50 protein-coding genes are annotated in these 57,671 nt (G+C 41.4%); 34 read left to right on the top strand and 16 right to left on the bottom strand.

The features are described 5' to 3' along the window. Positions 1-69: 69 nt before the first annotated feature. A complete protein-coding gene (locus IJI01_RS14320) occupies positions 70-1,422 on the bottom strand; it encodes an MATE family efflux transporter (protein WP_292191914.1) in 1,353 nt (450 codons plus the stop codon). A gap of 192 nt (positions 1,423-1,614) precedes the next feature. Here IJI01_RS14320 and IJI01_RS14315 point away from each other — a divergent pair, with 192 nt between their 5' ends. Then, on the top strand, positions 1,615-2,553 hold the full coding sequence (locus IJI01_RS14315) for a type I phosphomannose isomerase catalytic subunit (RefSeq protein WP_292191911.1): 939 nt from the start codon (positions 1,615-1,617) through the stop codon (positions 2,551-2,553). A gap of 47 nt (positions 2,554-2,600) precedes the next feature. Next, complete coding sequence (locus IJI01_RS14310; RefSeq protein ID WP_292191908.1) at positions 2,601-4,232, top strand: ABC transporter substrate binding protein; 1,632 nt, start codon at positions 2,601-2,603, stop codon at positions 4,230-4,232. On the opposite strand, the gene IJI01_RS14305 is transcribed toward IJI01_RS14310, so the two are convergent. Continuing rightward, positions 4,203-5,387 carry a substrate-binding domain-containing protein gene (locus tag IJI01_RS14305; protein ID WP_292191906.1) on the bottom strand — a complete coding sequence of 395 codons (1,185 nt, stop codon included), beginning with the start codon at positions 5,385-5,387 and terminating at the stop codon, positions 4,203-4,205. The genes IJI01_RS14310 and IJI01_RS14305 overlap by 30 nt on opposite strands. Positions 5,388-5,608: 221 nt before the next feature. Here IJI01_RS14305 and IJI01_RS14300 point away from each other — a divergent pair, with 221 nt between their 5' ends. From IJI01_RS14300 to IJI01_RS14260, 9 genes are all read left to right on the top strand, one after another. After that, on the top strand, positions 5,609-10,456 hold the full coding sequence (locus IJI01_RS14300; RefSeq protein ID WP_292191905.1) for an InlB B-repeat-containing protein: 4,848 nt from the start codon (positions 5,609-5,611) through the stop codon (positions 10,454-10,456). 46 nt (positions 10,457-10,502) lie between these two features. Continuing rightward, a complete protein-coding gene (locus tag IJI01_RS14295; RefSeq protein WP_292191903.1) occupies positions 10,503-12,125 on the top strand; it encodes a response regulator in 1,623 nt (540 codons plus the stop codon). Beyond that, on the top strand, positions 12,122-13,450 hold the full coding sequence (locus IJI01_RS14290; RefSeq protein WP_292191901.1) for a sensor histidine kinase: 1,329 nt from the start codon (positions 12,122-12,124) through the stop codon (positions 13,448-13,450). The genes IJI01_RS14295 and IJI01_RS14290 overlap by 4 nt, the downstream gene beginning before the upstream one ends. 139 nt (positions 13,451-13,589) lie before the next feature. Next, positions 13,590-14,582 (top strand): ABC transporter substrate-binding protein, encoded by a 993-nt coding sequence (locus IJI01_RS14285; protein WP_292191899.1) that lies wholly within the window; start codon positions 13,590-13,592, stop codon positions 14,580-14,582. Positions 14,583-14,747: 165 nt separating this feature from the next. Beyond that, positions 14,748-16,262, top strand: coding sequence for a sugar ABC transporter ATP-binding protein (locus IJI01_RS14280; protein ID WP_292191898.1), 1,515 nt, complete (start codon positions 14,748-14,750; stop codon positions 16,260-16,262). Beyond that, complete coding sequence (locus IJI01_RS14275) at positions 16,259-17,329, top strand: ABC transporter permease (RefSeq protein ID WP_292191895.1); 1,071 nt, start codon at positions 16,259-16,261, stop codon at positions 17,327-17,329. The genes IJI01_RS14280 and IJI01_RS14275 overlap by 4 nt, the downstream gene beginning before the upstream one ends. Further along, positions 17,329-18,369 carry an ABC transporter permease subunit gene (locus IJI01_RS14270; protein WP_334299780.1) on the top strand — a complete coding sequence of 347 codons (1,041 nt, stop codon included), beginning with the start codon at positions 17,329-17,331 and terminating at the stop codon, positions 18,367-18,369. Before IJI01_RS14275 ends, IJI01_RS14270 begins: the two co-directional genes overlap by 1 nt. 12 nt (positions 18,370-18,381) lie before the next feature. Beyond that, complete coding sequence (locus IJI01_RS14265; protein ID WP_292191889.1) at positions 18,382-19,431, top strand: ABC transporter substrate-binding protein; 1,050 nt, start codon at positions 18,382-18,384, stop codon at positions 19,429-19,431. A 90-nt stretch (positions 19,432-19,521) separates the two neighbouring features. After that, on the top strand, positions 19,522-19,896 hold the full coding sequence (locus IJI01_RS14260; RefSeq protein ID WP_292191885.1) for a response regulator: 375 nt from the start codon (positions 19,522-19,524) through the stop codon (positions 19,894-19,896). An 82-nt stretch (positions 19,897-19,978) separates the two neighbouring features. Here the strand turns inward: IJI01_RS14260 and IJI01_RS14255 are convergent, their stop codons facing one another. Then, positions 19,979-20,503 carry a helix-turn-helix domain-containing protein gene (locus tag IJI01_RS14255; RefSeq protein WP_292191883.1) on the bottom strand — a complete coding sequence of 175 codons (525 nt, stop codon included), beginning with the start codon at positions 20,501-20,503 and terminating at the stop codon, positions 19,979-19,981. Between the two features lie 193 nt (positions 20,504-20,696). On the opposite strand from IJI01_RS14255, the gene IJI01_RS14250 reads away from it, so the two are divergent. The 5 genes from IJI01_RS14250 (at position 20,697) to IJI01_RS14230 (ending at position 28,153) form a co-directional block, all read left to right on the top strand. Beyond that, a complete protein-coding gene (locus tag IJI01_RS14250; protein WP_292191880.1) occupies positions 20,697-23,159 on the top strand; it encodes a beta-mannosidase in 2,463 nt (820 codons plus the stop codon). Positions 23,160-23,253: 94 nt separating this feature from the next. Continuing rightward, positions 23,254-23,541: a hypothetical protein gene (locus IJI01_RS14245; protein ID WP_292191877.1), complete on the top strand. Its 288-nt coding sequence runs from the start codon at positions 23,254-23,256 to the stop codon at positions 23,539-23,541. A gap of 121 nt (positions 23,542-23,662) precedes the next feature. Next, positions 23,663-24,301 (top strand): orotate phosphoribosyltransferase, encoded by a 639-nt coding sequence (locus IJI01_RS14240; RefSeq protein ID WP_292191875.1) that lies wholly within the window; start codon positions 23,663-23,665, stop codon positions 24,299-24,301. Between the two features lie 179 nt (positions 24,302-24,480). Continuing rightward, positions 24,481-26,781, top strand: a complete 2,301-nt coding sequence (locus tag IJI01_RS14235) for a hypothetical protein (protein ID WP_292191873.1) — start codon at positions 24,481-24,483, stop codon at positions 26,779-26,781. A gap of 553 nt (positions 26,782-27,334) precedes the next feature. Then, complete coding sequence (locus IJI01_RS14230) at positions 27,335-28,153, top strand: hypothetical protein (protein ID WP_292191871.1); 819 nt, start codon at positions 27,335-27,337, stop codon at positions 28,151-28,153. Between the two features lie 71 nt (positions 28,154-28,224). Here IJI01_RS14230 and IJI01_RS14225 read toward each other — a convergent pair whose 3' ends face one another. The 5 genes from IJI01_RS14225 to IJI01_RS14205 all read right to left on the bottom strand — a co-directional run bounded on the left by IJI01_RS14225 (position 28,225) and on the right by IJI01_RS14205 (position 32,451). Further along, positions 28,225-28,392, bottom strand: coding sequence for a hypothetical protein (locus IJI01_RS14225; protein WP_292191870.1), 168 nt, complete (start codon positions 28,390-28,392; stop codon positions 28,225-28,227). Between the two features lie 121 nt (positions 28,393-28,513). Then, positions 28,514-30,079 carry a 2-hydroxyacyl-CoA dehydratase family protein gene (locus IJI01_RS14220; RefSeq protein ID WP_292191869.1) on the bottom strand — a complete coding sequence of 522 codons (1,566 nt, stop codon included), beginning with the start codon at positions 30,077-30,079 and terminating at the stop codon, positions 28,514-28,516. Next, complete coding sequence (locus tag IJI01_RS14215; protein WP_292191867.1) at positions 30,072-31,274, bottom strand: 2-hydroxyacyl-CoA dehydratase family protein; 1,203 nt, start codon at positions 31,272-31,274, stop codon at positions 30,072-30,074. Before IJI01_RS14215 ends, IJI01_RS14220 begins: the two co-directional genes overlap by 8 nt. A gap of 171 nt (positions 31,275-31,445) precedes the next feature. Beyond that, positions 31,446-31,766, bottom strand: a complete 321-nt coding sequence (locus IJI01_RS14210; protein WP_292191865.1) for a hypothetical protein — start codon at positions 31,764-31,766, stop codon at positions 31,446-31,448. A 217-nt stretch (positions 31,767-31,983) separates the two neighbouring features. Continuing rightward, positions 31,984-32,451 (bottom strand): NUDIX hydrolase, encoded by a 468-nt coding sequence (locus IJI01_RS14205; RefSeq protein WP_292191863.1) that lies wholly within the window; start codon positions 32,449-32,451, stop codon positions 31,984-31,986. Positions 32,452-32,533: 82 nt separating this feature from the next. Here IJI01_RS14205 and IJI01_RS14200 point away from each other — a divergent pair, with 82 nt between their 5' ends. Beyond that, positions 32,534-33,520 (top strand): DUF3048 domain-containing protein, encoded by a 987-nt coding sequence (locus IJI01_RS14200; protein WP_292191861.1) that lies wholly within the window; start codon positions 32,534-32,536, stop codon positions 33,518-33,520. Between the two features lie 97 nt (positions 33,521-33,617). Here the strand turns inward: IJI01_RS14200 and IJI01_RS14195 are convergent, their stop codons facing one another. Together IJI01_RS14195 and IJI01_RS14190 are read right to left on the bottom strand one after the other, a co-directional pair. Beyond that, a complete protein-coding gene (locus tag IJI01_RS14195; protein WP_292191858.1) occupies positions 33,618-34,691 on the bottom strand; it encodes a radical SAM/SPASM domain-containing protein in 1,074 nt (357 codons plus the stop codon). A gap of 13 nt (positions 34,692-34,704) precedes the next feature. Then, positions 34,705-35,154 (bottom strand): hypothetical protein, encoded by a 450-nt coding sequence (locus IJI01_RS14190; RefSeq protein ID WP_292191855.1) that lies wholly within the window; start codon positions 35,152-35,154, stop codon positions 34,705-34,707. A 165-nt stretch (positions 35,155-35,319) separates the two neighbouring features. On the opposite strand from IJI01_RS14190, the gene pdxR reads away from it, so the two are divergent. Beyond that, on the top strand, positions 35,320-36,399 hold the full coding sequence (gene pdxR, locus IJI01_RS14185; protein ID WP_292191853.1) for a MocR-like pyridoxine biosynthesis transcription factor PdxR: 1,080 nt from the start codon (positions 35,320-35,322) through the stop codon (positions 36,397-36,399). Positions 36,400-36,646: 247 nt separating this feature from the next. Next, positions 36,647-37,921: a sensor domain-containing diguanylate cyclase gene (locus IJI01_RS14180; RefSeq protein ID WP_292191850.1), complete on the top strand. Its 1,275-nt coding sequence runs from the start codon at positions 36,647-36,649 to the stop codon at positions 37,919-37,921. On the opposite strand, the gene IJI01_RS14175 is transcribed toward IJI01_RS14180, so the two are convergent. The 3 genes from IJI01_RS14175 to IJI01_RS14165 all read right to left on the bottom strand — a co-directional run bounded on the left by IJI01_RS14175 (position 37,922) and on the right by IJI01_RS14165 (position 41,452). Further along, positions 37,922-38,095 carry a hypothetical protein gene (locus tag IJI01_RS14175; RefSeq protein WP_292191847.1) on the bottom strand — a complete coding sequence of 58 codons (174 nt, stop codon included), beginning with the start codon at positions 38,093-38,095 and terminating at the stop codon, positions 37,922-37,924. Positions 38,096-38,320: 225 nt separating this feature from the next. Then, on the bottom strand, positions 38,321-40,069 hold the full coding sequence (locus IJI01_RS14170; RefSeq protein ID WP_292191844.1) for a hypothetical protein: 1,749 nt from the start codon (positions 40,067-40,069) through the stop codon (positions 38,321-38,323). Between the two features lie 21 nt (positions 40,070-40,090). Further along, on the bottom strand, positions 40,091-41,452 hold the full coding sequence (locus tag IJI01_RS14165; RefSeq protein WP_292191842.1) for an MATE family efflux transporter: 1,362 nt from the start codon (positions 41,450-41,452) through the stop codon (positions 40,091-40,093). Between the two features lie 99 nt (positions 41,453-41,551). On the opposite strand from IJI01_RS14165, the gene IJI01_RS14160 reads away from it, so the two are divergent. From IJI01_RS14160 to IJI01_RS14135, 6 genes are all read left to right on the top strand, one after another. Beyond that, positions 41,552-42,397 carry an AraC family transcriptional regulator gene (locus IJI01_RS14160; protein ID WP_292191840.1) on the top strand — a complete coding sequence of 282 codons (846 nt, stop codon included), beginning with the start codon at positions 41,552-41,554 and terminating at the stop codon, positions 42,395-42,397. A gap of 486 nt (positions 42,398-42,883) precedes the next feature. Next, the gene (locus IJI01_RS14155; protein ID WP_292191837.1) at positions 42,884-43,921 is read left to right on the top strand and encodes a LacI family DNA-binding transcriptional regulator; all 1,038 of its coding nucleotides are present in this window, start codon (positions 42,884-42,886) and stop codon (positions 43,919-43,921) included. A gap of 186 nt (positions 43,922-44,107) precedes the next feature. After that, the gene (locus IJI01_RS14150; protein WP_292191834.1) at positions 44,108-45,730 is read left to right on the top strand and encodes a DUF3502 domain-containing protein; all 1,623 of its coding nucleotides are present in this window, start codon (positions 44,108-44,110) and stop codon (positions 45,728-45,730) included. An 85-nt stretch (positions 45,731-45,815) separates the two neighbouring features. After that, positions 45,816-46,745 carry an ABC transporter permease gene (locus IJI01_RS14145; RefSeq protein ID WP_292191831.1) on the top strand — a complete coding sequence of 310 codons (930 nt, stop codon included), beginning with the start codon at positions 45,816-45,818 and terminating at the stop codon, positions 46,743-46,745. Between the two features lie 29 nt (positions 46,746-46,774). Next, on the top strand, positions 46,775-47,671 hold the full coding sequence (locus IJI01_RS14140; RefSeq protein ID WP_292191828.1) for a carbohydrate ABC transporter permease: 897 nt from the start codon (positions 46,775-46,777) through the stop codon (positions 47,669-47,671). 17 nt (positions 47,672-47,688) lie between these two features. Then, the gene (locus tag IJI01_RS14135) at positions 47,689-49,194 is read left to right on the top strand and encodes an alpha-N-arabinofuranosidase (RefSeq protein WP_292191825.1); all 1,506 of its coding nucleotides are present in this window, start codon (positions 47,689-47,691) and stop codon (positions 49,192-49,194) included. A 101-nt stretch (positions 49,195-49,295) separates the two neighbouring features. Here IJI01_RS14135 and IJI01_RS14130 read toward each other — a convergent pair whose 3' ends face one another. From IJI01_RS14130 to IJI01_RS14120, 3 genes are read right to left on the bottom strand one after another with little or no spacing between them, the layout of a single operon-like run. Further along, a complete protein-coding gene (locus IJI01_RS14130; protein ID WP_292191822.1) occupies positions 49,296-50,033 on the bottom strand; it encodes an amino acid ABC transporter ATP-binding protein in 738 nt (245 codons plus the stop codon). Further along, on the bottom strand, positions 50,020-50,706 hold the full coding sequence (locus IJI01_RS14125) for an amino acid ABC transporter permease (RefSeq protein WP_292191812.1): 687 nt from the start codon (positions 50,704-50,706) through the stop codon (positions 50,020-50,022). The genes IJI01_RS14130 and IJI01_RS14125 overlap by 14 nt, the downstream gene beginning before the upstream one ends. A gap of 11 nt (positions 50,707-50,717) precedes the next feature. Further along, a complete protein-coding gene (locus IJI01_RS14120; RefSeq protein WP_292191809.1) occupies positions 50,718-51,491 on the bottom strand; it encodes a basic amino acid ABC transporter substrate-binding protein in 774 nt (257 codons plus the stop codon). Positions 51,492-51,842: 351 nt separating this feature from the next. Between IJI01_RS14120 and IJI01_RS14115 the strand changes: the two genes are divergently transcribed. The 9 genes from IJI01_RS14115 to IJI01_RS14075 all read left to right on the top strand — a co-directional run bounded on the left by IJI01_RS14115 (position 51,843) and on the right by IJI01_RS14075 (position 57,520). Then, positions 51,843-52,919 carry an alpha/beta hydrolase gene (locus tag IJI01_RS14115; protein WP_292191807.1) on the top strand — a complete coding sequence of 359 codons (1,077 nt, stop codon included), beginning with the start codon at positions 51,843-51,845 and terminating at the stop codon, positions 52,917-52,919. Positions 52,920-53,201: 282 nt separating this feature from the next. Next, on the top strand, positions 53,202-53,978 hold the full coding sequence (locus tag IJI01_RS14110) for an HD domain-containing protein (RefSeq protein ID WP_292191804.1): 777 nt from the start codon (positions 53,202-53,204) through the stop codon (positions 53,976-53,978). Between the two features lie 2 nt (positions 53,979-53,980). Then, entirely contained in the window at positions 53,981-54,196 is a 216-nt protein-coding gene (locus tag IJI01_RS14105) for an aspartate dehydrogenase (RefSeq protein WP_292191801.1), read from the top strand. Positions 54,197-54,287: 91 nt separating this feature from the next. After that, a complete protein-coding gene (locus IJI01_RS14100; protein WP_292191798.1) occupies positions 54,288-54,611 on the top strand; it encodes a hypothetical protein in 324 nt (107 codons plus the stop codon). An 88-nt stretch (positions 54,612-54,699) separates the two neighbouring features. Further along, positions 54,700-55,155, top strand: a complete 456-nt coding sequence (locus IJI01_RS14095) for a GNAT family N-acetyltransferase (protein WP_292191796.1) — start codon at positions 54,700-54,702, stop codon at positions 55,153-55,155. Between the two features lie 74 nt (positions 55,156-55,229). Next, on the top strand, positions 55,230-55,802 hold the full coding sequence (locus IJI01_RS14090; RefSeq protein ID WP_292191793.1) for a chromate transporter: 573 nt from the start codon (positions 55,230-55,232) through the stop codon (positions 55,800-55,802). Next, positions 55,799-56,359, top strand: coding sequence for a chromate transporter (locus tag IJI01_RS14085; protein ID WP_292191791.1), 561 nt, complete (start codon positions 55,799-55,801; stop codon positions 56,357-56,359). The genes IJI01_RS14090 and IJI01_RS14085 overlap by 4 nt, the downstream gene beginning before the upstream one ends. Before the next feature lie 27 nt (positions 56,360-56,386). Beyond that, positions 56,387-56,647, top strand: coding sequence for a hypothetical protein (locus IJI01_RS14080; RefSeq protein WP_292191788.1), 261 nt, complete (start codon positions 56,387-56,389; stop codon positions 56,645-56,647). 93 nt (positions 56,648-56,740) lie between these two features. Beyond that, positions 56,741-57,520: a GNAT family N-acetyltransferase gene (locus tag IJI01_RS14075; protein ID WP_292191785.1), complete on the top strand. Its 780-nt coding sequence runs from the start codon at positions 56,741-56,743 to the stop codon at positions 57,518-57,520. Positions 57,521-57,671 lie beyond the last annotated feature (151 nt).

Genomic DNA, 57,671 nt, shown 5'->3' with positions numbered 1-57,671 from the left:
GCCAAAAATTATAGCGGTTTTTAGTGCATAATTCTTAAAAACCATGGATATCAAGACATTTTTTAAAAATTACATCGTAGATACAGTCTCTTTGTACAGTTTCCTAAAGAAGAATGTGGAAAGAATCAAAGATGCTATCTCTGCGATAGGGAAGGCCCACCAAACGTTTGACAGGACTCCGGTCTGAGCTAAAAGGAATGCAGCAGGTATGAGTACAACAAGCTGACGGCCAACAGAAACTATCAAAGAGTAGAAGCTTCTTGAGAAAGCCTGGAATATTGAACCCATAGCTATGCAAACACCAGCAACAGGGAAAGAAAGACTGATTATTCTAAGAGCTGGAATACCGATCTTAACCATGTCTTCTGATGCATTAAACAATGTAAGAAGGAGACCAGGAATGGTCAAAAAGCAAGCTGTACCAACAATCATGATTGATACTGCGAGCATAAGTGCAAAGCGAAGAGCTTCCTTGATTCTGTCCTTGTTGCGTGCACCGTAATTGTAAGCCAGAACAGGGATAAGACCGTTGTTGAGACCAAACACAGGAAGGAAGAAGAAACTCTGTAATTTGAAATATACGCCAAATACAGCTGTTGCTGTTGAACTGAATGAGCCGAGGATCAGATTCATAAGGTAAGTCATTACAGATCCAATAGACATCATGAGGATTGAAGGTACGCCTACAAAGTAAATTTCCTCAATGATGTGAGCCTTTGGTGCAATAATCTTTTTAAAACTGATATGAATATCGTTATTAAACTTGAGGTTACAGAAAAGACCGATAGAAGAGCCTACAAGCTGACCTAAAATAGTTGCATACGCAGCTCCGGCAACACCAAGTTCAGGGAATGGTCCGATTCCGAAAATAAGAAGTGGATCAAAAATAATGTTGATAATAGCGCCAGTAGACTGAGAAATCATACTATAAATAGTCTTACCGGTAGACTGCAGAAGTCTTTCAAACATTACCTGAAAGAATACTCCAAAGGAAAGACAGCAGATAATAGTAAGATACTGAGCGCCATATGCTCTTATGGTTTCACTGTCTGTCTGTGTTGCGATAAATGCAGGGGCGATGAAAAGACCAATCAGAAGAAAAGCAATATAATTAAAGAAAGTAAGAAGAAGTCCGGTATTAGCAGCAGCATCGGAATTCTCAAATTTCTTTTCGCCAAGGGATCTTGATAAAAGTGCGTTAACACCGACTCCTGTTCCTGAACCAAGAGCAATCATAAGGTTCTGCATTGGAAAAGCAAGAGTAACAGCAGTAAGTGCATCCTCACTGATCTTGGCAACAAAAACGCTATCTACAACGTTGTACAATGCCTGAACAAGCATTGAGACCATCATAGGAAGCGACATGGAAACAATAAGCTGTTTGACAGGCATTACACCCATTTTGTTTTCTTTGGTATTCATAAAACATCCTTTTTCTAAAAAATTTGCGATACGAGTCAAAAGTATAACATGAAATAAAAAGATAAGCTAGTATATGAAAAAATAGTAAACAACATAATTACACATGAAGATGGTAGTAAAATAACAAATGAGTAGTTGATAAATTTTTTGCAGCCGACTATAATTCCATAGGTTAAAGAGAGGTAATGCAAAATGTCAATGTATGTATTAAAACCTGCCTGTAAGGATTACCTGTGGGGAGGACACAAGCTTGTAGACGAATATAACGTCGAATATTCAGGAGAGATTTGTGCTGAGGCGTGGACTTTGTCATGCCATAAGGATGGAATGTCTATAATAACAGGCGATATTCATGAAAAACAGACTCTTTCTGATGTTATTAAAGAGAAAGGTACAGAAATTCTTGGTAAAAATTGTCAGAAATATAAGGATTTTCCAATTCTGATCAAACTTATAGATGCTAGTAAGGCTCTTTCGATTCAGGTTCATCCAGATGATGCTTATGCTCTTGAGCATGAGAATCAGTATGGTAAGACTGAGATGTGGTATGTGCTGGAGGCAGAAGAAGGCGCATATCTGTACCAGGGCTTTGAAAAAGAGATTTCTAAAGAGGAATTCGAGCAGAGAATTAAAGATAATACACTTACAGACGTGCTCCACAAGGAATATGTTAAGCCTGGCGATATAATCTTCATCTCTCCAGGAACACTTCATGCTATTGGGGCTGGCCTGTTAATAGCAGAAATTCAGCAGAATTCAAATGTAACCTACAGAATATATGATTACGGACGTGTTGGAGCAGATGGTAAGCCAAGACAGCTCCATATCCAACAGTCTATTGATGTTACAAGAATTGAGAAGCCACAGAAATATGTATCTCCAGACGAGCACATGGTGAGCTGCGAGTTTTTCTGTGTAGATAAGATAGAAACTTCAGCAGATAAGCCATATAGCTATGTTGCAGACGACAGCTCTTTTGTCAGCATATTGGTAACAGAAGGCCAGGGAACAATTTCTGCCGGAGAAAAGAGCTATGAAGTTAAAAAAGGCGATTCAGTATTCATAGAAGCTTCAACAGGAAAATTCGAAATAAAGGGCGATATCAAGGCTCTTCAGACAATCGTTCCATGATTGCCGACTGACTATAATTGGTATAAAATTATACCATGAAACGTATTTTGAAATGTGCCGTTCTAATTGCATACAGCATTATTTTTGCAGTATGTGCCACTACATTTAAAGCAAATGCAGAGGATTCTTTAGAGCGGCAATTTCATATTCTTTTTATTTCTTCTTATGGCTTTTCGGCCGCAGGTGTTCCAGAAACATTTAGAGGTTTTCAGGATGGCGTAGAGGGTATTAATGTCGAGATCAACTATGATTTCATGGAAGCGCAGCAGTTTTATGGCGCTACAGATATTAGTAATTTCGACAAGTACCTCAGATATAAGATCTTTTCAGTGAGAAACTTTGACCTTATCGCTGTTGCAGATGATCCGGCCCTTAGATACGCGATCAACAACAGAAGTAAGCTTTTCCCTGATATTCCTATGGTTTTCATGGGAATCAACAATATTACTGAGGCCACAACGGCTGCTGCTATGAGAAATGCCACAGGAATCGCGGAAAATCAAGATTTTGAGAGCAACTATGAGCTCATGAAAGCTCTTTTCCCTAATAGAAATAATCTTGTAGTAATTACAGACTCCACGGTTACTGGACAGGGTGACTATGTAGAATTTATGAAATTTAAGGACCAGCACGGCGAAATTACGAGCAAGATAATAAATACCTCGTATTATACTCAAAACGGTCTAAAAAGGGTTTTAAATGCGTTAGGAGAGGATGATATTATTCTCTTCCTGGACTTTGGTCTGGACGGGGATAAAAATAGCTATTCGCTTAAAAATGCATCCGATTTTATCAGTGATAATGTCCAAAATGTTCCAATATTCAGATTGTCATCCTCTGATATAGGCCACGGGGTGTTCGGAGGAATATCATATTCGTATTATGATTCGGGATTCATAGCCGGAACGGCGGCAAAAGAGATACTTATGGGCGCAGATCCTGATGATATGCCACTTAAAACCGCAACGGTAACTACGCCATATTTTGATCAGGAGGCGCTTGATAAATACAACATCAGATATAGCCAGCTTCCACAGGGCTCCGTTATTATCAATGAGCACCAGAGTTTTGCTAAGTTCTATCGTGAGAACAAGACTCTTAGCAATCTGGTCATTATTATCGCAATCTTGATGATGGTAATAATAGGGCATTTGTATTATTCGAACAGGAGAAGGTCCAGAATTGCGAGAACGGATTTCCTTACCCAGATGCCGAACAGACTACGGATTATGGAGGAAATTGCTCAGGTTGTATCAACGGAAACTCCATATGGCTTTGTAATGCTAGATGTAGACCGATTTAAGAATATAAATGACACCTATGGCCACAAAGTGGGTGATGAAGTCATAAAGGAGGTTGGTAAGAGGCTTCAGACGTTGACCGATGAGGTCGCACTTTTCTCAAGACTAGGTGGCGACGAGTTTTGCGCTATTTTCTACGAGCCTACAAGGAGTAGGGAACAGTCGATATGTGAAGCAATCATAAATGCTATGAAGGATGAAGTGAAAACTTCAGCTGGAAAGCTGCATATCACGGTCAGCGTTGGATGTGCAACCTATCCACAGGACGAGGCTGATCCGGATAAACTCATGGAATGCGCAGATAGAGCGCTTTATGTGACAAAAGAGAATGGCAGAGACGGATATACCTTATTTAGCAGCATAAATAAGGCCGGCTGAGTTACGCCTGTAATAGCCTGTATCAAATAGCTGATGTTCGATATTATCGGCGGTTATAGTGATTGGTTCGAGAAGGTAAGAAGCCACAAGCTTTTTGCCGTTATCATAGTCAGTTGTGTTGTAGGAACACTTAAAATCCCAGTCAGAAGCAGCGATAAGGTCTTCTGCAGGTCTTTTACCATCTAAAAGAGCAAGTCCTAAGGCTACAGTGACAACGGATTCTTCTCTCAGAGCCTTGAATACAGTCATTCCCTGAGTTCCGTTGATAATGTTATAGATATTTGCGATATCACCATCCTGTCCTGTTACAGCGACAGGATTTTTTTGTGTGTAATCAGATTCGAGGGCTCTGACAGCGCCAAGAGCTGTTGAATCGTTGGCACATAGAACAGCGTCCAGAGTTACATTCTCAGGATAATAAGAATTAAGTATAATCTGAAGACGCTGCTGCGCAATATCAGTAGACCACTGGGCTGTAGCTGTTTCATAGAAATTGACCTGACCGGACAATGAAATGAGTTTTTGTGAATCTAAATAGGGCTTAATCGTGTCCATTGCGCCATTGTAGAAATAACGAGCGTTATTATCGACGGGGTCTCCTGTAACGAATTCTATATGCTTGGGTTTTTCTGAATGAGCAAGATCCAGAATCCTGATAATATACTGAGCCTGCAATACTCCTACCTTATAGTTGTCAAAAGAAACATAGTAATCTACAACATCTGAATCCATTATAAGGCGGTCGTAAGCGATAATTGGGACGTTTGCAGACTTGGCAAGGTCAAGAACTTCTGTAAGAGCAGAGCCATCAACTGCTGCAATTACGAGAAGATCGGCGCCTTCACGTATCATGTCGACGATGTCATCTATCTGCGTATCTATAAGATTATTTGCGTAGCGGAGCAGCACTTTGCAGCCTTTTTTCTCAAATTGTGCACGTAAATAAGACCCATCCTTGTTCCAACGCTCTAAGAGCCTGTCGGGCATAGATATACCGACAATTGTCTGTCCATCATCGGTGTGAATGTCGTCAAGAGTGGGCGCATCAATTAGCCCTGTTACCTCAGCAACAGGCTCTGGCTGTGGCCTTAGTCCGAAATATAAGCAAACCAGAATTAATGAAATTGTAAGTAATGCAGCAATTACTTTTTTCATATAGGCTCCAAATGCCGATAATCCTTCACTATACAAGAAAAGTGTACCATATACAGACAATTACGTATCTAAATAAAGTCTAAAATCTGTTCTGACCTAGTTTTATCGAAAAAGTGGTCCCAAGATTTTCTAAAAAAAGAATAAAATTTCGACAAATTTATCCGATAATGTAATAAAATATTATCTGGGAAATTATATTTTTTTATGCGTGGAGATAGGGTATGAAAAAGCGAGTTGTCTCAATTTTAATTGCAGGAGTCCTGTTTTTTTCCAACATTGGTGTTACATCCTTTGCGGCTAATAACAGCGCAGCAGAGTCTTCTAGTGTTGCCAGCACGGAAGCTTCATCTGTAGCAGAGGAAAAAGAGAATGAAAACGCCTACGGCGAGGAAGGTATCAGCTATTATAAGATAACTGATTTTACTGATCTGCCAGAAAATATATCTAATCAGAAAGTCAGGGTTGGGGGAAGCCTTGAGGATCTGGAACTGCCGGATACACTTGAAGTAGCGGTAGAAACTGATTATGAGCATGATGAGCGAATTGAAAGAGGACTTGCGCAGGAAAGAGAACGCATGAAACGCGAACAGGCTGAACAGGAAGAGGAAGAGCGCGCGAAAAAGGGCAGCTCTGAGGATGAAAGTGATGCAGCAGCTTCTGAGGATTCAGGAGAAGAGATTATTTTCTTTGACGAGAATGGAGAGGAAATAGCGCCATCGGATGCATCAAGCGAGCTTAGCGAAGAAGAGACTTACGAAGAAGAGATTTACTCTGGTGATACAAGCACAATAGAAGATGAGGAAGCTCCAACTATAGATACACCTGTTGAGGAGAGCACAAACTCAGATGCAGGCAGTAGCGAAGAAGTAATTGATGTTCCTGAAGAGGACACTACAGAATCAGGCGCAGAGGAGTCTACAGAGGCTACCTCAGAAGAAAGCCTTGTTTCCTGGTTCAAGAACACCTTTAGAATTCCAGCTGTAGCATATGCAGCAGATGCTAAAGAGACCAAGGCTCAGAAGGAAGGCGTGAGCATTGAGCAGATTTCTGATGTTGAGTGGATTCTAGAGCCTGAGTACAACAATGGAGTAGAAGAGTTCGTGGCGGATAAAGAGGGTGCGATATATCTTTTCACACCAGTTCTGCTGATTCCTGATACATACTACGTGGAAGATGAGCTTCCAATTATCACTGTTACAGTTACTGATGACTTCTATGCATTCGATGAAAAGGCGGTTGTTGACGACGTTACAATCCGCGTAAGAGCTGACAAGGGAGTATTCCCTGAGGGCTCACGAGTAACTGCCAAGAAGCTTGCTGCTGAGGACGAAGAGAAGGTAAAAGAGGTAGTTGACGAGCAGCTTGAGTCTGAGAACGTTGTAAAAGAGTACACCTTCGATATCACAATTAAGGACAAAGAGGGCTACGAGGTACAGCCTGACACAGAAAAGGGCCGTGTTGTGGTTTCTTTTGAAACTGCCGAGGTTGCAGACGAGACTCTCGAAGCTGAGATTTATCACATCATAGATGAAAAAGAAGTAGAAGATGAGCCAAAGGAAGTAGAAGCTGTGGCTCTTGGTGGCGAGCGCGAAAAAGAGCGTGTCTTAACTATTTTCGATGAGAATTCTGTGCTTAAGGCTGAGAAGCTTGAGGCTGAGGTTGTGGAGTTCGAGGATGTGAAGGTACTTGAGGCGCCGACTGATAGTTTTTCGCCATATAAAGTTATCTTTAAAACCGCAGGAAAGGATGACTTACCAATTACTGATAATCCTACATGCATTGATGATTATCTAGCAAATATTGGGGTAACGGGAAAAACAATTAATAGTGTTACATTGGTTGAACAGAACGATAGTGATTATCTTTTTATAGATAGACTAGCAGATCCAACAGATGAGAATAATATTATAGATGGTGTATATAAAAAGGATGTAACAGAAAAGTGGTATTTAATAGTTAGACAACCATTTGATGGTGAGAAAGTCATTAAAGTTAAGTTTACTGATAATGATACACGAGATATTTCTGTGTCTATAGATACGCTTACCGATTATACTTTTGATTGCGAATACCCATACGGTCAAAAGTTGGGAGAAAAAACATTCACACTAGGGATAGATGTGAATAAATTGGCAAGCGGGTTAATTCTATATCAGTGGCAGTATTATGATAATGAAAAAGGAAAATGGGTATGTATAGACCGTGCTAATACTGCTGTATATGGCAGTACTATGACTGATAATGGCGTGAGATATAGATGCATTGTAAATGGAGACCCAAGTAAGGAAGTCCAAATTGTTACTGCTAATGGAGATAAGAATACCAGAAAATGGACAAATTCGTATGGAAGTAAGGATCAATGTTATGTTACTAATGGTGTTATAGCATATACTATTTCTTCCGATAATAAATACTTTGATGTTGTTGGTCAGTTTACTATAGATGGGAAAAACACTATGCTTCCAACAACACCTAGCTGTACTGGATGGAGTATGTACAACACCAATACAACTTCACCTACAGCGCCTAGTGCTCCGAAAAAAATGAGATTTAGCTTTAGTGATACTGCACCACGAGTACTATTTGCTGATGTAGAGTTAAATTCAGGAAATGAAAATTTTGCCTTTGGCGGAAATGTTAAATTTGGAAATGTTGATGCTGAAACATTGGTCGTTGAAACACATAAAACTACTACAAGCTCCTACAAGTATATTGATGTTATCAGGTCTGAGGATCTTGATACAGCACAAGCTGCGGTCAATGCAGGTACAGGAGATGAAATTCCTTCTTTGGTATTAATTCCGTATACGTCTGATGCTAGTTACTATGCTAAGAAAAGTGGAAGTAAACTACATCCATTTACAAATAAGACTGATGACTTATTGGAAGGAGTAATACCTGAAACGACACTTTCTTGGGAAGCAGTAGATGACGATGATATTGTTGAGTTTGCGCTTTCTTTTGCAGGAGTATCAACAAATGGAATATTGAAGCCAGTTTCTAAGATGGCCACATCGAATTCTTATAGCTCTGGAAATATTAAGAGTGTAAAGCTTAGTGGAAGCGAATTAGACGCCTATGCTAAAAGATTAGGAGAACCAAGCGAGACTATTTTAATTGAAATGAAGAATGGTGCTGCAACTTCTACAGATAAAACCGCCATTTCAAATATTTTGCCTACGTACAATAAGGTTACTGCTACGACCACTACCAGCAATAGTAATGCTTCAGCTACAACAGGATCAACTGCAAACAGTACTGGATTAAGTACAGCAACAAAATATACAGCAGATTATTATGGCGTAAGTTTCACGTATAAAAAAGCTGGAGTTGTGTCTCACGATGACGGATTTTATGAAGGAAAGGCAGAGCTCCCTGTGGTGCTGACAGAAGTTATTTCTTACGACTTTAAGGAAAAAGAAGACGTAAGAGTGTTCAGATGTCATGATGGTGAAGCTAAGGAGTTACGCTCGGATAATCCAGGATCAGATGGTACTTTCAGACTTGATAAGGATGCTGGTAAGATTTATATCTATGCTAGTAATTTCTCAAGCTTTGCAGTAGCGTATAAGCCAGAAGTATACTACACAGTAACCTTCAATGATGGAACAAAGACATGGACATCAAAGGTTAAAGCAGGAGAGAAGGTTTCGGCACCAGAAGGAATGCCTACAAAGGATGGAGTTACAGCTCAGTACTGGTACAAGGGAACAAGTAGTAGTTCTTCTACCACTAAGCCAACAGCGTATGACTTTAACACTCCTGTTACAGCGAACATGACGTTGACAGCATACTATGGAAAGACTTATACCGTAACATTCAGCGGTATTACACCAACTACAACAGTTCAGGTATTAGAAGGAGATAAGGTTGCCAGACCAGCTGATCCGGTAAAAGAGGGATATACCTTCAAGGGATGGTATTCAGATAAGACAGCTAAGACACTGTATAATTTTGATACTCCAGTGAATTCAAATCTCACTTTATACGCTGGATTCGTTAACGGCGAGGGAAAAGATGCTGACGATGATGAAGATGGCGATGTAAATGGCGCTCGTGCAGCTCGTACGAATGATACACTTCCACCAGTTTGGCTGTGGGTACTGATTTTAGTTAGTGCACTTGTAGTGTTTAGCTGCAATCTGTATTCCCGTGCTAAGGAAGGTAAGGTTAAGTTTTCTAATAACAAGACGGTCAGGAAGGTAACGCGTTTCTTTCTTCTGGTAGGGCTTGTAATTGTAACGGTTTTTAAGTTTTTGGCCAGAAAGGTCAATGAAAAAAGACGTGATCTGGCACTTGCTGTCAGCGGAGTTGTTGTGCTGATAGCCGCAGGAGTACTGATCGTAACGTCTCTTGAGTATCATAGGTCTGAGAGGACATATGAAAACGCCAACAAGACTTTTGTACAGGAAACACAGCAGTTGCCTGTAGTTACAGATAAGACTGAAACAGTCAATGCTGAGAACACAGTTTGGTGGGATGAGGCCAGCGTTGAGATGGATACTCTTTCCGAAGAGTACCCAGATGTGATAGGATGGATATACTTTGAGAATGAGGATATCAGCTATCCTATAATGTATTCTGGGGACAATACCAAGTATCTTAGCACTTCCTATAATGGTGAAAAAGCGAAAGCCGGCGCGATTTTCCTTGATGGAGAATCCACACCTGATTTTTCAGATCCACATAGCCTTATTTATGGCCATAATATGCGTGATCTATCCATGTTTGGTAAGCTTAGATATTATAAGACAGATGCGTCATATTATGACGAACACCAGTATTTCCAAGTATTTACCAAGGATGGAGTTTATAGATATCAGATATTTGCTTACGAAGAAGTGCCTGACAATCATGACGTTTTTTGGGTTTACGGCAAGAATCCTGAGGGCATGTGGGAAATGCTTCAGGATATAGAGGGTGGTTCATACCGTCAAACCGGCATAGAAGCTACAGAAGCAGACCATGTGATCACACTTGCGACATGTACGTCAAAAGAGGACAGAAGGCTTATAGTTAGCGCTGTTCGCACAGATGAGCATGATTATGAGTTTGTGGCCAGCAATTGATTAAGGCATAATATTTAGTAATTGGGGATTTGTTGGGAAGAGTATGATGAAGGTGTTTTTAGTGGAGGACGAGTTTGTCGTCAGAGAGGGGATCAAGAATAATATCAATTGGGAAGCACACGGTTACGATTTCTGTGGAGAGGCGTCAGACGGGGAGATTGCCTATTCGATGATACAGAAAGAGCAGCCTGATATTGTGATTACCGATATCAAAATGCCATTTATGGACGGATTACAACTGAGCCGTCTGATCAAGGCAGAATATCCATGGATTGAGATCATTCTTTTAACTGGATACGAAGACTTTCAGTATGCAAGAGAGGCCATCAGAATTGGCGTCTCTTGCTACTTATCTAAACCTATAAGCGGAGATAACCTGTTAAAAGAGGTTGATGCTATTGCTGAAAAGGTTGAAGAAAAGAAGCAGGAGAGAGAAGTTGCCCTTCGCTATGAGGCTGAAATGCAGGAGAGGACAGAGCTGGATAAGCTTGAGTTCTTCAGGAGCCTGTTAAAGGGTGGTAGGAGCTTTCCTGAGCTTTTGGAAGGCGCCAAGAAGCTTGGCATAGATATTTCAGGACCATGCTACAATGTAGTTCTTTTAAAGCTGTGGTCTACAAGACACGATGCTTTTGAGTATTCAGGAAGCGTTCTGGATGCAGAAACCAGTATCCGCGAGATTGCTGACAAAGAGGGCGCTATCTTTTTTGACCTGAATGTAGAAGGCATAGCTCTTTTGTTCAGAGGTGAATCAGAAGAGAAGATTACAGAGTCTATAAAGCGCAGTATAAGCGCGATTGAAGCAGTTATGAGCAAATATCATAACATGCGATATTTTGGTGGAGTGGGTCAGTGCGCAGGCAGAATCACAGAGATACCAGATTCCTTTAACTGGGCTAGCAGAGCTTATGCGCATATTTACCTTACTTCTGATAATGGGTTCCTTTGGGGCTCGGAAAAAGAGCTTCAGCCAGTAAATGAGAACCTTATTTTATCAACAATTGATCCCAAGCATATAGACAGAAGGCACATTAAAGAGTTTCTAAGACGCGGAGATGAGTCCGAAACAGAGGTGTTCCTGGACGAATTCTTCAAGGGAATGGGCAATAATGCCATCAAATCCACAATGCTGAGGCAGTATATTGCAATGGACATCTATTTCTGCGTGGCTGATTTCGTAGAAAATGACCTTGGAGTCGACAGAGACAAGCTAGATGAGGAGATGGCAGTACCTACTCCTGAGATTCTGGCAGATGAGGACAGAACCAGAGATTACCTGGTCGAGACAATCAGGATTGCCATAGGAATCAGAGATAACAACTATTCTGGCAAGTATCATGACATGGTCAAGGATTCTCTTTCTTATATTGAAGAGCATTACGCTGAGGATGAGTTGTCCCTTAATACACTGGCAGCGCATGTTAATTTCTCACCTAATCATCTGAGCGCAGTATTTAAGCAGGAAACAGGTCAGCCATTTATCAAGTATCTGACCGATTATAGAATGGAACAGGCTAAAAGGCTTCTTTGCACCACTTCCAAGAAGAGCAACGAGATAGCTATGTTGGTAGGGTACAAGGATCCGCACTATTTTTCATATTTGTTCAAAAAGACCCAGGGTGTTACTACTACGCAATATAGAAGTGGCATGCAGATGGAGGCAGCAAGGTGATATTTGGCAAAAGTACAAATAAGCATGACTACAAGCTAGCTAATAAGATTCGAATATCCTATATGATTCTTTTGATACCAAATCTGGTGTTTATGCTCTATGCGTTCCACAGCTTTTGGATGACCAACGAGAGATACAAAGACATGCTGAGTTCAGTGGTTGCAGCCAGTGAGTTCAGTTTGGATTTCAAAGAGGATTTCGACTACGAGACATATCTTTTAATTGTAGGTAATGTTACCTGGGAGAATTCCAATCTTCCTACGCTGTTAAGCGACGCTAAGGGCGTTGTAAATGGCCTCAAGGACTATACGGATACTCACGATAATCAGAAGAGGCTTGCAAGTGCTGAGAAGTATCTGAACAATCTGGAGACTTATACAGACAGAATCAAGGAAAATCTTGAATATGAGAACAGATATGAAGCAAATATGCTGATCTGGGAGAATGATGTTCAGATTGTTACAGCTCTTTTAAAGGAGACAATTAATGAATATATCTATTATGAAAATAAGCAGTTACAGGTAACTCAGGCTGAGAACAGAGCGTTCTTTAGTAGAGCACTTGAAATATCAATCGTTATCTTTGTATTCCTGCTGGCATGCATTGTTCTGATATCTCTGTGGATGCCTGTTTGGATCACAAGACCTATTGAGGAGCAGGTTAAAGAGGAACAGAAGCAGCTGCGAAAAGCAGAATTTGAGCTGCTTCAGGCGCAGATAAATCCTCATTTCCTGTATAATACACTGGATGCGATCGTATGGTCTGCAGAGTCCGGCAATCAGAAGCAGGTTGTAAGCATGGTTGGCAGCTTGTCTGAGTTCTTCAGGACTTCTCTTAATAAGGGAAAAGAGATAGTGTCTGTAAAAGAAGAGCTTCAGCATGTTACAAGTTATTTGGAAATCCAGCAGATAAGGTATCAGGACATTTTATCCTATGAGATAAATGTGGCCAAAGATATCTATAATTACAGTATTCCAAAGATCACGATTCAGCCTATTGTAGAAAATGCGCTGTATCACGGCATTAAGAACCGCAGGGGCGGTGGTAAGATCACTATTACCGGAGCTGAGAATGAGAACGGATTCGCTATTCATGTAAGGGATAACGGCGCCGGAATGGATGAGAACAGGTTAAAAGAGGTTAGAGATAGTCTTTTACAGGATTCTTCTGATAAGAGTGCTATTTATGGTCTGTACAACGTAAATGAGCGAATCAGGCTTAATTTTGGCGATGAGTACGGCATTACGATCGACAGCAAACTGGACAAAGGAACTGATGTAACAATTTATTTGCCGAAAATCTTAACCGGAAACGTAAAAAAGTGAAACAAGATTAAAATAAAATAAAAAAATCAACTCTTTTTGAGTTATTTTCTATGTATTTTTTCCTCCTGAAAGCTACAATTATCTTAGCTAAGGAATAGGCCTTAGTAAAAGAGATTAAGTTTTTAGGAGGATTTTTGTTATGATGAAGAAAGTGTTGTCAATTCTCATGGCATCAGCAATGACACTTAGCCTTGTTGCTTGTGGAAGTGCTGCGCCAGCAGCTAAGTCAGATGGCGGAAGCGCATCAGGCGGACTTATCAAGGTTGGTATTATCAACAACGACCCTAACGAGTCTGGTTATCGTACAGCTAACGATGCTGACCTTAAGGCTAAATTCACTGAGGCTAACGGATATGACGCTTCTTTTGCTTACAGCTTAAAGAACGATGAGCAGATCCAGGCAGCTCAGAACTTTATCCAGGACGATGTTGATTATCTTCTCCTTTCAGCAGCTGATACAGCAGGTTGGGATTCAGTTCTTAAGGATGCTCAGAACGCAGGCGTAAAGGTTATCCTTTTCGACCGTACTATCGATGCTGATTCTAGTCTCTATGAGGCTTCTATTGTTTCAGACATGGCTAAGGAAGGCCAGACAGCTGTTGATTGGCTTGCAGGCCAGAACCTTTCTGAGTACAACGTAATCCATATTCAGGGTGTTATGGGTAGTGCAGCTCAGCAGGGACGTAGTGGTGCTCTTGATACTAAGGTTGCTGCAGAAGCTAACTGGAACATCGTTAAGCAGCAGACAGCTGAGTGGAACGCAGAGAAGGCACAGCAGATCGTTCAGTCAGTTATCGACGCTGGCACACCTTTCAACGTAATCTATGCTGAGAACGACGATATGGCTAAGGGCGCTGTTGCAGCTCTTGACGCAGCTGGTATCTCACACGGTGTTGGCAAAGACGTTGTTGTTATGTGCTTCGACTGCAACAAGTGGGCACTTGAAGAGCTCCTTGCTCAGAACTGGAACTATGATGGACAGTGTAACCCATTCCAGGCTAGCTACATCGATGATATCATCAAGACTCTTGAGAGCGGCGGATCACTTGCTCAGAAGACAATCATCATGGATGAGAAGGGCTTTGATGCTACAACAATCACACAGGATGATGTAGACAACTACGGTATCTGAGTGATATAGGGACGAAAAGTTACATTTTTGGATGCTTGCAGACAAAAAATGTAACCTTGAGGACCGAACATATATATGATATATAACATTTAGCGCGGTGCGGCGTCCTCACAGAGGAGAACCGCACCGCTATTTAGTGAATAGGGAAGAAAAAGGGACTGGATTATGGAAGAATCAAGAGTACTGGAAATGCGGGGGATATGCAAAGAATTTCCAGGTGTTAAGGCTCTTCAGAATGTTGATTTTTCCCTGAATAAGGGCGAGATTCATGCTCTTATGGGAGAGAACGGTGCTGGAAAGTCAACGCTTATAAAGGTTCTGACAGGTGTGTACTCCAAGGATGCGGGTACTATAAGCCTTCAGGGTCAAGGGGAAGTTCAGATACATTCACCACAGGATGCACAGAAATTGGGTATTAGTACTGTTTATCAGGAAATTACTCTTTGCCCTAATCTGACTGTGGCTGAGAACATGTTTATTGGAAGAGGCGAAGGCGCTTTTACCAATTGGAAAGAAATGAACAAGGAGTCAGAACTCCTTTTACAGAAGCTGGATATTCCGGCAAAAGCAACTCAGCAGCTCGGAAGCTGTTCTATCGCAGTTCAGCAGATGGTAGCTATAGCAAGAGCTGTAGATATGGATTGTAAGGTTCTGATTTTGGATGAGCCTACATCTTCTCTTGATGAGCAGGAAGTTGAAAAGCTGTTTGGACTTATGAGAGACCTTAAGGCCATGGGAGTAGGAATCATCTTCGTAACACACTTCCTTGACCAGGTTTACGAGGTATGCGACAAGATCACAGTTCTTCGTGACGGACAGCTTGTTGGTGAATACGAAATAAAGGATCTTCCTCGAGTTCAGCTGGTAGCCAAGATGCTGGGCAAAGAGATGGATGATCTGTCAGATATAAAGGGCGAAGAAGGCGCCTACAGCGGGGATGATAAGGACGAGAAGGTATTTGAGGCAGAGCAGCTTCAGAGTAATGCCGGAATCAAGCCATTTGATTTTTATATCAAAAAAGGTGAGGTTAATGGCTTTACAGGACTTCTTGGATCCGGTAGAAGTGAGTGCGTAAGAGCGATTTTTGGAGCGGACAGAGTAATAAATGGATCTGTTAAGGTTCGTGGACAGAAGGTTAAGATAAACAAGCCAATCGATGCTATGAAAAAAGGTATTGCTTATCTTCCAGAAGATAGAAAGATTGATGGAATCATCGGAGATCTTTCCGTTAGAGATAACATAATCCTGGCATATCAGGTTCTTACAGGCTTCTTTAAGCCATTTAGTAAGCGCCAGGCTAATGAGTTTGCAGATGAATACATTAAAAAGCTTAACATCAAGACTGCATCTGCAGATACACCTATCAAGTCTCTTTCCGGTGGTAACCAGCAGAAGGTTATTCTGGCCAGATGGCTTTTGATGCATCCCGAATATCTGATTCTTGATGAGCCTACAAGAGGTATCGACGTAGGAACCAAGGTGGATATTCAGAAGCTCGTATTAGAGCTTGCAAAAGAGGGAATGAGCGTAACCTTTATTTCCTCTGAGACGGATGAAATGCTGAGAACGTGCTCAAGGTTAGTAGTCATGAGAGATAGAAAGGTAGTTGGGGAACTATCTGGAGAAGACCTGACTCAGAGCAAGATTATGAGCACGATAGCAGGGGAGAGTAACGTATGAAAAATCAGAATATATTAAAAAGGATCGTGGGTAATCAGCTCTTTATTCCTGTAATCGCGCTGCTGATTCTCGCACTTATAAACCTGATCAACGATCCAAGCTTTTTTAAGATCACATTAGTAACAAACAATGCCGGAAACCCTATGTTATCCGGAAGTTTAATAACCATCCTGGATTTCGGTTCAGAGCTTGGTATCCTTGCAATCGGTATGACTCTTGTTACAGCTGCTTCAGGCGGACAGGATATTTCAGTTGGTGCTACTATAGCTATTGCTGGTTCTGCTATGCTGAGAATCCTCTGCGGTGGTGTTGCACGTCCTGAGACAATTCAGGCACCTATCATCGTAGCTTTCCTTGTTGCCTGCCTTGTAGGAATGGCTTGTGGACTTTTCAACGGTTCACTGGTAGCTATTTTCAAGATTCAGCCTATGATCGCTACGCTGATTCTTTTCACAGCTGGACGTTCAATCGCTGCATGGATCAACCACAACGAGCTTCCAATCGTTCCAGATCCAAAATTCTCATATTTTGGCGGCGTTATTCCGGGAATTCCGATTCCTACAACAGTATTTATCATGATCGCATGTATCATCGTGATCGCACTTGTACTTAAGTTTACAAACCTTGGCCTTTATACACAGGCAGTAGGTATCAACGAGAAATCTGCAAGACTTAACGGAATCAATCCTACAGCGATCAAGATTCTCTCTTTTGTAATCTTAGGACTCTGCGTTGCTGTTGCAGCACTTATCAAGGTCAGCAGACTTTCAACTATCAACTATTCAGTTATAGCTAAAGATATTGAGATGGATGCCATCCTTGCTGTAGCACTTGGTGGAAACGCCCTTTCAGGTGGTAAGTTCAACATGTGGGCTTCAATCCTTGGTGCATACGTAATTCAGTTCCTTACAACAACTCTTTATAAGTTCGATGTTCAGTCAGATGCTCTTGCAGCATATAAGGCCGTTGTTGTTATCATTCTTGTTGTATTCTCTGCTCCTACAGTAAGAGAAGGCACAAGCAAGTTCTTCAAGAAGCTGACTCCAGCAAGAAAGGAGGCAGCATGATGAAAAAGACAAATGAAAAAGGCAGCATTTTCACAAAGGTAAATGATACAAGTTTGCTGCTGATCATCACTATTGTAATCTTTTTTGTAATGTACATTGGAGCAATCATCTTCCAGGGCGGTGGATTTACCAAGCCACAGATGCTGTTCAACATTCTGAATGCTAACTCTGCACTTATCATAACCTCAGTAGGACTGAGTATTGTAATGATAACAGGCGGTATTGATATTTCAGTTGGTGGTGTTGTTGCATTGGTTTCCATGTGCTGTGCTGTATATCTTGATAAGATGGGTGGAAGCATTATTGGTTCAATTGGTATCGCTCTTGGAATAGGTCTTTTGTACGGAATTGTACAGGGATTTCTGGTTGCATACCTTGATATTCAGCCATTCATCGTATCTCTTGCCGGAATGTTCTTTGCAAGAGGTATGACAACAATCGTTAATACTGCACCTTTCAACGTTGAGAATCCTACATTTGTAGCCCTCAAGGACACAAGAATCATCGTTCCTGGCATGGGTTCCTACACAAGAAAAGGTATCTATGTACCAGCTTATGTTGAAATTGGTGTAATCGTTGCCCTTGCAGTTGTGTTATTATTATTCGTAGTACTTCGCTGGACCAAGCTCGGACGTAGCTTCTATGCAGTTGGAGGAAACAAGCAGAGCGCACTTATGCTGGGTATCAATGTAAAAAGAACTAAGTTCTTGTCACACCTTATTTGTAGCGTATTGGCAGGAATTGCCGGATATGTATATTTCCTTCATGTAGGTTCTGGTTCTGCCAGCCATGCCATGGGTATGGAGATGAATGCTATTGCTTCATCAATCATCGGTGGAACAATGCTTACAGGTGGTGTTGGTAACCTTATCGGTACACTTTTCGGTGTATTGTCATTGTGTACAATCCAGACAATCGTTGCATCAGCAGGTCTTGACGATGCATGGTGGACTGGAATCACAATTGCTGCTATGCTTTGCATTTTCCTTATCATCCAGAGTGTTGTAATGGTTCAGAAGCAAAAGGCATTAAAGGGTTAGGACAAATCTTTTATGAAAAAAATTGCTAAAATAGCGATGGTACTGCTCCTGTCAGTGGCTGTAATGACTGGCTGCGGGAGCAGTCTTGCACAGATGGATAATACAAATGAGGGCACCACTGAGGAAAAGAAGCTTATCACAGTAGGTTTTTCGCAGTTGGGAGCAGAATCTGACTGGAGAAGTGCCAATACTGTATCGATGCAGTCAGCATTTGTTCCTGAAGAGGGATATAACCTCATTTACAAAAACGGTCAGCAGAAGCAGGCCAATCAGATAACAGCTATCAGAACCTTTATTCAGCAGGAGGTGGACTACATAGTTCTAGCGCCTGTTACAGAGAGCGGATGGGATACTGTTCTTGGCGAAGCCAGAGATGCAGGAATTCCTGTGATCCTCGTTGATAGAAGAGTAGATGTTCCTGATAAGACACTGTATTCCTGCTGGGTTGGCTCAGATTTCGAGCTGGAAGGCCGTAAAATGGCTGCCTGGATAAAGAGCTATGCTCAGAGCATTGGTATGGATGCGGATGAGCTCCATATAGTTAATATTCAGGGAACAATAGGTTCAACTGCACAGATAGGCAGAACAAGAGGACTTGCTAATGCAGCCAGAGAAAATGGCTGGGATCTTATGGCTGAGGTATCAGGAGATTTCACTGAGACCAAGGGCAGAGAGGTTATGGCAGGTCTTTTGAAGCGCTTTGACAACATAAATGTCGTATACTGTGAGAACGATAACGAGGCAATTGGAGCTATTGATGCTATCGAGGCTGCTGGTAAAAAAGTTGGATCAAACCTTAGAAAAGGTGAGATCATGGTTGTTTCTTTTGATGGAGTTAACAAAGAGGCTTTGGACTACGCCAAAGAGGGCAAGATTTCATGCATCGCTGAATGTAATCCTCTTCATGGACCAAGAGTTAAGGCGCTTGTTGACATGCTGGTTGCTGGAGAAACTCCGGATAAATTCAACTATGTTGACGAGAGGCTCTTTAGTTCAATCCCTGATGTGACCGAGGTTGAAGTAGATGGCGTAAGCTATGCTGTTCAGAGCATAGACAATTAATATGTCTGACATTTTATCAATATTTTATTTGTAAACTAACGAATTAATGGCCATAATAATATTGGTAGGATGTTTTCTAAGGAGGTCACTATGAAGAGAAAGATACTGATAGCCGATGATACGACCTTTATGAGAGAAATGCTGAAATCTGCACTTGACCCTGAGAAGTTTCAGATTGTTGGGGAGGCGACGGATGGAGTTCAGGCCGTTGAATTTTACAAGGAAAAGAAGCCTGATCTCATGATACTCGATATTAATATGCCTAAAATGAACGGGATTGACGCTCTTACTGAGGTTATCAAGTACGACGGCAATGCCAATGTAATCATGTGCTCAGATCAGAAATATGAGAACATGATCGTAATGGCTATTAAGAGAGGCGCCAAGGACTTTGTTATCAAGCCATTTACTGCTGCAGACGTAATGACAGCGGTTAATAAGGTGTTTGATAACGACGATGAATAAATCCATTTAATTTATTGCATAATAATGGCCTGCTGGAATACTAGATTCTGGCAGGCCTTTTCTTGTCTTATGTGAAAAGATATTACTTCTTAGTTTTATATTTCTCTGTAGCTTCTTTTAATGTCTTCTTATCAATCTTGCCCTCTGCAATTGTGCTGGCCATCCAGAGCTTGAGGGATTCTACTGTAAGGTCGATCTGATCAAGCTGCTCCTGGATTCTGACAAAATCTGGAAGTTCGTCCTCTGTAATCTCGCCATCTGCTGTGATGTCGATGAGTCGGTCTTTCTGTTTATCAAGTGAGTTGAGAGCTGATAACATACCAAGGACAATCTCTGAAAGAGATGAAATCTTAACCTCAGGTACTGATTCCTGGCCGATTCGGCACTCGTGAGTACAGTAGTAATTGCACAGCTCTGGCTTCTTGTAAGCAGCAGCCATATCTACAACGTCCTCAGGATAGATGGCAGTTTTGCCGGTTTCCATTTTCTCGAGACGGCTCTCACTGATGGTTCCAATGATCTCGCTGGCCTGTGCTCTTGTAAGTCCGGCCTCTTCGCGGCTCTCAAAGTATATGTTCTTGTTCTCTCTAATTGATCTCTTGCCCATTTGTTATCCCCTTAAAAACCCTTATATATTGCGTTTCCATGTGACTGAATTCCACAACATCTATATATTATCTTATTTCTTAGAAAAAATGAAGCTAATTTGCATGATTAATTAAGCAAATGCGATATAATGAAAAAGGCGTTTAATGCCATGGAATTTGATGCTTTTAAGGAATTACAGGAAAGGAAACTATATGATTACAAGATATCTGCATGACAATTGGGAAATGCGCAGAATGGATCAGGACAAGTGGTACAAGGCTACTGTTCCTGGAACTGTTTATACTGATCTGCTTGATAATGGCCTCATGGAGGATCCATATTACAGGGATAATGAGGATGAGGCGCTTCGCCTTATGGACTATGACTATGAGTATCGCATGAGCTTTGCAGTTCCTGAGGATGATGAGCTTATGGGCTGCGATGAAGTACTGCTCAAATTCGAGATGCTCGATACTGTAGCAGACATTTATCTCAACGGCAATCTTGTGGACAGCGTCTGCAACATGCATAAGACATATGGATATGGCGTAAAAGAGAGTTTAAAGGCCGAAAACGAGCTTAAAATTGTTTTCCACTCTCCTAATGCCTTTATTAAAAAAGAATTCGAAAATGACCCCGTATTAGGCTCTGAGGACTGTACTAAAGGATTCCCTAAGCTCCGTAAGGCTCACTATATGTTTGGCTGGGATTGGGGTCCAAGACTGCCCGATGCAGGTATCATGAGACCAGTAAGTCTCGTTGGAATAAAGAAAGCTACACTGTCAGATGTTTATGTGAGACAGAATCATGAAAATGGCAAGGTAACACTGGCTGTAGAAACGCAGTGCAGATTAGCTCATACAGAAAACTTTGACTGGAATAACAAGGATAGATTGATAACAACTGTTACTGTTACAGATCCCGATGGTAAGGTGGTTGTTAAAGATCTAGGTGCTCCATACAGAGTAGATATCGAGAATCCACAGCTCTGGTGGCCAAATGGCTATGGTAAGCAGCCTCTTTATACTGTAAGAGTAGAGCTCAAGGATGCTGATGGTGAGCTTCTGGATGTTTGGGAAAAGAGAATTGGTCTTAGAACCATGACTATTTCCAGACAGAAGGACGAATTTGGTGAGGAGTTCTGCCATGTGGTTAATGGCGTCAAGATTTTTGCCATGGGTGCAGATTACATTCCACAGGACAATATCCTTAGCCGAGTTAACAAAGAGCGTACAAGACAGCTTCTTACACACTGCGTTAATTCACACTTTAACTGTGTCAGAGTATGGGGCGGCGGATATTATCCAGAAGATGATTTCTATGATCTTTGCGACGAGCTGGGACTTGTTGTATGGCAGGATCTGATGTTTGCATGCGCTGTTTACAGACTTACAGAGGACTTTGAGCAGAGTATCTGCGAAGAAGTTACTCAGAATGTTCAGAGACTTCGTCATCATGCCAGCCTTGGACTTTGGTGCGGTAATAACGAGATGGAGCTCTTTGTAGGACAGGAGCACTGGGGAGCTAAATTCACTCTTAAGTCCGATTACGTTAAGATGTATGAATATCTTTTCCCAAGACTTCTCAAGGTATTGGATCCACAGACCTATTATTGGCCTGCTAGCCCATCATCAGGCGGAGGATTTGATGACCCTAATGATGAGAACAGAGGAGATGCTCATTACTGGGAGGTTTGGCATGGCAATCAGCCATTTACAGCGTATCGTCAGTTCCACTTCAGATACCTGTCAGAGTTTGGCTTCCAGTCATTCCCTTCAGTTAAGACTATTGAGACCTTCACTGAGCCAGAGGACCGCAATATCTTCTCATATGTGATGGAGAAGCATCAGCGTAACAATGCGGCTAATGGTAAGATCATGAACTATATGAGCCAGACTTTCCTCTATCCAGAGAGTCTTGATGAGCTTGTTTACTATTCTCAGCTTCTTCAGGCTGAGGCTATCAGATACGGCGTTGAGCACTTCCGTAGGAATAGAGGAAGATGCATGGGTACAGTGTATTGGCAGCTCAATGACTGCTGGCCAGTAGCTTCATGGGCTTCTATCGACTACGAAGGCAGATGGAAAGCGCTTCAGTATTACGCTAAGAGATTCTTTGCTCCAATCCTTATCTCATGCGAAGAGAAGGGATACCTTGATCAGAGAATCAGCGTTAATGACGATGCAGATCCAATCAAGAAGTCTATAAGGCTCAATGTTCAGAATGAGACCATGGACAAACATGAACTTGAGGTCAGATGGCAGCTTAGAAATTCAAAAGCAGATGTTATTGAATCTGGTGCGGAAATCCTCGCAGTTGAGCCGCTTTCCACAACCTGGTTTGAGGAAAAAGACATGGATCATGCGGAGCTTCGCGAGAACTATGTGAGCTATCAGGTACTGGAAAAGGGCGAGGTTGTATCAGAGGGAACAGTTCTTTTCTGCCCGCCTAAGCACTTTAAATTCGCAGATCCTGAGCTTGAGTATAGAATTGAAGGTGATGAGATTGTGGTTTCTGCCAAGACATATGCTAAGAGTATTGAGATTCGCAACGAGAACGATGATCTTCTCTTATCAGACAACTATTTTGATCTTAATGCCGGAGAGAAGAGAGTTCGTATACTCAGCGGAAATACTGAAGGTTTGAAGGTTAGATCTGTGGGAATCAGGAAGTAACTGAAGGTCAGAAATGCTATCAAAAAGTTATAAAATTTTTACGTTTTACCGTACGGAGATATGATAAAATTTTCCTGTGAAAGGAGAAATTCGTATGGCAGATAGTAGAACAGATTTGATCAATCAGCTTGCAGCCAGTATGGGTGCTGGCGATTATGCCAAAACCAGATTTGAAGAGTCCAGGTTTGATCCAGAGACCGGTACATTATACTGTGATGGATACGTTATTTCCAAGTCGGTCATTGATGAAGCTATGCAACATTTTAAATTGATGCAGAGTAAATGCGATATGAATGACCCGGCCTCACGACACATGGCGCTGATATATAAAACTGCTATTGAGGGCATCAAGAAGCTCAGAGAGGCAGAGAAAAAAGAATAATTAAACGGGTCACTTGGGTTAGTCCCCAGTGGCCTTTTTTATTGAGTGGATAAATAAACGCTTTAATGATATGATTAATATGACACTCAGTATGCCTACAAAGTATGTGGAGGGACGCATAATGCAGAATTACAATAAGATTGAATATGCTGGACATAGCGATGTTATTTTGAGAATTACACCAGGTCATTTTGTTACACCACATTCCCATGTCAACTATTTCATGGATCTAAGTGATACCAAGGCTAGAATGAAAGAGGCCAGAGCAACAGGCGAAGCTCTAGCAGAAATGTATCTTGCATCTGATGTCATCGATACGATCCTGTGCCTTAACGGTATGGAAGTAGTAGGTTCATATATGGCAGATAAGCTTACCCAGGCGGGAATTATCTCCATGAATTCACATAAGACTATGTATATTACACAGCCTGAGACCAATGTTAACGGACAGATGATGTTCAGAGACAATATTAAACACATGATCAATGGCAAAAAGGTTTTGATTCTTATTGATTCTGTAACAACGGGTGGAACACTTCAGGCAGCCCTTGATTCAGTAAGATTCTATAAGGGCGAGGCTGTTGGTATCTCAGCTGTATTCTCTATCGCTACTCAGATTGAGAATACTCCTATCAGAGCTCTTTTCTCCAGAAGAGATTTCCCAGATTATGCAAGCTACAGTCATGACAACTGTCCTCTTTGCAAATCAGGAGTTCCTGTTGATGCTATCTGTAATGGATACGGATATTCTACGATTTGAGAATTAGATTTGATGAACGTAGTAGGAAGCAGTGCAACACGTGAAAGTTGCTCTGCTTCTTTTTTTGCAAAAAAGTATAAAAAAACGGACTATTTAGTGCCACATTTACGCTCTTTATATTGTTTTTGGTATATAATAACTATTACTGTTCGTAATTATATGACAGAGGAGAGTAGTGTATGGGACAAATAGAAGAGTTGGAGTACGAGCTGACTACGATACAATATCAAGTTGATCGTATTCAGAAAAGCCTTGATAAGTCCAGAGAAATGATTGGAAATATCAAGCAAAATCAGGAAAATCTGATGGCTCAACAGGCTGCTATGGCCCAGAGATTGAAGCTGGCAGAAGCTAACAACCAGGTAGCACCACAGCCTATGCAGCAGATACCGGTACAGCCACAGCAAGTACCTGTAGTTCAGCAGGTGCCAGTTCAACAGGTACCAGTTCAGCCTGTACAGCAGCAAGTGCCAGTTCAGCCGATTCAGCAACAGGCACCAGTGCAGCAACCACAGCAAATACCAGCACAGGCAGCACCTGTTCAGCAGCCAGTGTACAGAGTGGTTCAGCCAGGTCAGGTGATGATTCAGCCTAATTCAAATCAGAATCAGCAGAAGAGAGCTGGTAATGTATTTAAGCCTGCTGAGAGCACAGAATCATGGATTGGTAAACATCTCATGAGCATCTTTGCCAGCGTTTTGATATTTGTGGCACTTGTTTTGTTTGCTAGTCTTATCATTCCTTATCTTGGGGATGGCGTGAAGATCACAATGATGTTCACAGCAAGCATTGGAATTTCAGCGTTTGCTTATTACATGCACAAGAAGAAGCCTGAGAATTCATTATTTACCGCGCTTTTAGCATGTGGAATAGGTTGCTGTTATATATCTATTCTTGTAACGAGGATGTCGTTTGAAGCTATTGGCGACATTGCAATGTATGTACTTATGCTGATCTGGGGCGCAGCAGTTTTGTTCCTTGCTCGCAAGGAGAACTGGCTGTTCCAGGTTATCAGTAATGCAGGTTTTGTGATTTCATCACTGCTTGCTTTTGCTATAGATGATGAGGCACTTATCATTCCTCTTTTAGCATATCTGATCATTATGGGCGGAGCTCATTTGTATATCTTCTGGAAGAATGATCTGCAGCGTAAGATTCAGTGTGGTGTAAATCTTGCTATTATGGCTCAGTATTCATGTGTACTCAGATTTGCATTTGATGGAGGCACAGCTTATACAATAGCATTTGTTATTATGACAATCCTTGCACTTGCTGCATTTGTGTACTTTACATTTGGAGATCTTTTCAAGGAAAAGACATCAAATCCATACTTTGCACTAGCTAGTGCAGCAGTCCTTGCTATTACTTATTTTGGAATTCTTAGTGCTTTTGATACACCAGATATTGTAAGAGTTATTGGTTTACTTGCTATCGGAGTGGCTGCTGAAGTCGCTATGATCATGACAGATAAAAAGGATACTGCTAACAATTACTCATTATTTAGCATTATATGGATCAGTGTATGGCTTGTGATCGCATCAATATTTGCTTATAGCAATGTAAATGAATTCTTTGATACAGGAATTCTCTACCTGTTCCTTGCACCACTTGCTCTTTGGGGAATCAAGACAGGTAATAAGTATTATAAGTGGCAGGCATTTGTTATCGCGGCTATTCTCGCAGTTATCGAGGTATGCGGTGGCGAAGCAGTTATGTTTAGCGTAATGGCATTTGCGTTTGCTCTGTTTGTATTTGTAATTGAGGCATTCATCTTAAATGACAGCGCTGAGCTTAAGCTTACTTACTATGTATTTACACTTATCAATCTTTTGATTATGGTGTACGCTATTTGCGGAAGGGACGAGGTTACAGGTGATTGGAAGACTATTCTGATGACAGTACCAGCAGGTCTTTTCAACGCGGTTATGATCCTGCGCAAGCTCGATAGAAACGCACAGGGAGAGAGTAATCACGAGACATGGATCATGCTCAACGTCTTGAATGTTGTAGGTATGTTAGTCGGACTCTTCAGCATGGTTACATTTGATGAGAAATACACAGCCAGCATCGCTCTAGTGTACACTGTTACTCTTGCAAGCATCAATCTCAAGCATCACATTGAGGGCACTAGCGATGAGAGACTCTATGCAGGAATCAAGTATGGAGTCATCCTTTTGGCAGCTCTTTACAGCTATGATGCCAAGGGCTATGTTGCCAGCGTATTCATTCTGGTATATGCGATCATTTGCATTCTGATTGGCTTCAATAAGAAATATGGAGCTAAAGAGCTTCGTGTATACGGACTTGTTATTTCAATGATATGTGTAGTTAAGTTCATCATGTTTGATACAACTTACGAGAATACACTTGGACACGCACTTAGCTTCCTTATCAGTGGTATCCTCTGCTTCGGTATTAGTGCTATATATAACCACTTCGAAAAGAGAGAAGTTCCAGAAAAACAGGAAGAAAACGCATAAAACTATGGTCCCCAGTACCTTCGAACAGGTACTGGGGATTTTTTGTGCTTCCACTATCTTTTTGATGGGAAGTGGAGGCTTTTTTGATTGGGTGACTACGCGGACAGGAGTAAATTGGTAGAATTTTACCGCAAGTAGATAATAACTTAGAATACGGTAAAAGAGATGTAGAAGTGATTTAAGTGGAGTTTACCGCAAATGAAGATTTGCTTGGAGTGCGGTAAAAGAGATGTAGAAGTGATTTGGGTAGAGTTTACCGCAAGCGAAGGTTAGCTGAGAATGCGGTAAAAGAGATATAAAGGCGGTTTGAGTAGAGTTTACCGAAAGATAGGAGAATCAGTATTTACGGTAAAGTAAGTAAAGTAGCGGGATTAGATGGTTTTACCGCAAACAAAAAGAATTATGAAATGCGGTAAAATATTTGACAAATTAAGATATCAATGATTATAATACATCTCAATGTCTTAGTAATTCATAGAAAAGTGTGGTCTATTCGGACGTTCAAACACACTATTCATGTTGTATGGACCAAATTTAATTAAGGAGCAGTTCAATGAATATAGAGGAACTGGAGTTGGAGCGTGACTTGCTATTCAGAATAATGAAAAGAGCACGAAACGACGTAGAAAGAGCGCCTGTAGGTACATTAAGGGCTACCAGGTCAAAGGATACACCGGTATATTATCATCGCAAGGATTCTGCAGACAGATATGGCACATATATAAAGGCTTCAGACAGAAAGTTTGCTGTGAGCCTTGCGCAGAAGGGATACGCGTTAGACATACTCAGTGATATAGAAGCTAGAATTGAGCTTTTGGATAAGCTAATAGCGCTATATAAAGATAAAAAGGTATGTGAAATACATAATGAATACAATCTAGCCAGACGTAAGCTTATCACTCCATACATCCTCTCTGATGAAGAGTATATTAAGAAGTGGCTTGAAACAAGTCGCAAGAAAATAAGTACATCTGATGATAATGAACCAATATCAAATCATCCAGAATCACTGTTATTTACTACTGCTAATGGAGAAATAGTAAGATCTAAATCAGAAGTCATAATTGCTGATACTTTGGCTAGATTAGGAATTCCCTATAAATACGAAGAACCATACTATTACAAAGGCTCAAAGTGCTTCAATCCAGATTTTACAGCGCTCAATGTCAAAAGGAGAAAAGAAATATATATTGAACATTTTGGGAAAATGCATGCGGATAATTATAGAGATGGTTTTTTCTGGAAGATGAGAAAGTTTCCGCAAATAGGGATAATTCAAGGAGAGAACCTGGTAATGACATTTGAAGATGAGGAGCACCCGTTCAATATCGCAGATTATCTTCCGAATATTAAAAGAATGTGCTTAGAATGAGAAACCCCTCACCGGCAGGTGAGGGGCTATCTACTTTTATAATTGATGTCAGAAACCCAAACGTCGTTCTATTAAAGATGCTGATCTCTGTCGATCTTATCGTAGTGTTTGAGCAAAATTGGTTCGATGGCTGCTGTAAGCTTCATGTCAAGATTGAAGATGTATACAGTGAAGGTCAGCGCAAAGAATACAACAATAACAATTGCTATTATTTTAAGAACAAGTAAAAATGTGGCCATTTTGTTCCTCCAATTACTATTTATATATCAAATGTATTACTACATTTGAGGCTATATTTGTGTCTCTATTTATTACTCAATTTAATTATTATTACTCAATATAAGTATCAATGAGGCCTGATTACCATGACATGTCGTCTGGGAGGATCTCAAGTGATGGATCAATAGGTTCTTCCTGCATAACTGTACGCATGAAGGAGTTGATCTGATCACGTACGCCCTGACGGGAAATGATACGTGGATCGAAGAGGTCATGTGATACCCATACAAGAGGAATACCCTTTTCACGGGCCTTCTCTTCGAATAAGCCGTGCATTCCATCAAGAGCCTTACAGCTCATGTGCTCCCAAAGAATAACCATATCTGCGTTGAACATCTCAACAAACTCCCAAAGTTCATCCAAAAGAACCTTGTATCCACCGTGAGTTCTGTTTCTCATGATCATGTTCTCTGTAAGCCAAGCCATATCGTAGATAGCCTGCTCTCTGTTCTCTGGTGTATCCTCTGTTACAAGCTCTTTGGTTGAAACCATTGAGAGCATATCTGTAAGAGGAACGATGCCCCAGCAGTTAAGGAGCCATAACAGGAAGTCCATGTAGAAGTGTGACTGAACACCCCATACAATGGCACGATGACGATATTCCTTGGCCATCATCATCTTCTTGTCATAAGCCTGTCTTGCAAGCTTGGTAATCTTGGCATCAGCTTTCTCAAAAGCAGCAATTCTGCCGCAGATAGCCATATAGTTAGTTTCAGTATAAAGAGCAAGGTTTGACCCAAATACCTGAGGATATGGTGTACGGTTCATTTCAAGCCATTCCATACGGCACTTGGTTGCGTAGTTAACACGCTTAGCACATTCAAAGTATGCATCCCAATCCCACTTGTGGCCTGTATGTTTCTCTACGAAAGCGATGGCATTACGAATTTCCTGAGCAGCGTAGTCCTGAACATCGTCTTCTCTGTGACGAAGTGGAGCAGCAAGCTGGAATACAGGGATTCCGTTCTCGTGCTCAAGACGCTGAGAAATAACACCGTTACCAAGAAGAGATCCGTCGCAGGTAGTATTACACTGAATAGCACATGCGCCAAGGATTGGAGCATCATCGTCAATTGAAACTCCGGCTTCAGCCTCTGGCATAGGGCAAACATCACCTGCAAGGCCAAACTGCTGTGCAACGTCGATGTAGTGGCAAGCAGCGCGCTGATTAAGAAGAACTGAAACGTAAGTAGATGGTGTTTCACGACTCAAAACCTTGAGGTTAGGGAAGCCCATCATTACAGCTGTCATCTCGTTCTCATCAACCAGAACGACCTGATCAGAGAATTTCTTGTCATTGCCGATACGTCTGTCGCCTCTAAAGAGAGCATCAAGGAGGTTAGCAACGTCCTTGATAACCAGATCCTGCTCTGTGTGGCAGATTCTGAGGTATTCACCTCTAAGTCCCTGAGTATGTCTGTCTACCATCATAGGAACTGCCAGATAATTGGCCATCCAACGGTATCTGAACATAGCCTTTACGTTACGTGGTTTAGCTACGAATTTAGCAAGTGTCATCATGATCCAGAGCCATCTGGAATAATCATATAATGTGTCTCTAAGTCCACGCCATTCACGACGTTTGCGGACTCTGGAGCCTTCTTTATAAAAATCGCCTAATCTGTCGGCGCCAATCTGTTTAGCCATTTACTGCACCTCTCTGTATCTTTTTGATCTCGATGCTCTCGACAAAAGCCTGTACTCTGGTCTGCATCTGTCCGGAAACACCGATAGAATAAGGTCTGTCTACAGCGAGAACAGGATAGCCATATTTATCTCTCAGGATATTGGAGCCCATCATCTTCTCATATGCCCATGGATCGCAGAATTTCATCTGCTGATAGATGATACCGTCAGCCTTGTATTCCCTGGCTAATTCATCGATATAAATTCTTCTGTGGTCCATTTTGTCTGTGTTCATGAATCTAGGACATTCGCCCTTATTCATGTAAGCTCGGCAGATCTGAGTAAGTGCATCCTCTTCGTCATTAAGAACAATAGGATTTCTGCCTGGAAGAGAGCCGTAGCAGAAACGGTCAGCACACACATAAGCGCCGCAGTCCTCAATCAGCTTGATGAAATCTGTATCATCAACCTCAGAGCCGGCAACAAGTACTCTGGCTCTGAACTTGCTCTTTTCATCAGGCTCACGTGTCTTGAGCTCTTCGAGAGTCTCTTCAAGCTTGTCAACGAGAAGATATTTAGGTGCAACGTAAGTAGAAAGAGTAATTACAGCAAATTCATAGCCTGTAATTCTAGGTTTTTCTTCCTTACGATAATCACCGATAGCTCTGATAAGTTCACAGATGTGGTTATGCTCTTTAACAGCCTGTCTGATGGCAGCATCGGAAATATCAATTCCGTAGTGCTCATGAAGTGGCTTCAAAATGTGATTCTGACACTGAAGAACATAAAGATTAAGACCGTTATCGTCGGCCTTCATAGGAATCTCCATGTACTGGAAAAAGAAATTCTCTTTACCTTTTCCCATAGTCTTAAGAAGTTCCATGTTCTCTATGCAGCGGTTCATCATTGAGCATCCATCAGGCGTGATGATGCAGTCAGCAAAATTAAAGCCGCCCTCGATGGCACGCTCCAAAAGTGCTCTGGAATACTCACACAGAAAACTTGTCATATAATATGTAGAAATATCTAGAGAGCCTGTTCTAGGCGCACGAAGTCTTGCTGAAAAACATCCCCCAAGATTAAGAAGCGGCTCAGGTGTATTCTCACAGGTATATGCAACGCATACCTTTGAATCAGCCTGGGCCTGCCGAATCAACTCATTATTAGCCTCTAAGAGCAGATTCTCAAAAAAAATCAAATGCTTTAAATCTTTCACTCTTTCCCCCGTCCTTGCAAATTATTAAAAATTTATTAAATTTTTATACAGATAGTCTAATGGAATGAGACACAAGTGTCAATTATTAGTGCAAAACTTCTAAAAAATTGCGTAAAAAAGGCCCGCGACCGGTTAACAACCAATCACAGGCCCTTTATAAGCGGGTTTAAATTATTTGTGATACTCTGTGTGAGCGTCGCTAACATAAGGAAGCTCGATAAGTGCCTTACAAACATCTGTAATAGCCTCGTAAGAAGCCTCGTTAGCCTCGAATCTGTAGCATCTCTCATAAGGATGTGTCTTGTAGCTGCTTGAAGTCATTGCCTCGATTTCAGCAATAAGATCAGCTGTAAGCTCTGTACCCTCAGTGAACTCAACTACGATATCTCTCTCTGTATCAGATGTAATAGCAGACTCAACAGCTGCGTTTCCGCATCCTGTAAGCATAAAGCAACCCATAACTACTGCAATAAACATTTTATAGTTCTTCATGTTTTGTTTCTCCATTTTTTATAAAAACTTTATAAACGACATTGAGCAATATAACAGAGAAATAATCGTTTGTAAATGCTATTTACGAAAAAACAAAAATTCAATATTGCGTGCATCGGCTGAAATAAAGTTCGTCCTTACAGCCGCTGGTTTAGCGGGTTTTCGAGCCTGTTTTTAAAACCGTGAATATTTTGTGAACGAGTAATTTTTGAGTTATTTAATCCACTGTTACATCATAAATTTCATTCTTCCAATCGATAATAGGTCTTGCATCAGGACCAAATAATTCTGACGGAATATCTGCTCTGTCAAAAAAGCGATGTTCCAGAACCTCACTGTCGCTGTCTGAGATCTCGCCATCATAGGCTTTAGTAATGAAGATAACAGATAAAGAGTAGACAACATCCATATTAGGATAGTGAATTTCCCTGTCGTCTCCGGAGTACAATCCGAAGAGCTTAAGGTCTTTTACCTTAATTCCAACTTCCTCACTAAGCTCTCTTGTGGCTGCCTGTATATAGGTTTCGCCTGGTTCAAGGGCACCTCCTGGAACGCACCATTCGCCTGTGTCACTTCTTTTCTGCAAAAGAAGCTGACCTTTCTCATTTTCTATGAGAACGCCGCAGCCTACTGTCATTACGAGGTCGTGACCAACATGCTTACGCATAGATTTAATATAATCCATATGAAAAATCCCCTTATTTAGCATATTTTATAATATAATAACATTATATCTAAAAACATAATCTTAATAGAGGGAGAGATGTATGAAGTTGAAAAAAGTTTTAGGGGTAATTACCAGCGCTCTCAGCGTTATTATGCTGTCAACAACGGTTTATGCAGGAACAAATGAGCTGACAGGACTTGAGATAAGCGACGAGCTTGTGGCACAGAGACCTGTAGCTATTATGGTAGATAATGAAAAGAAAGCTCTAGCTCACTACGGTACAGCAGAAGCAGATATTGTCTACGAGATGATGAACAGTACAGCAAATGGCCGCGTTACAAGACTTATGTGTCTGTACAAGGACTGGGCAAATCTCCAGCAGACAGGAAGTATTCGTAGTACACGTACTACAAACGTAATGCTGACAGGAGAGTACAACGCAGTTCTGATCCACGACGGTGGTCCATTCTATATAAAGAGCTATCTGAAGCAGCCTTATGCTACACATATCAGCGGTGGTTTCTCCAGAATCAAGAATGGTAAGCCTACAGAATTTACTGAGTACGTATTCGGACAGGAGCTGGTTAACAGATTTGCTAAAAGTGGAATCTCAACAGCATATACTATGGCACCTGAGAGAGGCTCACATTTCCTGTTTACAGCAGCTGATACAGACCTTGCAAGTGAAGCAGCGGTCAATATTGTAGATCTCAGTAATATTTTCGTGCACAATAAGAGCCAGTTATTGTTTAATCCAGGAAGCAGAACATACGATTATTACGAATATGGCAGCCAACACTTTGATGCTGAGGACGCACAGCCACTTACATTTAAGAACGTTATTCTGCAGAATACATCATTTAAGCAGCTTGATAAGAATGGATATCTTACCTATAACGTAGTAGGTTCAGGAAATGGCTACTACCTGACAAATGGTAAGGCAGTTCCTATTACCTGGTCCAAGGGTAGCGAGACAGCAATCACTCATTACTTTGATGTAGCTGGTAATGAGATTGCAGTAAACAGAGGAAAGACCTATATCGGACTTGTTCCTTCTGATACATGGGATAAGCTGGTATTCAACTAATAATCAATGAATTGAAAAGGGATAGTTATATAACATATATGTGTTATATAACTATCCCTATAATTATGTTCTCACACTGATGTATCTGACAATGGGCTCATCTCCACAATTCAGACAAGCATACTCTCTGTACATTGTTGTCAAAATCCCAGGTGTGACAAGCTCCGCCCATACAGTAATTGCGATCCTGGCAGTTCTTGCAGGTCTCGTTGTCTTCAGCTTTATCACGTCTGAATATCTTGAATTCATTTCTCCAGATATCTGAAAATCTGCGATCGTGGATATTACCCTGAATAACGCTTGGAGTTCGCTCGATATCAAGACAGCCTGTCACATCTCCTATGCAGGTGATACTTGCGATAGTAGTTCCAGCCATACAGGTAAAATACCAGTCTCTGACTTCGCGCTCATAATCGAGGCCAAGATAATGGTTGCAGCCGTAGCTCACAGGCATATTGTCAGCTCTTTTGCTGCGGATGAAATCAAAGAGAGTACGCTGATCTTCCATAGTCATGGCTCTATCAGGGTATTCAAGCGCTCTTCCAATAGGCTCAACGCCAAGGATTCGCCAATAATCAATATCGAGATCCTTCATTATCTCATAAAGGTCATCGAGCTCATGGATTGTCTCGTGGTTGACTACAGTTGTGACCATTATGGCATCGCAGGTGCCAATATCAATGAGATTCTGTATTCCATCCATTGCTCGCCTGTAGCCTCCTGGGAGTCCCCTTAGAGAATCGTGTGTCTGTTCGAGACCATCTATGCTGACTGAAATGGTGTTCATTCCGCATTTGGACAGCATTTGTGCGATATCAGGTGTTATTAAAATGGCATTTGAAGTCATTCCCCATTTAAAGCCAAGCTCGTGAGCGTAACTCATAACCTCTTCAAAACCTGGGTATAACAGTGGTTCGCCGCCGGTTACGTTGATCTGAGGAAGGTGATTTGCAAAGTCTTCCTTGACCTGATCAAGGATACCTTTCCAGTCAGCTACTGTCAGCTCAGTAGCCTGTATATCGCCGCATCTGGAGCCGCAGTGCCAGCAGTGTTCGTTGCAACGAAGCGTAAACTCAAAGAACAGCTGATGCAAGATCGGCTGTTCAAAGAGCTCTTTATGTACTTTGTATTGGATATCTAAATGAGATTTCTTGAGTTTCCTGGTGTTCATGGTATAACCTCTATTACTTGGATTCTACAGGAGGTCCGTAAACCGCAGGAACTGGAATTGTCTTAGGATCGATGTATTCGACATCATCACTCAGAAGAGATGATGAATTCATGGCATTTTTGGCATCTTCGCCCTTAACTTCCCCAACCTTGCTAAAAGAAATCTTGCCTGTAGCAGCATCAGAATTAGTGCTTTCAGTGGAAGCGGCAGCACTCTCAGTGGAAGCGCTATCTGTAACTGGCTCTGTAGTATTAGCTTCTGCGCTAGCAGTGGAGCTCTCTGCAGCAGGTGTATCCTGTGCATTCTGAGTCGTTTCCTGATTGGCACCGATTTCCATACTTGCTCCTTCTGTATTAGATGTAGATTCTGTTATAGGAGGTCCATAGGCTCCGCAGGCTGTCAGGAATAATCCTGCAAGACCAGCTGTTGTGCCTATGACAACATGTTTTTTAAGCTTTTTCATACGTGACTCCTTCCCTTTCGAGTTAGATGTTACTGAATATTCTACCATTGACGCAATCTGGTGGCAATTACCAATAATACTGGCGCTTTACATATTCGGAAGTAAAGTTTATTATGAAACTGAACATACAAAAACATCAGCAAATACTAAAAAGGATATGACCAGATGAACTATAACATCGACAAAAATGCTTCAGAACCAGCATATATTCAGCTATACAGACTTTTGGTAAAAGATATAGTGGCAGGAGTATACGAATATGACACCAAACTCCCTTCCAAGCGAGTGATAGCAGCGGAAACAGGGATAAGTGTCATTACCGTGGAGCATGCTCTTACTCTTTTAAACGATGAGGGCTATGTTGAGAGCCGGCCACGAAGCGGCGTAGTTGTGACCTATAGAGATGAGGACTTCCTCGGGGGAAAAGAGCCAGCGAAGGTGCAGATTACAGAGAAGACGCCGGAAATTCCCAATACCAGCGATTTTCCTTTTTCTGTCCTCACTAAGACCATGAGAAGAGTAATGCTTGATTATGGGGAAAGGATACTTATAAAATCCCCAAATCACGGTTGTCTTGAGCTTAGAAATGAGCTGTGTCAGTACCTTGCAAGGAGTAGAGGCATTTCAGTTAAGTCTGATCAGGTAATAATAGGCTCTGGAGCAGAGTATCTCTATGGCCTTATAGTTCAGCTACTAGGAACAGACAGGGTATACGCTCTTGAAAAACCATCTTATAAGAAGATAAGGGATGTGTACGAGGCTCTTGGTGTTACCTGTGACATGCTCACAATGACAGAAGAGGGGCTTGCATCAGATGATCTTGCAAGGACCAAGGCCAGAATTCTGCACGTAACTCCTTTTAACAGCTATCCAAGCGGAGTTACTGCTAGCATTTCCAAGAAGCTCGAGTACATCAGATGGGCCAAGCAAAGAGATGGTGTTCTCATAGAAGATAACTACGATTCAGAGCTTACTGTATCAAGAAAGGCAGAAGAACCACTTTTTTCCATGGCTCAGGATGCAGCGGTGATATACCTTAACTCTTTTTCCAGAACAATAGCTCCGTCCATGCGAATTGGATACATGATCCTGCCTGAGAGTATGGTCTCAGAGTTTAATGACAAGCTTGGATTCTATTCCTGCACAGTGCCAATATTCGACCAGTATGTAATAGCAGAGCTGATCAAGAGCGGAGATTTCGAGAGACACATCAATAGAGTAAGACGGAAAAAAAGACAGAATTAATGTTATCATTATAGTGTGTGGATATATGTTAAATAGTATTTATATTTTATCCCAAAATGCCGATATAATATGTAGGAGTCTGCGTTTGATACTTATAGGAGTGTAGTCTGTGGAAACAACACGAAAGCCTCTAAAAAGAAGTATTTTCTTATATTCTTTGGTGTTCATAACCTTACTATGCCTTATTTTGAGCATAATGACATACTATACCTACACTACATCTTTGTATAGGTCCTATGACAAAAGAATGAAAGACATCCTCAACTATGTGTACACCCACATTGATATTGAGGATTTGTCTGAGTGTGTAGATACTGGCGTGGAATCCGAGAAATACTATGAGTTAGTAAGCTTTATGGATTCCATTATGGAAGATTTTGACATTCACTATCTTTATATAGTTCGACCTGCTGGTGTTGATGGGAAACAGGGCGTGTACAATATCATTTCTGCAGATACGGCCTATGGCAGGGAACATGATCCCGACGGCTATTATTTGAACTACCTTATGGAAGATGTATATGATATAGAGACTGCTGATCTGTACCAGAAAATGCTTGATAAGGATGAGATAAGCTATTTCAAGAATTTTAGCTACTGGGGTTATGATTATACAGCACTCATGCCACTTATCAATTCCGAGGGTGAGCATTTCGCAGCTCTATGCGTCGATATAGAAGTAGATGATGTTCAAAAAGCTATTGCCAACTATACAGTCGTTAATGTTATTCTGATAATCCTTTTGGGAAGCGCGTTTATTTCGTTCTTCCTGGTTTGGATGTCTCATAACATAACTGAGCCAATCACCAAGCTGGAAAAAGCAGTGGTATCCCTTGCTAAAAGAAGCCACGAACAGACAAACCCAGAACTTCTCAAATATGAGGATCCACATATCCATACCCATAACGAGGTTGAATCGCTGTCTAATGCTGTAAATCAGATGTCTGAAGATATGCGCGCCTACGTAAAAAATATAGTGGATGCCGAGGTTAAGGTGGAGGATATGAAGAACCAGGTAAGCCACATGGATGTCGTGGCTCATCAGGATCCTCTAACCCACGTCAAGAACAGGGCATGGTACGAAAAGGTTCAGGCAAGAGTTGACGAAGATATTGCCAATGGAAGAGCGTGCTTTGGAATCATCATGTCAGATCTCAATAACCTCAAGAAGGTCAATGATAATTATGGCCATGAGCACGGAAACGACTATATCTTTGGCGCCTGCCATCAGATATGTGTAATATTCGATCATTCTCCAGTATTTAGAATAGGTGGGGATGAGTTTGTAGTTCTTTTGGAAAACAGAGATTTTGAAAATCGAAAAGAGCTGATCGCAGAGATGAAGGCGGCCATTGAACTTTCATCCAAGGATGAGTCCAAAGAGCCGTGGGAGCGCTATTCAGCAGCAATCGGTGTTGCTATCTACGATAGCGCTATAGATAAGTGTATGAATGACGTATTCAAACGTGCGGATGAGAACATGTACAAGGACAAAGTCGCATCCAAGATGGCAAGAGAGTAATTATAAGAGGAAGATCACTGCAAAGCATGCAAGAGCTGCGAGGGCTGCTGTTATAGACAGGACCCTTTTTCTTATGACAGAAACATCCACATATTTGCCATTATAATTTATAGTATCAATTATTTTACCGTTCTTTTTAAAGGAATTGCTCATATTTACTATATTCTCACTCATGCTGTCACCTCCTGGCGGGTATGATTGAACCACTTTCAAACTAGTCTACTCCATGATTATGTTCTAAATTTGTAGACGGGATAAAAAAAGCATAATCATATTCTTAAAGTTTTCTTAAACGTTTTCGGAAAACAGTTCAGCATATTGACACAATACAGATAAGTATGAAATGCACAAAAATAGACCCTGATATTTGGCATCAGGGCCTATTTACAAATTCTCATATTATCTTGTAACTCTGAACTCGTAGAATTCTCCTGGGTTAAGAATCATTTCTCCAACAAGTTCTTTCATCTTCGTGAAATCATAGTGAAGAGTCTTGGGTACAAGCTCTATCTCTCTTTCTTCTGGCCAAGGCTTAGGAGCAAAGAGCTGAGTCAGCTTGGCGTTCTCATCCTGAATGTGAATAGTCGCATGGATAGGATGTGCCTTACCAGTAACATGTGCATAGAGAATGAACACATCATTATCGTAGTGGAAAAGAGATACGTTCCTTCCGGAAACATATACTCCGCCGTAGTTGAATACAGGCTTAACAGCGTCCATAGCCCATTCTGGAATCCTTGACAGATCTGATGGATTCTCAGGAACATTTATCAGATACATCTGGCCTTTTCCGTAAGTATCCTTGAGGAAAAGAGATGAATGATATTCGCCAGCACCGCCGTTTAAAAGCGACCAGGACATGTTGTTAGCGTGCTGAATATCAGCAAATGCCACAGGATCATTATCTTCAAGATATCCAGCTGGATCATCTGTCTTGTAATATCTTGTTACAGTGAGCTTTCTGCCTGTCAGATAAGCGCTGCTAAGGTCTTTCCACTCCTTCTGAGGAGCGTTGGACATAAATCCCGGTGTTACAAAGGCTTTTCCGCCCTTCATCAGGAAGTCTTTTAACTTACTAAATACCTCTGCATCGCACAGAGAACTCTGAGTCAGGAGAACAGAGCTATTTTCTGGGAAAAGAGGTGTTGGATTAAGAGCAAAGCCCTGCATTCCAAGGAAATCCTCTACGTGATTTTCGCCCTCTGAAGCATATGGAATATATGCTGGGATTCCAACAGGTTTACCAGCTTTATCCAGCATCTTATCTATTCTGGTGAGCTGGAGACCAAGTGGTGTAACCAGCTTGTTATCAATAAGGTCAGTCCACTGGAAAAGAGTTATCTCCTCAGGCTTAGCAAAGGCAGAGAGATATCCCTGTTCGAGATAGTCATCAATTGGCCAGCACTGATAGGTGTCAAACCAGGTGCCATGATTGCGGCCGTTAGAAGCATCGTCCATCCATCTTACAAGGCTGTAGCTAAGGTAGGTAGGAAGGTGCTGATCCTGATATGCACTGGCTCTTGTCTCTGTTCCTGTATATACCATGTCAAAAATGTCTTTTTCAACATCTGGTCTGTAGCCTGTAGCGTGGTAGGATTCGCGCCAGTTAGGGAATTTGATGATCATTTTGACATTAGGATTGACCTTCTTGGCTGGTCCAACAACCAGATTCTCAGAAACATCCTTCATAAGTTCTTTTCTGAACTCAACCCAGGTCTTGTCGCCCTTAGCCTTTACGCAGTCCTCGCAGGTACAGTTAGTAAAATAGAAGTCGTCGAGAATGACCTCATCAAACTGCTCGGCGCAGTATTCAGAGACCTTCTGGATGTATTCGCGCATCTTGGGATTGGTGTAGCAGAAAGTACCAAAAAGTCTTTGTCTCTTGGCATCTTCCTCGTCCACATCAGGAACAACCGTAGTAAATCCGCCAGCTACCTCCACGTTTTTGCTCTTAAAGAAGTCAATGTAGCCCTTCATCTTGTCTTTATCTACCCAGTGACCATCTCTGTAGGGCTCAAGGTAAACCTTATCCAGGCCTACATATTTCTCGATAAATTCGTACTGTTTCTTAATTGTCTCGAGATCTAATCTCTCCAGGATCTGTGCTACGCAATAAACTGTAAGTTTGAAGTTATTAAAATGTGACATGCTGGCCTCCTGTAGTTATCTTTATACACTCTTAATTTTACTAAAGTAAACGTTGTTATGCATTAGTTTTGGACGCAATTCAATATAAAGAGCAAAAGCATTTATCAAAAGAGCTCCGATCCATGCGCTGATCTCTGCATAAGCAGTAGCAGCAAAGCCAATTCTTCCGATAAAGAAGGAGATGACGGATATTCTCAGAATCATCTCCAGAATACCTGAAACCATAGGGAGCATAGGCTTGCCCATGCCCTGAACGGCGCTTCTGATAACGAAAAGTGAATCTACGCATATCATCATGATTCCGCATCTAGGTAAAAACTGGCACACAAGAGCTATCTGATCCTGACCGGACAACAAAATTCCTGCAAGGAACTGTGGTTTGATCACCATAAGGGATCCAAAAATCAGATATGTAATTGTAGATATTCCAAGGCAAACATATAATCCGTCCCTGATTCTCTCGAATTTGTGGGCACCATAGTTCTGGCTGGTATAGGCAGACATGGCATTTCCGGCAGTAGTTGCAGGGTTCATGAACAGATTCAGATATTTGCTGCAAGCGGCGTAAGCTGCTGTATAAACTACGCCATAGCCATTTACAAAATACTGAACAACCATGCATCCAACAGCTGTTATGGAGTTCATGAAAGCCATAGGAAGGCCGTTTCCAAGGAGCTCAGCAAAAATCATGCGCTCATTTCCAAAATCTTCTCTGGACAGCTTGATAAAGTCAATCTTGCGAAGCCGTCCAATACAGATAAAAGAAGAAACTACCTGAGAGCAAAGTGTTGCTATGGCAGCGCCTTCAACTCCTGTGTGGAGAACGAAGATAAAGAAGCTATCAAGACCCAGATTCAGTATGGAAGATATGATGATTGCCTTAAGTGGAGTTCTGCTATCGCCAAGGGATCTCAGAATTGAAGCAGAAATGTTGTAACAGATCCCTGCTGAGAGACCTCCAAAGACTATATATCCATATTTAAGGCTGTCTCCGATGATAAGTTCATCGGTCTGTAACAGGAGCAGAGCATGGGGTAAAAAGATAACGCTTGATACTGAAAGCACAACGGCCAAAATGATACCAAGCTCAATTACTCCTGCAAGCCTGTTTCTTAGTCTTTTCATGTCCTTGGCGCCATAGCTCTGAGCAACAAGTACTCCGAAGCCATTAGCCAGGCCGAAAGAAAAGCCAACAATCAGGAAAAATAGTGAGCCCATGTTGCCAACAGCTGCGAGAGCGTTGTCTCCAAGGCCTTTTCCTACAATCCATGTATCAGCAAAATTGTAGAACTGCTGAAGCATACTTGTCATGAGAAGCGGCCAGTAAAAAGCCAGAATAAGCTTACGTGGGCTTCCCTGGGTAAAATCGATTTCTCTTTTCATAATATAATCCTCATTTCTATGGACTATACTATGCCCCATTTTTGGTAAATTAAATGAAAAATTTGGCTTCTTTTGCCCAATTTTTGTTATTATAGAATTATGAATAATGCAGAAAAAGAGACCATAAATTTTGATGGTCTGTCAGAAATTTCAATTACAGATGAGGAAACACCTGAGTATTATCCAGCTCACTGGCACAATGCCATGGAGTTTACCATTGCGCTTAAATCGGGCTGTAAATACCGTATTAACGGCATCTCTTATGAATTAAAGGAAGGAGATGTCCTTTTGGCGTGGCCTCAGCAGATTCATGAGACTCTTTTCGTGCCTCCGAAGGGAGCGATCTTCACTCAGTTCTCAGCTTCTATATTCGAGAATAATATGGATCTGGTATCTATTGCGAGATATCTGTACGATTGCCATTATTTTTCCAATGAAGAATATCCTGAGCTTACAAGGTTTATTTCAGATAAGGTGTTTGAGATCAGAAATATCCGCATTTCTGGGAATCCGCTCGCGGAGACAAGGTGCAAGATATGTATCTATGAAATTTTGTTGAAAATAGGGGAATTTGTCCTCAATGACAAAAAAGAGGAAATAGAAAAAACGCACGCCTCAGGATCGGCTTGGCGCTATATCCATTTGGCATGCGATTATATTATTGATAATTCTACGGAAAATATTACTCAGGCGGAAGTAGCAAGTCGCATCGGCCTTAGCTCTTACTACCTGTCCAAGCTCTTCAAGAGTTATATGAATATGTCTTTTCCTGCATATTTGTCTAATATCAGGGTTCGAAATGCTGCTAAACTCCTGGCAGATGATAATCTGTCCATCACTGAGTGCGCATTTCAGGCAGGTTTCCAATCTACAACTGCCTTCAATAAAGCTTTCCACGATATAACAGGATACTCTCCAAGAGAATATCGTAAACTTTGCAGATGAAACCTGAAAACAGGTTATTATTTATTCTTTTCAGCTTCCATCTGCTGGATAAGTTTGTCTATCTCTGCTTGTGAAAGAACTGCACCACCATTATTATTTTCGCCCATTTTGTACCCCTTTCTGAACGTGTCTTAAAAGTTGCTGCATTAACATACCACAGAAAAAGGTGTGAGTGAACAGAAATAAATCTTAAAAAAATATAATCTCCATCTGCGACAAAAATCTCTATAAATATATCCCCCAAACTGTTATCTTTTCACGAAAATATTGAAATTATGGTGCATAAAATAACAATTGTAATGCAATAAAATGTATCATCATGTTGGCACATAGTAGCTGTTTTTTCTGAAGGCCAAGGCAAGATACGAAGAACTGTCCGCTCTCATGAATTAACTTGCAAAAATCAGTCAAAGATAATAAAATGATTAAAACGATTAACACGTTGAAATTACAGCATTTTTGCAAGATTACCATGGGAGATTTAAAATGATAACCTTAAAAGAGATAGCCAAGGAGTGCGGTGTTTCCACAGCTACTGTTTCTAACATATTAAATGGCAAGAATAATGCCAGTGAAGAGACAAGGGAGAGAGTGCTGAGTGTAGTTAAAGAGCGTGGTTATAAGCTCAACTATGTGGCTCAGGGCCTCAGGAAACAGAAGACTCAGACTATCGGAGTTATCGCGGAAGATATTGCGCAGTTTACAACTCCCGAGATCATTGAGGGTATCATGGAAACCTGCGAGGAGAGAGGCTACAGGACAATTGTTCAGAACTTGCGACTTTATTCCAGATGGCAGGATCAGTGGTTTGATAACGACAAGATGTACTATTCTATTATGGATCCAGCAGTTCAGGAGATGGCATCCATCAGGGTTGACGGTATTGTTTACGTGGCTGGTCATGCCCGCAAGATACACAGATTCCCTAGTGATTACGATATCCCATCAGTTCTTGCTTACGCTTATTCCCAGGAAAAAGATGTTCCTTCTGTTGTTATAGATGATGAAGAATCCGCCAGAGCTGCAGTCAGACACCTCATAGAAAAGGGTCACACCAAGATTGGAGTTATGGCTGGTGAACAGGAGAATATCCATACCAAGCTTCGTATTCTCGGCTATCAGAAGGCTCTCTATGAGGCAGGCATTCTGTATAACCCAGAGCTTGTTGTATATGCAGGCTGGAACAAGGAACTCAGCTATAATGCGGCTCAGAAGATTCTTGATAAGGACGTCACAGCTATCTTTTGCATGAGTGATAGGACTGCCGGTGGTGTCTATGAGTACATGTTTGATCATGGCAAAGAGGTGGCCAAGGACATTTCCATTATGGGCTTTGATAATGAAGTGATAGCTGATTACATGACACCAGGACTCTCTACTATGAAAATTGAGCTCGTAGAGATAGGAAAGAGGACAATGGAGCTTCTGTTTGACAAGATGGAAGGCAGGGAAATACCTGATGAGATCAAGGTTCCATGTACTCTTGTAGAGAGAAATTCTATAGCTCAATTCGTGGAGAAGTGAAGTTAAACGTTTAAGTTTTGTGCATAATGCATATCTAAATATGAGAATAATCATTATATATTAACAAATTGTATATATTTATCGACAAACCGTATTGACAACCAGAAATGGTTGTCATATTCTTTATTTAAGATGTTAATCGATTAACAAAAGTAGGGACGAGAAAACTTAAAGTTGGAGGGTGCTATGAAAAAGAAAATTGCTTCTTTATTACTTAGTATGACCACAATGGCTATGGTTCTGACCGGATGTGGTTCAAGTGCTCCTAGTTCTGACCAGGGAGCTACAGCTACTATCAAAGATGGTGAAGTAGCAACAGCGGCTTCTGTTAGCGATAAGGCTGCACAGGCTATCGCTGATCGTAAGGCAGAGGCAGAGAAGAGTGGTAAATATGAGAAGGTAGTTATTGCTTTCTTTGACTGGACTGGAAGACCAGCTGGTCTTGACAGAGTTAACGAGGCTTTATCAGCTTATACAGAAGAGACACTTGGTCTTGATGTAGAGCTTATGATTATTGATTCTGCAGCTTATGGTGATGACATGAAGCTGATGCTTTCATCTGGCGAGCAGGTAGATCTTTTCTCAACATGTATCCTTGGATATAACCCATCTATCAACAATGGTTATGTTCTTGATCTTGAAGAGAACGGAATGTTTGATGATTACTGTGGTGGCATCAAGGAGAAGATCAGAGCTGATTATCTCGATGCCTGCAGAGTTGGCGGCGTATTATATGGAACACCTCCAATCAAGGATTACGCTATTGAGACATGTGCTGTTTGTGTAGGTCAGGAATATCTTGATGCTATCGGCTACGATGTTTCCAAGCTTCCTACAAGCGACCTTGGATATCCAAGAGCTACATGGGATGATATCAATGATATCTATGCACAGCTCCACGAGAAGTTCCCTGACAAGTATGTAATGGCTATTCAGGACAACGAGCTCACACAGGGAAGCTCAGTTGATAACATCGCTGGTGACTACTTCGGAACACTTCTTGATCCTCAGAATTCACTCAAGATCGAAGATGTTTATGAATCAGATATCTTCAAAGAGTGGGCACAGAGAGCTTATGAGTGGAATCAGGCTGGCTATCTTTCACAGGATGCCCTTACAGATACAACTGGCGCATCAGCTAAGGTTAAGTCAGGTTCTTACATGGCTATGATGGCTTGCTGCAAGCCTGGTTACAAGACACAGATCTCTGGTGAGTGCGGAAGAGACATGGTTGTATTTGATGTAGGTGAGAGCTTCATGAGTTCTTCATCAGTTTCATCTTTCCCATGGTGTGTTAACCAGAACACAGAGGATCCTGTAGCTACACTTCAGGTTCTCAACGCTCTTTACACAGATTCAACAATTGAGACACTTATGTGCTGGGGCCAGGAAGGCAAGGATTTCAAGGTTAACTCAGACGGAACTATCACATACGCTGATGGCGTAGATGCTAACAATTCAGAGTACTATCCAAACGTTCTCTGGCTTATGCCTAACCCATATGTAACATACGTATGGCAGGGTGATCCACTTGATCTTGGTCAGCAGATTGCAGACTTTAACGACAATTGCACATGTAAGTCAAAGGCACTTGGCTTCACATGGGATAACACAGATTACGCTTCAGAGTACACAGCACTCAAGAATGCTTATGATGAGTATGGTCCTAAGGTTGTATACGGATTTGTAGAGCCTGAGCAGGGTATTTCAGAGCTCGTAGCAGCACTTAAGGCAGCTGGCCTTGACGATTACATGGCTGGTAAGCAGGAAGCTCTCGATGCATGGGCAGCTGAGAACGGAATTAACTAATCGGTTTTAAGGGACTCCGGCTATCGGGGAAGGATAGCCGGGGTTTTTTCTATCATTAGAGTTGCTTTAATGGGAGAGAAAAGAGATGGCTTCGGGGAAAACTAAGACTAAAAAGAAAAACTTCAAGAGGTATATACCTCTTTATGTTATGGCATTTCCAGGGTTGTTATATCTTTTTATTAACAACTACTTACCACTTCCTGGACTTGTTCTCGCATTCAAAAAATTTAATGCCAAGAAGGGAATCTACGGATCTCCTTTTGTAGGCTTCAAGAATTTCAAATATCTTTTTGCAACGAAGGATGCATTTGTAATTACAAGAAACACTATTCTGTATAATCTTGTGTTCATCATTGTAAATACCATTCTGGCAATATTTGTTGCTATTCTCTTGGCAGAGATGACTTCCAGGATCAAGAAAGCCTATCAGTCATTTATCCTCCTGCCTTACATGATTTCCATGGTTATTGTAAGTTACCTGGTATTCGGCTTTTTATCCACTGAGAACGGATTTATCAACAATTCAATCCTCAAGCCTATGGGGCTGGATCCGATCTCCTGGTATATGGAAAAGAAATACTGGCCGTTTATCCTAGTGTTCGTAAGCGCATGGAAGGGCGTTGGATATAACTGCGTAATCTATCTTGCAAGCATTCTGGGAATCGACCGTAGCATCTACGAATCAGCTGCGATTGACGGAGCTTCCAAGTGGCAACAGATATTCAAGATCACCATTCCACTTTTAAAGCCAACAATCGTTATGCTCACTCTTTTGGCAGTGGGAAGAATCTTTTATTCAGATTTCGGACTCTTTTACCAGGTTCCACAGAACCAGGGCGCGCTCTTTAGCGTAACGAATACCATTGATACCTACGTATACAGAGGACTGCTGGAGCTGGGAGATATGTCGATGTCATCAGCCGCAGGCCTATATCAGTCACTGGTAGGTTTCATTCTGGTACTGGGTTCTAATCTGGTTGTTAAAAAGATTGATCCGGAGTACGCATTATTCTGATCAACTAGAATTTAGAAGGATGAGTAACAATGAGAACGAGAGAAGAGAGAAACTTTCAGATATTTGCTCATATCGTGATGATCATATTGTCATTCTTTGCTGTGGTTCCGTTTGTGCTGCTGGTCATATCCTCTTTTACCGATAATGACACACTTATTGCTAACGGATACTCTTTTACCCCAGCAAAATGGAGTACTTACGCTTATGAGTATATCTTCAAAACTGGAAATTCAGTAGTTCATGCGTATGGAATATCAATACTTCTGACTATCGTTGGAACAGTGCTAGCGCTGTCTATCACAACCATGCTGGCTTATGCCCTGTCCAAGCCTGATCTGCCTTTTAGAAGTGTGCTGTTGTTCCTGGTATTCTTCACACTTCTGTTCAATGGCGGACTGGTTCCAACCTACATTGTTTATACCAATATGCTGAACATTAAGAATAGTTTTTGGGCGCTGCTTGTGCCGGGACTTTTGATGAACGGTTTCAATGTAATGCTGATGAAATCGTATTTTTGCAGTAGTATACCAACTGAGATTTTGGATGCGGCTTATATTGATGGAGCTTCAGAGTACAAGACTTTCGGAAGCGTTGTACTGCCGCTTTCCAAGCCTATAGTGGCTACGATAGGTCTTTTTGCAGGAATTGCGTACTGGAACGATTGGATGAACGGATATATCTACCTCACCAAGAGGACTGATCTGTATTCGGTTCAGAATCTGCTCAACAGAATGATGCAGAATATTCAGTATCTGTCGCAGAACAGCGCGCGTGTTCAGGACGCAGGAGTAGGACTTGCTTCTATTCCTTCAGTTTCTGTCAGAATGGCAATGGCCACAGTCGGCGTTTTACCTATACTTGTGTCTTACCCATTTATTCAGGGTAACTTTGTAAAAGGAATCACGCTGGGCGGAGTAAAAGGATAAAAAGGGGAAATTTACATATGAAATTACATATTAACGAGAATCGTAAGCTTAGTCACATTGAACCAGAGGTGTATGGTCATTTCAGTGAGCACCTGGGCAGATGTATATATGGTGGACTCTATGTGGGGGAGAAATCCGAAATTGCAAATGATAAGGGCATGCGCAAGGACGTTGTCGATGCGCTAAAAGAAATCAAGGTGCCTGTACTTCGCTGGCCAGGAGGAAATTTCGCGGATGAATATCATTGGATGGATGGTATTGGACCAAAAGAGAAGCGCAAGAAGATGATCAATACACACTGGGGAGGTGTGATTGAGGATAACAGCTTCGGAACACATGAGTATTTCGAGCTTTGTGAGCAGCTTGGCTGCAAAACCTACGTAAATGGTAACGTTGGAAGTGGCACAGTCAGAGAGATGAGCGAGTGGGTTGAGTACATGACCTTCAACGGCGTATCTCCAATGGCTGAGCTCAGAAAAGAAAATGGCCATGAAAAGCCATGGACAGTAGATTATTTCGGTGTTGGTAACGAGAACTGGGGCTGCGGTGGTAACATGACTGCTGATTACTACGGCAACAAATTCAGAAATTACCAGACTTATGTTCGCAACTATGATGGCAACAAGCCTATCAAGAAGGTGTGCTGTGGCCCTAATGCTGATGATTACAGATGGACAAAAGAGGTTCTGGAGACCTGCTTCAGACACCCGGCGCCAGCTGCAGCTCACGGCTTTATGGATGGTTTTTCTGTTCATTACTATGTTGTAGTTAATAGCTGGGAAGATAAGGGCAGTGCCAAGGATTTCTCCAAGGAAGAGTACTACAGAGCTATGCGTAAGGCATACTACATGGATGACATCATCAGTGGCAACGACCAAATCCTTTCTCAGTTTGATCCGGAAAAGAAGATTGCTATGCTGGTTGACGAGTGGGGGTGCTGGCATGATGTAGAAGAGGGCACTAACCCAGGCTTCCTCTATCAGCAGAATACTATGAGAGATGCTCAGGTTGCAGGTGCTACTCTTAATATATTCAACAAGCATTCGGACAGAGTTAAGATGGGCTGTCTTGCGCAGATCGTCAATGTACTCCAGTCTGTTATCCTTACAGAGGATGACAAGATGGTTCTCACTCCTACATATCACATCTTCCACATGTATCGCTTCCACCAGGATTCAGACCTTCTGGACAGCTTCCTTGAGGGCGAAGAGAATGTAGGAATCGGCGAGGATGTTGCTACAAATGTCAATGAATCTGTATCAGTAGATAAGGACGGCGTTGTGACAATTACCCTCAACAATATCGATGCTGACAAGAATAATGAGATAGAGATAGATTTCAGGGAAAAAGAGGTTAAGGACGTAGAGGGCTTTGAGCTTGCAGGAAACATGATGGATTACAATACTTTTGATGATCCAACTAAGGTTCAGGAAGCCAAGTTCGAGGACTTTAGCTTTGATGGAAAGGTTATAAAAGTAAATATGAAGCCTTGTAGTTGTGTGACACTGAGAGTAACTCTCTGAAGTGTTAATCCAGTTGATCCTTCTCTCTTAATGATGAAAGCCGCCACATTTTTGTGACGGCTTTCGTTATGTTCGTTATATTCATTAGAATAAAAATCGTTTTACAGTACCTTGGACAGGAACTCCTGAAGACGCTTACTCTGTGGGTTCTCGAAGAACTCCTTAGGTGTGTTCTCTTCAAGGATATTTCCTTCATCAACGAAGAGCACCTTGGTTGCAACTTCTCTTGCAAAGCCCATTTCGTGGGTAACAACAACCATTGTCATTCCATCGTCAGCCAGCTGCTTCATAACATCGAGAACTTCTCCAACCATCTCAGGATCGAGAGCAGAAGTAGGCTCGTCGAAGAGCATAACCTCAGGATTCATGCAAAGTGAACGCACGATAGCGATTCTCTGTTTCTGTCCACCTGAAAGAGAAATAGGATAAACATCAGCCTTATCAAGAAGGTTGACTCTTTCAAGGAGCTTTTTGGCCTTCTCTCTGGCCTCTGCCTCTGTCATGATCTTGAGCTTAACAGGTGCCAGAATGATATTCTGCATAACAGTAAGGTTATTAAAGAGGTTGAAGTTCTGGAAAACCATTCCCATGCGCTCTCTAACCTTATTGATATCTACTTTTTTATCTGTAATATCCACTCCATCAAAGATGATCTGTCCTGATGTAGGTCTTTCCATCATATTAAGGCATCTGAGGAAAGTACTCTTTCCTGAGCCTGAAGGGCCGACAATTACGATTTTCTCGCCCTGATTGATTTCGTAGTTGATTCCCTGCAGAACTTTAGTAACTGTTCCGTCAGTATTCTTGAACTCTTTACACAGATTCTTAACGGTTATCACTTCTACGCATCCTCCTTTCCAACTTTCCAAGGAATATAGTGAGCAGTTTGATGATCACGAAATAAATAACAGCTGCTCCTATAAGAGGCATGAATGCGTCATAAGTCCTGGATGCAATCTGATTCGCTACTCGTGTGAGGTCTGTAAGACTTACATATCCAACAATAGCTGTCTCCTTGATCAGAGTGATGAACTCATTACCAAGTGGTGGAATGATGTTCTTGATCGCCTGAGGAAGGATGATGTAGCGCATTGTTGTGGCCTTGGACAGACCAAGACTTCTACCAGCTTCCATCTGGCCCTTATCAACAGCGAGAATTCCTCCACGTACGATCTCTGAAACGTAAGCTCCTGAGTTGATACCAAAAGACAAGGAGGCTACCAGAATACCGTTGTTGGAGGAAGCCATGATAATAAACCACATGATGAGAAGTTGGAGAACACTAGGTGTTCCCCTTATCACATCAATGTATATGGACGCTATGTAGTTAAGGATAGTTGGTTTACCATCCTCTGTAGTGGACAGCTTCATAAGCGCCATGATAGTTCCGATGATAATACCAAGGATTCCAGCGAAAAGAGCTACTTCCAGCGTAATTCCAAGTCCTGAAAGATAAAGCTTCCATCTTTCACCAGTTATGAATGCTGCAATAAAACGTTCATATAAAGTCATTTTGTTTGTTATTACTCCTCAATGTACTGCTTAACGAGACTATCATAAGTTCCGTCAGCCTTTAATTCCTGAATTGCTGCGTTGATCTTGTTAGCAAGGTCTGTATTTCCCTTAGGAAGTGCGATTGCGTAGAACTCTGGCTCGAAGTCAAAAGATGTACCAGGTAATACGTCAACCTTATCAGAGTACTGTGCTCCAAAAACCTCAGCAGGATTCTTATCTACGATAACGCAGTCAACACGTCCGTTGATAAGATCGTTAACAGCATCTATAGCTTTATTGTACGCTGAAACGTTCGCACCTTCAATTTCATCTGCAATAAATTCTCCAGTTGTTCCAAGCTGAACACCGATATTGAGATTCTTGAGGTCATCAGCAGCTGCGATAGCAGAGCCCTTAGGAACTACAACAGCCTGAACAGCCTCGTAATATGACTCTGAGAAATCTACAGTCTTCTGTCTCTCTTCTGTAACTGTCATTCCAGCGATAGCAACGTCGATCTTGCTGCCGATAGAAGATACAAGTGAATCAAACTCCATATCCTGAATCTGAACTTCCATACCGATCTTAGCGCCGATTGCCTTGATAAGAGCCATATCGAAGCCATCTGGCTGTCCATCATCACCAACATACTCGAATGGTGGGAAAGCAGCGTTTGTTCCAACAACAAGTGTCTCACCTGTGCTAGCAGTTTCTGCAGGAGCTGCAGTTGAGTTTCCGCAGCCAGCAAGTGCTGCAACAGTTAAAAGAGATGCAAGTACAACAGATATAATTTTCTTTTTCATAATAGCCTCCTAAAATAAATTATTGGTAAATGAATATTTTATGCAATTAATGAATAAATATGCAACTTTTATGTATAATATAACAGCGAAATTAATATTTATCAAGTAAAAAATTAAAATCGCTCTAAATTTTTTTCAAAATGCAGTTAAAATTCTTATTCCGGTGAATCCTATTCTGGAGATTCAGATAACTGGGATTCAGGCAACACAGACTGGGGTTCAGACTGGTAAAAAATATAGAAAAAGCAATATCTAAGCTGTTCACAACCATTTGTCGGTAGTGAACAGCTTTTTTGCTGTTATATACTGTTGTCATCGTAGGAAAGAGCGTTTTAATAGGGGAAAAGACATATGAAAAAAGGAAAAGTTATAGTTTCTATGGCGCTTATGGCATCGATGATGCTGAGCGCATGCGGAACAAAAAATTTGGAGGTAGAAGGTATGGTAACAGAAGATATGAGTGTGGAAGTTACGGCGACAGAGGATGTTAGCACAGGAGATAAGGATATGTTCGCCTCAGGAATCGCAACAGAGGATAATAGCGCAGGAGCGGCCTCTACAGCTGAAATAAAAGAGGAAACAGAGGAGTTTGTACTAAATAATGAGATAGAAGAGCGTTGTCCTGTGACTTTCACAGCAACCAGGGGAGATGTAAACTACGGGGAATTTATTCACGGAACCTATTTTTCAGAGACCTGTGGCATGGAGAGAGGCTATACGATCCTTCTTCCAGCAGATTATAGTACAGATAAGAAGTATCCAGTCTTGTATCTGCTTCATGGAATCTTTGGTGATGAGTATTCCATGTCAGGAGATGACAACAACAAGATCAAGGAAATAGTAGGAAATATGGTAGCTGACGGCCTTATTGAGGAGACTATCGTTGTGTGTCCTAACATGTACGCAGCTACAGATCCTTCTCAGAAGCCAGGATTTGATGCCGAGGCCTGCATTCCTTACGACAATTTCATCAATGACCTGGTGAATGATCTCATGCCTTATATCGAGGGTGAGTACTCAGTTCTTACAGGCAGAGAGAATACCTATCTTGCGGGTTTTTCAATGGGTGGACGTGAGACAATCTACATCACACTTCAGAGACCTGAGCTCTTTGGCTATGTATGCGCAATATCAGCAGCCCCTGGCGTTGTGCCTACCAAGGACAAGTTCATGTCACATCCAGGCCAGATAGAAGAGAGCGAGATGAAGATCGCAGCTGACGCTGTTGCACCTAATGTATTCATCATATGCTGCGGATCAAGAGATTCTGTAGTCGGAACTTATCCTAAGTCTTATCACGAACTTCTCACAGCCAACGGAACAGACCATATCTGGTACGAGATAACTGGTGCAGACCATGATAATAATGCGATAAAGAGCGGATTGTACAACTTGTTTAAGCAGATAGCGTACGATAAACAGAAATAAAGACAAAAAAAGAAGCGGACTCCTCCGCTTCTTTTCGTGCACATTACCCGTAAAAAAAGGAAAAACCAGTTTTACACGTTTAGCACAACCTTAAACCAGATATTATGTTACACCTATCGTATGTGAAAGTCAAACAATATTACCAATATACTGACAATTTATTTTTATAGAAGTTTATAGAACTTTATAGTGAATTATAGTGGATTATAGTACTTTATATTAAAATGGTTCGAATTATATCGTATTATATTTTATGAGCATGAATTATATTTAGGAGAAACCATGAAGATAGATAGAAAGAATATAAGAGAAACATTTGCAGCCTACACCCGTAGGTACGATGCAAATGATCCTAAGATTGCGCTCAAAATTGCGCATACATACAGAGTTGCAGACAATTGCGAGCAAATTGCAAAGTCGATAGGTCTTTCTGAGGATGAAGTAGAGTTTGCATGGCTTTCAGGAATGCTACATGATATCGGCAGATTTGAACAGGTTAAAAGATATAACACCTTCATTGACTCTGAATCCGTTGATCATGCAGAGTTTGGCGCGGATCTTCTTTTTAAAGAAGATATGCTCGCAGAGGAGTATTACTCCGATAGGTCTTTTGACGAGATGATGGAGATAGTTATAAGACAGCACAATAAGTACAGGATTGATAGTTCAGTAACAGGGAAAACCCTTGTCTTTTGCAATATTCTAAGAGATGCGGATAAGGTTGATATCCTGAGAGTTAATGTGGAGACTCCCATGGAGGAGATTTATAATGTAACTGAGGATGTGCTTATGACGTCTGGCGTTTCAGAGAAAGTCATGGAGCAGGTGAGAGAGCACCGCGCGGTTAACAGAGATGTCATGGATTCACCGGCAGAGCACCTGATCGGCCATTTGGCACTTTGTTTTGAGCTTGTCTATCCTAAGAGCTGGGAGCTTGCCAAGGAACAGGGCTATATCTACAAGATGATGGCCTTTCCTTCACAGAATGCCAGCACACAGAGGGCTTTGGTGGAAACAAGAAAAGAACTGGAGGACTATTATTCAGTTGTAGGAGGCTGAGTATGTTTTTTAGAAAAAAGAAGCCGTCATATTCATACAATCCTGAGGCCAAGAAGCCGATGATCAGAGCCAGTATCTGCACTGGTGAACAGGTTGCTGGCTTTAAAGACTTACGCACAGGAGAATTTGAGGAAGTAATGCTCATTCGTGACTCTGCGGATCTGGCTGAATTCAAGGAACAGTATGGAATCAGTGAAGAGATAGAGAAGAGCTATTAATTCATATACATTTTATCGTCATTTAATCATGAATTAATTATCAACATATAGAATGGTATATGTGAAATGGTAATTATTTAGGAGGGTTCAAATGGCAGATAGATCTGATTTAATTAATCAATTGGCAGCTTCGATGGGAGCAGGGCAGTTTGCGCAGACCAAATATGAGGAATCAAGGTTTGATTCGGAGACTGGAACACTCTACTGCAATGGAATGACCATAACTTCCAGCGTGGCAGACCAGGCAATCAAGCATTTCGAGATGGTTTACAGAAAATGTGATCTCAATGAACCGGCTTCAAGGCAGATGGCAATGATATACCAATGTGCCATTGAAGCTATCAAAGTCATGAAGAATCCTAAGGTTAAGGCATTCCTGCAGGAAGAGATCAAGAAAGAAGAGGCTCAACAATAAAGATATAAGCTTTAGAAAAGATCCAGAGTGTGTTCTGGATCTTTTTTGTGTTATTCTAAGAATGCTGATAGATAGGGGGAGTTTTTTTATGATATTCGAGACAAATCGCTTGAAGATACACATTGCTTCTCGTGAGGAGATGGAAGCTCACATTGCAAAAGAGACAGATGAGGAAATGAAAAAGGCCTATAAGGAAATGCTACAGGGATGCATTGATTATCCTGATCAGTGGGCGTGGTATGCGATGTGGATGATCGAGAAAAAAGACGGAACGCATATAGGAGATCTGTGCTTTAAGGGATTTGGAGCTGATGGCTCAGTAGAAATTGGCTATGGCATAAATGAAGAATTTCAAGGAAATGGTTATGCTACTGAAGCTGTAGAAATGGCTGTGAATTGGGCGTTAGAGCAGCCTGGAATCAAACGTGTTGAGGCAGAAACTGACCCTGATAATAAAGCATCGCAGAGAATCCTTGAAAAATGCGGATTTCAGCCAAATGGTACAATGGGCGAAGAAGGTCCGCGATTTGAGAAGTTGCGCTAATCTGCTAAACACAGGCAGTCGCAGGGATCGTGAGGAGATGGGATAATTTTTTAAACTAAGGAATATTACAAATAATGATTATTACGTTGTTTCTGACCTTTGCTAAAATAGGTCTTTTTACATTTGGTGGCGGATACGCCATGATATCACTTATAGAGAGCATTTGCGTAGAGCAGAAGAGATGGATAACTCATGAGCAGATGATGAAGATTACTGTCGTCGCTGAGTCTACTCCAGGACCGATAGCTATAAACTGTGCTACTTACATCGGATACAAGCAAAAAGGTATCGCTGGTGCTGTGGCAGCTACACTGGGAGTTGTAACGCCTTCGTTTATAATTATTTATCTGATCTCCAAGTTCCTGGAGAATTTCCTCGAGATTCAGGGTATTGTAAGTGGATTTAAGGGAATTAGAATTGCAGTGGGAATACTGATTCTTGATGCTGCGATCGGAATGATCAAAAAGATGAAAAAGAAGACCATACCCTGCATTATTCTTGGCTGTTCTTTCGTGATAATGCTTCTTAACAATATTATTAATCTGGGCATTTCATCAATATTGCTGCTTGTGATCGCGGCAATTGCCGGTATGATTATATCCGGAGTATCAGAGATGTCAGCTGTGAAAGGTGGTGCTGATAAATGATATATCTGGATTTGCTTATTGGTTTTTTAAAGGTGGGAATGTTCTCATTTGGTGGTGCCTACGGTGCAATCCCTCTGATCAGGGATGTAGTTCTGCATTATGGCTGGATGGACGAAGATGCGCTCGTGGACATGATTGCCATCAGCGAGAGTACACCAGGACCAATAATGGTAAACCTTGCTACTTACGTTGGATGCAATAAAGCTGGCGTTTTAGGCGGAATTCTGGCGACACTTGCTGTAGTTTCTCCAGCTTTTCTTTTCATAATACTTCTGGTAACTCTTATAAACGGATTAGCTGGTAAAAAGCGGATCAAAGCGGCGTTTAATGGAATAAAACCTTGCATTATCGGCATTATCCTGGCTATGGGAGTGAGCATGGTCGGCAAAAACTGTATATCGCCTATCATATCAGAGAAAGATATACTCCCGACAATGCTCACAATAGTGCTGGCTGCGGTGTTTTTTGGATATCATGCGTTATTCAAAAAGAAAATGTCGCCAATCATCCTGATCATTACAGCCGCAATAGCTGGTTTAATTGTTTACGGTATTTAATTGTGTTTACTCACGTGGTTTAAGGACTTGCTTCCGGAGCAGTTACCGGTAAAACAGGTCTATGGAATAGCATTTTCAAATGACAAACGAGAATATATTGAAGAATTGAATATTGAACTTGAAGACATATATTACCTGGGGTATTTGTTGGTGGAGGAATATTCAGATAAGTATGCGCAGGTAAGAATGATAGCGAAAATAAAAGATATTCATGATAGTCATATTGATCCGGCTACAGGAAAAATATATGGGAGAAGTCAGGATGATGAGAACGCTTTTTATTGGTAACAGCCACACATATTTTAATGATATGCCAAAATTATTTAAGGATGATATGCAGTAAAAGGAATAAATAGTTGCTTTGGGAATAAAGGTGAGAGTATGAACAAACAAGAGATCATAAGTATACTGGATGATTTTCAATATAGCCGCGATGAATACTGGATAATAACAGGAAGCGCCATGGTTCTGTACGGAATCCGAGAGCAAACTCATGATATAGATATGGGATGCACGTCAAAGATGGCAGATCAACTTGCGGCAGATGGCTACTCGTTTTCTTTAACAGAAAGCGGTAATAGGAAGTTTGAAATCGGTGAAAACATAGAGGTATTTAAGAACTGGATCAAAGATACAATTGGTATGGTTGATAACGTTCCGGTAATTTCTATCAAAGGCCTAATCCTGATGAAACAGGAACTTGGGCGAGACAAGGACAAAAAAGATATTGCATTGATCAAGGAATATATTGGCAAGAAGTTCGAACTTGTTGAGAATGTTTTGAAACCGGAAGATTTTGTGAGGCTTAGGGCTACTACAGGTTTTGCAGATATTCCCGTGGAGCATGCAAGAAAGGCACTCACTAATGGTCTTATAAATATCTCTGTTTTGAAAGACGGAGAACTTATAGGAATGGGAAGGCTTGTTGGCGATGGCGCGATGTATTGGTATCTGCAGGAAATAGTGGTTTTGCCGGAATACCAAGGTATGGGTATAGGAACCAAGATAGTTAACTATCTTGTTGACTATGCTGTAAAGAATTCTTCAACAGGGGAATTTACCACTATTGGTGGTGTTTCTGCCAAAGGGAAGGAAGGCTTTTATCAGAAACTTGGATTTGAAGTAATATCTAATGGGATAAGAAAAATGATAGAGATATAGGATTATGTTACAGTTGAACTAAGTCGCTGCGCGACGGCCTGCCAAGGCTGTGGCGCAGCATTTTTACTTTTAGAAAGGCGGTAGATAGTGACTCCTAAAAGGAGTATTGTTTAAGTTACCACACCAAAACAAAACCACTACTTCCGCCTAT

It is taken from the genome of Butyrivibrio sp. (genome assembly GCF_017433805.1).
Lineage (GTDB): Bacteria > Bacillota > Clostridia > Lachnospirales > Lachnospiraceae > Butyrivibrio.
This window is presented reverse-complemented; position numbering and strand designations above follow the sequence as displayed.

Coding starts and splice junctions, on each gene's coding strand:
- IJI01_RS14320 (WP_292191914.1), bottom strand. CDS start 1,422: ATGAATACCAAAGAAAACAAAATGGGTGTAATGCCTGTCAAACAGCTT.
- IJI01_RS14315 (WP_292191911.1), top strand. CDS start 1,615: ATGTCAATGTATGTATTAAAACCTGCCTGTAAGGATTACCTGTGGGGA.
- IJI01_RS14305 (WP_292191906.1), bottom strand. CDS start 5,387: ATGAAAAAAGTAATTGCTGCATTACTTACAATTTCATTAATTCTGGTT.
- IJI01_RS14300 (WP_292191905.1), top strand. CDS start 5,609: ATGAAAAAGCGAGTTGTCTCAATTTTAATTGCAGGAGTCCTGTTTTTT.
- IJI01_RS14295 (WP_292191903.1), top strand. CDS start 10,503: ATGAAGGTGTTTTTAGTGGAGGACGAGTTTGTCGTCAGAGAGGGGATC.
- IJI01_RS14285 (WP_292191899.1), top strand. CDS start 13,590: ATGATGAAGAAAGTGTTGTCAATTCTCATGGCATCAGCAATGACACTT.
- IJI01_RS14280 (WP_292191898.1), top strand. CDS start 14,748: ATGGAAGAATCAAGAGTACTGGAAATGCGGGGGATATGCAAAGAATTT.
- IJI01_RS14275 (WP_292191895.1), top strand. CDS start 16,259: ATGAAAAATCAGAATATATTAAAAAGGATCGTGGGTAATCAGCTCTTT.
- IJI01_RS14270 (WP_334299780.1), top strand. CDS start 17,329: ATGAAAAAGACAAATGAAAAAGGCAGCATTTTCACAAAGGTAAATGAT.
- IJI01_RS14265 (WP_292191889.1), top strand. CDS start 18,382: ATGAAAAAAATTGCTAAAATAGCGATGGTACTGCTCCTGTCAGTGGCT.
- IJI01_RS14260 (WP_292191885.1), top strand. CDS start 19,522: ATGAAGAGAAAGATACTGATAGCCGATGATACGACCTTTATGAGAGAA.
- IJI01_RS14255 (WP_292191883.1), bottom strand. CDS start 20,503: ATGGGCAAGAGATCAATTAGAGAGAACAAGAACATATACTTTGAGAGC.
- IJI01_RS14250 (WP_292191880.1), top strand. CDS start 20,697: ATGATTACAAGATATCTGCATGACAATTGGGAAATGCGCAGAATGGAT.
- IJI01_RS14245 (WP_292191877.1), top strand. CDS start 23,254: ATGGCAGATAGTAGAACAGATTTGATCAATCAGCTTGCAGCCAGTATG.
- IJI01_RS14240 (WP_292191875.1), top strand. CDS start 23,663: ATGCAGAATTACAATAAGATTGAATATGCTGGACATAGCGATGTTATT.
- IJI01_RS14235 (WP_292191873.1), top strand. CDS start 24,481: ATGGGACAAATAGAAGAGTTGGAGTACGAGCTGACTACGATACAATAT.
- IJI01_RS14230 (WP_292191871.1), top strand. CDS start 27,335: ATGAATATAGAGGAACTGGAGTTGGAGCGTGACTTGCTATTCAGAATA.
- IJI01_RS14225 (WP_292191870.1), bottom strand. CDS start 28,392: ATGGCCACATTTTTACTTGTTCTTAAAATAATAGCAATTGTTATTGTT.
- IJI01_RS14220 (WP_292191869.1), bottom strand. CDS start 30,079: ATGGCTAAACAGATTGGCGCCGACAGATTAGGCGATTTTTATAAAGAA.
- IJI01_RS14210 (WP_292191865.1), bottom strand. CDS start 31,766: ATGAAGAACTATAAAATGTTTATTGCAGTAGTTATGGGTTGCTTTATG.
- IJI01_RS14205 (WP_292191863.1), bottom strand. CDS start 32,451: ATGGATTATATTAAATCTATGCGTAAGCATGTTGGTCACGACCTCGTA.
- IJI01_RS14200 (WP_292191861.1), top strand. CDS start 32,534: ATGAAGTTGAAAAAAGTTTTAGGGGTAATTACCAGCGCTCTCAGCGTT.
- IJI01_RS14195 (WP_292191858.1), bottom strand. CDS start 34,691: ATGAACACCAGGAAACTCAAGAAATCTCATTTAGATATCCAATACAAA.
- IJI01_RS14190 (WP_292191855.1), bottom strand. CDS start 35,154: ATGAAAAAGCTTAAAAAACATGTTGTCATAGGCACAACAGCTGGTCTT.
- pdxR (WP_292191853.1), top strand. CDS start 35,320: ATGAACTATAACATCGACAAAAATGCTTCAGAACCAGCATATATTCAG.
- IJI01_RS14180 (WP_292191850.1), top strand. CDS start 36,647: ATGAAAGACATCCTCAACTATGTGTACACCCACATTGATATTGAGGAT.
- IJI01_RS14175 (WP_292191847.1), bottom strand. CDS start 38,095: ATGAGTGAGAATATAGTAAATATGAGCAATTCCTTTAAAAAGAACGGT.
- IJI01_RS14170 (WP_292191844.1), bottom strand. CDS start 40,069: ATGTCACATTTTAATAACTTCAAACTTACAGTTTATTGCGTAGCACAG.
- IJI01_RS14165 (WP_292191842.1), bottom strand. CDS start 41,452: ATGAAAAGAGAAATCGATTTTACCCAGGGAAGCCCACGTAAGCTTATT.
- IJI01_RS14160 (WP_292191840.1), top strand. CDS start 41,552: ATGAATAATGCAGAAAAAGAGACCATAAATTTTGATGGTCTGTCAGAA.
- IJI01_RS14155 (WP_292191837.1), top strand. CDS start 42,884: ATGATAACCTTAAAAGAGATAGCCAAGGAGTGCGGTGTTTCCACAGCT.
- IJI01_RS14150 (WP_292191834.1), top strand. CDS start 44,108: ATGAAAAAGAAAATTGCTTCTTTATTACTTAGTATGACCACAATGGCT.
- IJI01_RS14145 (WP_292191831.1), top strand. CDS start 45,816: ATGGCTTCGGGGAAAACTAAGACTAAAAAGAAAAACTTCAAGAGGTAT.
- IJI01_RS14140 (WP_292191828.1), top strand. CDS start 46,775: ATGAGAACGAGAGAAGAGAGAAACTTTCAGATATTTGCTCATATCGTG.
- IJI01_RS14135 (WP_292191825.1), top strand. CDS start 47,689: ATGAAATTACATATTAACGAGAATCGTAAGCTTAGTCACATTGAACCA.
- IJI01_RS14125 (WP_292191812.1), bottom strand. CDS start 50,706: ATGACTTTATATGAACGTTTTATTGCAGCATTCATAACTGGTGAAAGA.
- IJI01_RS14120 (WP_292191809.1), bottom strand. CDS start 51,491: ATGAAAAAGAAAATTATATCTGTTGTACTTGCATCTCTTTTAACTGTT.
- IJI01_RS14115 (WP_292191807.1), top strand. CDS start 51,843: ATGAAAAAAGGAAAAGTTATAGTTTCTATGGCGCTTATGGCATCGATG.
- IJI01_RS14110 (WP_292191804.1), top strand. CDS start 53,202: ATGAAGATAGATAGAAAGAATATAAGAGAAACATTTGCAGCCTACACC.
- IJI01_RS14105 (WP_292191801.1), top strand. CDS start 53,981: ATGTTTTTTAGAAAAAAGAAGCCGTCATATTCATACAATCCTGAGGCC.
- IJI01_RS14100 (WP_292191798.1), top strand. CDS start 54,288: ATGGCAGATAGATCTGATTTAATTAATCAATTGGCAGCTTCGATGGGA.
- IJI01_RS14095 (WP_292191796.1), top strand. CDS start 54,700: ATGATATTCGAGACAAATCGCTTGAAGATACACATTGCTTCTCGTGAG.
- IJI01_RS14090 (WP_292191793.1), top strand. CDS start 55,230: ATGATTATTACGTTGTTTCTGACCTTTGCTAAAATAGGTCTTTTTACA.
- IJI01_RS14085 (WP_292191791.1), top strand. CDS start 55,799: ATGATATATCTGGATTTGCTTATTGGTTTTTTAAAGGTGGGAATGTTC.
- IJI01_RS14075 (WP_292191785.1), top strand. CDS start 56,741: ATGAACAAACAAGAGATCATAAGTATACTGGATGATTTTCAATATAGC.